Below are 44,934 nucleotides of genomic sequence, written 5' to 3'. Positions count from 1 at the left end.
CGTTTCCCCGAGCAGGACCTGCCCGACATCGTCTACATCGAGCACCTGACCAGCGCCCTGTACCTGGACAAGCTCGAAGACCTGGACCAGTACACGGCCACCATGGAAGCCCTCTGCGTGGCCGCGCCCCCACCCAGCAAAACCCGCGACAAGCTGGCCGCCATCCTCCACGACTACACCTGAACCGCTCCACCTGTCCTGCGCTCAGGCGGGGCGAACTATGGTGGCGGGATGAGTTTCACCGGTTTCCCGGCGGCGGCGCTGGACTTCTACGACGATCTCGAGATGGACAACAGCAAGACGTTCTGGACGGCGAACAAGCACGTCTACGAAGAGTCTGTGCGGGCGCCGATGGTGGCGCTGCTCGCGACGCTGGAGGAGGAGTTCGGGGCGGCCAAGATCTTCCGGCCGTACCGTGACGTCCGGTTCGCCAAGGACAAGACGCCGTACAAGACGGCCCAGGGTGCCTTCGTCGCGCTCGGGCCGTCCACTGGGTACTACGTCCAGGTGGCCGCGCCCGGTGTCCGGGTCGGCGCCGGCTTCTACGAGGCGTCGGGCGAGCGGCTTGCCAGAGTTCGCAGTGCGATCGACGAGGACCGGCGGGGCAAGGAGCTCGAGAAGTTGCTGGCCGAGCTGGAAGCGGCCGGGTGGACACTCGGCGGCGACAAGCTCAAGACGACACCGCGCGGGTACGACGCAAGCCATCCCCGCATCGAGCTGCTCCGGCACAAGTCGATGACGCTCGGCAAGTCCTACGGCTTCGAGCCGATCATCCACACCCCGGCCCTCGCCGACCAGATCCGCACCGACTGGCGCACCGTCGCCCCGTTCCTCGACTGGATCACCACCAACGCCTGAGCCGCATTCCGTTCCCCGGCCGCTACCCGGCTCGCGGGGCGCGTGGACCTCGGAGTTCTGCAACCAGTTCGCGGAGGGCTGTGCTGCGGGAGAGGGCTGGGGTGGTGAGGTAGCCGATGGTTCGGCGTGGGGCGGTCGGGCCGAGGGGTTCGACGGTGACTTCGGGGGCCCGGTCGGCGGCGGTGGTTTCGGGGACCACGGCCATACCGAGGCCATGGGCGACCATCGAGAGCAGGACGGTGTCGTCGGCGACGTTGATAGTGGCTGGGGGCAACCAATCCTGGGTGCGGAACCAGGCTTGGGTTTCGGCGGAGCAGTTCTCGGTCCAGTCGATCAGCGGGAGGGATCGCGGATCAGCCGATCGAGCCGGGTGGATCAGCACGTAGGGCTCGTCGAGTAGTTCGCCGCCGACCAGGCCGGCCGACGCGGGGAGCCGGTGCGGGAGGTTCACGATCGCGAGGTCGGCGCGGCCCTCGACCACCTCGGTCGCCGTACCCCCGCCGACGTCGCGCACGATCGATACGTCGTACGAGAGTTGCGGGTGTTTGGCGGTGAGCCGGGTCAGTGCTGGTGGGAGCAGTTGCGCGGCGGCGCTGCGGAAGGCGGCGATGCGCAGGCGGGTGTCGAGTACGCCGCCGGCGGCCGCGCGTGTGTCGGCGCGGAGTACGTCCATCAAACGGAGGACGCCACGGCCATGCAGGATCGCGCGTTCGCCGGCCGGGGTCGGGCGGGCGCCGTGCCGGCCGCGGTCGAACAGGACGGTACCGAGCTTGCGTTCGGTCATCCGGACCGAGTGCGAGACGGCCGACTGGGTCAGGTCCAGAGTCGTTGCCGCGGCCGAGAAGCTACCGGTGCGTTCGACGGCGTCGAGGACGCGGAGTTCGGCGGCGGTGAGGTCCACGAAAGCAGCCTAACCGCTTCCATGAACGGCGCTCATGGAAGCGGCCCGTTGCAACAAGATGCAACTCTGCCAAGCGGCAGGTTTCCGGCCCTACGGTGGAACCCCACCGAGAGAACGGAAACCATTCCATGCGCGCCATCCAGGTCAGCCGGTACGGCGGGCCCGAGGTCCTCGAACACGTAGAGGTCCCCGCGCCGGTCCCGGCCGCAGGCGAGCTCCTGGTCGAGGTCGGCGCCGCCGGAGTGAACTATGCCGACACCCACCGCACCGACGGCTCCTACACCACCATCACCCAACTGCCCTTCATCCCTGGTTCCGAGGTCATCGGAAGGACCGCCGATGGTCGCCGGGTCCTCGCCCCGACCTTCGAAGGCGGCGGGTACGCCGAACTGGCCGTGGTACCCGCCGCTGACGCCGTGGACGTCCCCGGCCCGGTCGGAGACGCCGAGGCGCTCGCCCTTCTCGTCCAGGGACTCACCGCCTGGCACCTCCTCCGCAACAGCGCTCGCCTGTCACGCGGTGAATCTGTCGTGGTGAACGCCGCCGCCGGCGGAGTCGGTACGTTGGCCATCCAGCTCGCCCGGCTCTTCGGCGCCGGCCGGGTGATCGCGGTCGCGTCGACCGACGAGAAACGCAAGCTGGCGCTCTCCCTCGGCGCGGATGTCGCGATCGGCAGCGACCCCGATGGGTACGCGGGCAGAGTCGTTGCCGCCAACAACAATCAGCCCGTCGACGTGATCTTGGAGTCGACCGGCGGCTCGACCTTCAACGCCGCCCTCGGCGCACTGGCCGGCTTCGGCCGCCTGGTCACCTACGGCAACGCGGCTCGCGAAGGCCGTCGTCCCCTGCTCGACCCCGCACTACTCGCCGACCACAATCTCACCGTCGCCGGCTTCTGGCTCCGCCCCGCCCTCCAAATCCCCGGTATGTACCGCGAGCCCCTCGCCGAACTCTTCAACCTCGTCGCCACCGGCAAACTCGAGCCAGTAGTCGCCGAGTACCCCCTAGCCGAAGCCCGCCAAGCCCACACAGACCTCCTAGCCCGCCGCACCACAGGCAAACTGGTACTCCACCCCTAGCCACCACCCCGTCGATCCGACCCACCCACATCACCATGACCTCCAACGCCGGCGGGCGCGCGGCGGGCCGGGGCGCCCCGCACCATGCAGCCGGTGGCCCCCGCAGAACCGGCGGCTGGCGGCTGGCGGCTGGTGGCTGGTGGCTGGCGGCTGGTGGCTGGTGGCTGGCGGCTGGTGGCTGGTGGCTGGTGGCTGGTGGCGCCAGGCATGCATAAGTCGTGGCGGTGGGGTCGACGCGCCGGTGGAAATCGGTTGCATGGCGAGTTATGTGTGCGCGGACGACCGGTTGTTGCTATCAGCAACCACTCGGGAAGTGGCAGTCGCCCGCCTGCGGGCGGTGCTTTGTGCCCCAGTCGGTTGGGGTTAGGGACATGGTGAGGTGGAGGTTGCCGCCGGCAATCAGTTCTTCGTGGGTCAGCCAGGGGCGGTCGGTGGGGTGGTCGTTCAACCGTGCCTGCGCCACGTAGATGCCGTCCCCCTCGCGGGTGATGGTGAAGGTGGCGTTGCGGGAGGTGCGGAAGGTGGTCCTGTCGAAGATCGGGCTGCCCAGGATGTACTGCTTGTCCACCGGGGAGACCGGGTAGAGGCCGGCTGCGGCGAAGATGTACCAGGCGGACATCTGGCCGCAGTCCTCGTTGCCGCCGAGGCCTTCGGGGCCGGTGCCGTAGCCGTGGTCGCAGACGTAGCGGGACCACTTCTGGGTCAGCCAGGGCGCGCCGGCGTAGGTGAACATGAAGGCCATCTGGTGGACCGGCTCGTTGGAGTGGTTGTAGAAGTCGTTCCATTTCATCAGGTCGGCCGGCGGGGTGTTCTCGAAGATCGCGTTCAGCCGCTCGATGAACGCAATCTCGCCACCGGCCAGCGAGATCAGGCCGGCAACATCGTGCGGAACGAACCAGCCCTGCTGGTCCGGGTTGCTCTCGGTGCAGCCTTCGTCGAAGCCCATCCAGGAACCGTCGGCATTGCGGCCGCGGAACCAGCCGGCCTCAGGGTTGAAGAGGTTGCGATAGTTCTGAGCACTCGCGTCCAGCAAGCGCACATCGTCGTCCAGCCCAAGTACCGAGGCGAAGCGCGCCAACGCGTGATCGCTGTAGGAGTTCTCCAGCGTCGTCGACAACCCGATGTCCACCGAGTACCCGAGCGACAGCCAGTTCTCCAGATCGTTCCGGTTCGACCGCGCCACCGGCCCCAGCGCCACCTCCCGGCAGAACCGGTACGCCGTATCGACATCGAACCCGCAGATCCCCTTCACCACCGCCTCGGAGATGATGTTGATCGCCGGATCCCCCACCATCGTGTCGGTGTCGACGCCGAGCAGCTCCCACCGCGCCAGCCCCTTCACCCGTCCCGACGCGGTCAGGTCGAGCAACGTGTTGATCTGATCCGTGACCACCTTCTCGTCGATGATCGTCATCAACGGCAGCTGCGCGCGGAACACGTCCCAGCCGCTGAAGACCGTGCGCCGCTCATACCCGAGGTCGTCCCCGACGTCGCTCGACCGTCGCGGCTCGATCATCGTGTGGTAGAGCGCGGTCCGGAAGATCTGCCGCTGCTCAGCCGTACCGCCCTCGATCTCGACCTTCTCTAGCACGGCCGCCCATGCCGCCCGCGCATCCGCAGCAACTTCGTCGAAGTCCCACCCCGGCAGGTCATGGACGAGATTCCGCCGGGCACCTTCGACGCTCGTGTACGAGATGCCTGCCTTCAGCAAGACCGGGCCGGACACGTCCAGTTCGAGGAAGAAGCCGGCTGCCGCGCTTGCCGTAGTACGGGCTGCATCGTGACGGATGTCGTCGCCGTCCCAGGTGGCGAAAGCGGCGATCGGCTGGGAGAGCCGGAGCGAGAAGAAGACCGTGTACTCCGGCCCGTTGCCGCAGATCCATCCGCCACCGGACCGATCGCACCGCATCCACCCCTCGACCGTGTGATCGTCGACGAGCTCCACGGACTGCTCGACCGAGTGCGACCCGTCGAAGCCGACCCGGCGAGCCAGGTCGACCTTGATCCGGGCCGGCCCCGCAGCGGCGTACGTGAAGCGAATGATCCCGGCCCGCTCCTTGGCCGTCAGCTCGGTACGGACCTGATAGCGATCGAGGTCCACCGAGTAGTAGCCGGCCTTGACGATCTGGTTGCTGTAGGGACTGTTGGCCTCGACCCGGTCGGTGATCAACGGCCCGGTCTGTGGCATCACCTGAAGGTTGCCGAGGTCCCCGTAACACCCGATCCCGCCGAGATGCGTGAAGCTGAACCCCTCGATGGTGTCCATGTCCGCGGAGTACCCACTCCCGTGGTCGCCGCCGCTGATCGTGTCCGGGCTGAGCTGCACGAGCCCGAACGGCAGTACCGGCCCCGGGAAGGTCTTGCCGCAAGCGGTGTCCGGGAGCGTGGTGAGGGCACCGATCAACGGATCGATGTCGTCGACAGGGTGAGTCATGGCGGGGATCCTCAGAGACTGGCGAAGAACGCACGGATGTCGGTGACGAGCAGATCAGGTACTTCGAGCGCGGCGAAATGGCCGCCGCGCGGGTACCCGGTCCAGCGCACGATGTTGTTCGTCCGCTCGGCGATGTGCCTCAGCGGGATGAAGTTGTCCTCCGGGAAGTCCGCGAACGCAGTCGGCGCTGTGGACACGGGCAGCGGCTGTCCCCAGTAAGCGGCGTGACTGCGCTCGTAGTAAATCCGGGCGGCCGACCCCGCCGTCCTGGTGAACCAGTACAGCGACACGTTGGTGAGCAAGTGATCCCGGTCGATCGCCCCGTTTCCCGACCACTCCTCGAACTTCTCCGCGATCCACGCCAGCTGCCCGACCGGCGAGTCCGTCAAAGCATAGGCAACCGTCTGCGGCCGGGTCGACTGCAGATCCGCATACCCCTGCTTCTCCTTCAGCCACCCTTCGAACCGCCGCCACGACGCCACCGTCCGCTCGCGCTCCCCCGGCGGCAGCGCTGCCAACTCCTCGTCGGTCGGCTCCGCGGTAGCCCCCGCGCCCGGAATCAGATTCAGATGCACCCCGATCACCCGCTCGGGATACAACCGCCCGATCTCCCGCGAGATCCCCGCACCCCAGTCCCCACCCTGTACGCCGTACCGCTCATACCCCAGCCGCGCCATCAACTCCGCGAACGCCCGCGCCACCCGGACCTGCTCCCACCCCGTCTCCGTCGTCGGCCCCGACAACGTGAACCCCGGAATACTCGGCATCACCAGATGAAACGCCGGCCCATCGCTCCCGTACCGCCGAGGATCCGTCAACGGCCCCGCGATCTCCTGAAACTCGACCACCGACCCCGGCCACCCATGCGTGATCAGCAACGGCGTCGCATCCACCTCGCCCGACCGCAAATGCACAAAATGCACCCGCGCCCCGTCGATAGTGGTCGTGAACTGCTCCCACTCGTTCAACCGCCCCTCGGCCGCCCGCCAGTCATACCCATCCCGCCAGTACTCCGCCAACTCCCGCAAATACCCCACCGGCACCCCGTAATCCCACCCAACCCCCGGCAACTCCTCCGGCCACCGAGTCAACTCGAGCCGCCTATGCAGGTCGTCAAGCTCCCCCTGCGAAATCTCCACCCGAAACGATTCGATGCTCATAGCAACACCCTCCCCCACCCCTGACCCCCGCGCACGCGGGTTTCTCCCCACACACAGGTTTCCGCCCCTCGCGCCCTCCGCAACCGCTCCGCCTGCCGAGCTCGGCGACCCACACGGACTCGTCCACGCTCAACCGGCCATGGGGTTGGAGACACTTCAGGCAATGCTTTGAGGCGACGGGAGACGGGATGGGTCGGCGTACCGATGCTCTGACTGAATTGGCCGGTGTCGTGCTGGACGTTGAGCGGGGGCATCCGGTGCGGGTTGGGATCGACGGCTGTTCTGCGGCGGGGAAGACGACGCTGGCGGACGAGTTGGCCGGGATGCTGCGCGCCCGGACCGACCGCGAGATCATCCGGGTCGGCATCGACTACTTCAAGCGTGCTCCTGAGCTGCGGACGGCGTACCCGATCGAGTCGCCGGAGAGCTACTACCTGGACACCTGGGATCACGACGCGATCCGCGAACGCCTGCTGGTACCTCTCGGCCCGGGCGGCGATCGCCGGTACACCACCGCGATCAGGCATGCCAACGGACAGTCGCTCGCCGAGTCATCCGTCCACACGGCCAGCGCTGACGCGGTACTGCTGGCGGACGGTGCGTTCCTGCAGGTACCGGCGCTTGTCGACCACTGGGACCTGCGGATCTACGTGCAGGTCAGCTTCGACGAGGTCCTCCGGCGCGGCTCGGCCCGGGATCAAGCTTGGATGCCCTCGGCAGCCGCAGCCGAGGAGCGCTACCGCAAGAGGTACATCCCTGGCGAGCGCATGTACGTCGATCAGATCCGGCCGCGGGCGTTGGCTCAGGTTGTTGTGGACAACGGGGAGCCGGCGCGGCCAGTGCTGACGATCAGGCGGTGACGCGGTCTCGGACTACCTTGACGGTCAGGGCGGCGGCTAGGCATAGGCCGCCGGCTACCAGGATCAGGGTTACCAGGGTGCCGGAGTTGTTCAGGCGGGCGTCGCAGGCCATGGGGGTGATGCCGGCGGCTGGCTGGAAGACCGAGCCGCAGTCGGTGCCGGTGGCGGAGACTGAGCGGAAGCCCAGGCCTAGGCCTCCCAGCAGCAGGATGACGCCGGCGGCGATCAGGATCTTGTTGATCGCCGTCATGCCGGCACCGCTGGTGATGCCTGTTCTGACGGGCATGCCGACGGCACGACCCGACTGCCCCGTTGCACTTCGTTCACTCCTGACTTCGACCGACACCTCTCCGAACTTACGGTCCCGGGTCGTCGTAACCACGCCCGGACGGCCGTCAGCAGCGATTCTTCACACAGTCCTTACTCAGGACATACCTGCACGTGACGATGGTCTCAGAGGGCGCGACAGCCGGTGACACTGGCATCACTGTGCCAGTAACTGGACGACTGTCCAGAACCCGGAACGCGCTCTCCGGATACCGGAGAGCGCGTTGCCGGGAGGAGTTCAGAACCCGCCCGAGGCGGTCCCCCCGCTGCCCGTTGCCGGGGTCGTGAACGAGAGGTTCGGGTCCGGACCCCACTGGTCGGCGGTCGCCGGATAGTTCGCTTCCTGGCGTTTGATGCACTTCCATTCAACGGTCGTGCTGGGCGGCAGGTTACTGATCGTGCCGGTCCAGGTCGGATATGCGGTCGGCGCCAGCTTGACCGCGCTGGCCACCGACCAGGCCCCGAGCTGCGGCGCGCTGCCGACGACATAGACCGACTGCCCGGTCGTGGTCGTCCCGCCGGAGCAGCTGAAGGTCTTCGAAACGACCGTTTGACCGAGGGCGAAGACGAACGACTTCGCCGTACCGACCGCCAGCGACGCCGACTTGGCGACGACCAGGTTGCCGCCGGCGTTGTACCAGCCGCTGCCCGCCGCGTCGAAGGCCGCCTTGTTCGCGTACTGCGTGAGCGCGCTCCCGTTGAGCGTGACCCCCGACGCCTGCGTGTCGGCCACCAGCTCGACCACGTTCTGCCGCGACGACGGAGCCCCGGTGTACGTACCGGACGACGTCGCGATCCCCACGGTCGCCGTGTTGCCCGACCGCGACTGGGTCAGATCGGTCGTCCGCTTGGAACCGGTCTGGTACCCGATCGTCGAACCGTCGTCCTCAGCCACCGTGAACGACGAGGACGTGGTGTCCGAGTAGACCCGGGCGACCAGCTCGTTGCGGGTCGTCCCGTCCGCCCGCTTGCCGACCACGTTCATCGTCTGGTCGTCGACGTACATCTTCGGGATGATCGCGCCGGCCCGGGCATACGCCGGCAGCTGGAACTTGCCGTTGCGCCACAGCGGCACATCGGTCAGGTTCTGGCCGGTGCTGACCGTCTTGGTGTTGGTGTAGTAGTCGAACCAGGTACCGGCCGGCAGGTAGACGTCCCGCTTGCGCTGGTTCGCCCCGGCCGCGACGCCGACGAGCAGGTCCTTGCCGATCAGCTTCTCGTGGCCGACCTCCCGCACGTTCGGGTCGTTCTGGTACTGGTAGACCAGCGGCGGGATGAGCGGTTCGCCGGTCGTGTTGGCGCGATGCGCGAGCGAGTAGTAGTACGGCGTGAGCTCGTACCGCTGACGCAGGTTGGCCAGGTTGCTCGGTACGTCGCCGATCGAGTCGGGCGACGTCTCCGCGCAGTTGCAGAGGTTCTCGGTGTGTGGCCGGATCGGCACGTCGAACCAGGACGAGTTCGCGAACCACTGGGTGTAGAGCTCGTTCAGGTCGCTGTCCAGCATCTCCCGCCGGAAGCCACCGATGTCGGAGCCGAAGTAGTCGATACCCGACATGGACATCTGCATCTGCACGTTCTGCTGCGACGCGAGCGCCGTCAGCTTGGAGCCGATGTCGCCGGACCACATCGCAGTACCGGTCCGTTGAATGCCACCGGCCGCCGATCGAGCGAGCATGAACGGCCGCTGCTGTACTGCGTTGTCGGTATAGCCCTTGGCAATGCCGCGCGCCCATTCGAGGTTGTACAGGTTGTGGTAGTCGGAGTGCGCGTGCTTGCCCGCAAGCAGACCGGACGTCCAGTCACCCGCGTCGTACATCTCCGGCTCACCCAGATCGAGCCAGTGCCCCATGACACCGTCGTTGATCAGCGGCTGCCGCTGCGTGTTGTGCCACTGCGCGCTCGCGGCCGGCTGGGTCCAGTCGATCATCCCGCCGCGACCCCACCAGTCGTTCCCGGTCAGGTACGCCGGGCTGCAAGTCGAACAGCCCGCCCGGATCAGGTAGCCCGACGACGCCATCGACGTGTGCTCGGGCAGGTTCTTGCCGACGTACGACTCCTCGATCGTCATCACGCCGACGCCGTTGGTGTTCTTGTACGCCGCCAGCTTGGTCGCCGCGTTGGGGAAGTTGACCGGGTCCCACTCCAGCGTGCCCATCCGGGTGTTGTCGGAGCCGGCCGTCACCCCACCGAACCAGTTGACGTCGAGCATCACGCCATCGGTCGGGAACTTGTTCGCACGCAGACCGGACAGAGTCGTGTCGATCTCGTTCCAGTTGTCGTAGCCGTACTCCGACATCCACAGGCCGAACGCCTTCTTCGGCGGCACCGGCGGCCGCCCGGTCAGCTCGAGATAGTCCTTGCGCAGATCGGGCAGATCGGGTCCGCTCATCACGTACCAGCGCAGCTGATCGCCGAAGGTGTCCATCGTCCACGGGTCGCCGGTCAGGTTCCAGTCCTGCTTGTAGACCTGGTCGACGAACATGCCGTAGTTGGTGCTGCTGGCGCCGACCGCGAACAGCACCGGGATCTGCGCGTTGCCGACCGGCCCGTTGTCCGTGTCGTAGAGCATCGCGTTGCCGTAGGTGCCGCTCGTCCGCTGCCGGCCGACCCAGTCACCGTCGGCGCTGCCCCCCATGAAGAACTGCTCACCGAGCCCGTACGCGTTCTGCATGGACGACTTGGTGAAGCTCAGTCCCTTCCACGCCTGGCTCAGATTGCGCGGGCAGGTCGTGTTGAGCAGGAGCTGCGGCGTCCGGGCGGTGTCGTAGACCGTCGCGCACAGCGTCGAAGTGTTGACGTCGACCTTGATCCCCGGCGTCGTCAGCACTCCACCAACCTGGTTGAGGCTGGTCGGCCCGGGATAGTCCGTCTTGGCGATCTGATCGGTGGTGAAGATCGGCGAGCCCGTGCCCGGTCCCGCCCCCGCACCCATCTCGAAGTGCACCAGATCGTCGTCGAGAAACTCCACCACCAGGTAGTTGCCCCCGGCAGTGAACTGCACCCGTTGTACTGCGGCCTGAGCCGCCTCCACCGGCAGCACAACCAGCATCGGCACCAACAGCACCAACCCGAGGAGCCGCGCGAGCATGCTCTTCCGGCCCCTCATGGCCGTGCCACCGAGATGTTGTCGAGGTTGATTCCACCAGAGCCGTAGACCACCTTCACCACCCGTTTCCCTGCGGTGAGACTGGTCGTCAGCGTGGCCGTCCCCCACGTGTCCCAGTTGCCCGTACTCGGCAGGTTGACCGAGCCGACGCTGACGCCGTCGACCTGGATCGTGCGGGTCGCCGTGGTCGCCGCGCCGTTGGAGTACCGGAGCTTGATCACATGGCTGCCGGTCACCGCCGCATTGGTGTCGACCTGTACGGCGTCGCCCGCGGTCTCGAACCCGTCGACGAATCCGGTCCCGGTGTAACCCGGGTGGTCGGTGTTCACCGTAGTACCGGTGTTGCTGCCGAATTCAGCCTCATACGCAGCCTTGTCGACACCATTCAGTACTACGCTCCGCGCCGCCGCACTCGACGCCGTCTTCACGAGCGTCAACTGCTGCACCGGATCCCAGAACCAGCCCTCGGTCGCGCCCTGCAACGCGGCGAGCGTCGCGTGGGCCGTCATCGTCACGCCATCCTTCGTCACCGACGTCGGCTTGCTCGACGCCACCTGCAGCGTGCTCTTGGTGGCGAGGGGTGGAACGCTCACCGTCACCTGGTGACCGGCGAAGTTCTCGGTCGACGTGACCGTGCGGGTCTGGTTCGCCGAGTCCTCGAAGTACCCGTAGCTGGTCGTGCCGGCCGGGTAGATCCGGAACGACAGGTTGGTGTAGTTGTCGACGCTGTTGCCGATCGTGCCGCCCAGGTCGTAGTCCGCGTTCAGGTTGAGCGGGACGATCGCGCCGGCCTTGGCGTAGACGGGGATGGTGCCGGTGTCGGCGTTGTAGACCTTCGTGCCGGCACCCTGCGCCCGGCCGCCGTTCCAGAAGTCGTACCACTCACCCGCGGGCAGGTAGACGTTCTTGCTGGTCGCGCCCTGGGTCGTGATCGGTGCCACCAGCAACTGACGACCGAACATGTACTGCTGGTCCTGTGCCGCCGCCGTCGTGTCCCCCGGGAAGGCGAGGCTCATCGACTGCATCATCGGCAGGCCTGTGGTGGAAGCGTTCTTGGCCTCGGTGTAGAGGTACGGGATCAGGTTCATCCGGGTGTTGGCGAACTTGCGGAACTTCGGGATGACGGTCGTGTCGCCGGACCGCGCCTGCACGTTCCACGGCGTCCGCGCCTCGGAGACGCCCGGGTTCGACTTCTCCGAGTGGTACTGCATGATCGGCGAGAAGGTCGACTGCGCCGCCGCCCGCAGGTACAGCTCGCTGCTCGGGAACGTACCGGTGAATCCGGCCATGTCCCACGACCAGAACGGGATACCCGACGCGCCCGCGCTCTGGCCGGCCCGCACCGCCTGCTGGAACGCATCGAACGTGGACGCCTGGTCACCGGCCCAGAAGATCGAGTTGGCCTGCGCTCCCGAAGTACCGCCGCGGCTGAACAAGGTGCCCTGGGCACCCTTCTTCGTGGTGACGAAGTCGTTGTACGCCCGGGTGTACTCGTTCGGGTAGGCGTTGTGCAGCTCGTCGCCCTTACGACCGGAACCACTGGTCACGTTGCGGCCGAAGACCGCCTCGCTGCCGTCGGTCTTGAGGCCGTCGATGCCGACGTCGTCGAACAAGTAGGAGCGCTTGCTCATCCACCAGTTGGTGGCGGCCGTCTTGGTGAAGTCGGGCACCGTGCTGTTGCCGAACCACTGCCCGGACGGGATCCGGTACGGTCCGCCGGCGCCATCACCGAGAACGTAGCCCTGGGCAACGGCATAGTCACGGTCGTTGACGTGTTGCTGTGGCGCCGTCGGCGGGTTGGTGTCGAAGTCCTGCTTCAGCACCGGGATCTGCCAGAGCACCATCTTGACGCCCTGGTTGTGAGCGGCCGTCACCATCGCCTTCGGATCGGTCCACTCACCTCCGGCCGGGAAGGTCAGATCGGCATAGGTGAGCGCCTGATTGCCGGGCTTCGGCGTGTACGTCGCGCCGTGCCACAGGTAGAAGGTCGCCTCGTCGCTCCACTGCTCCAGCACCATCGCGGTGTGCGGGATCTGGTTCGACGTCATGTTGGCGAGTTCGGAGTTGACCTCGGCCTGGGTGTTCCACTCGTTCGCGGAGCCCCAGAGCCCGAACGACCACTTCGGCGGCAGCTTGGGCCGCGCAGTCGTCGCGGTGTACTGGTCGAGCATCTCGGCCCGCGTACCGGTGAAGAAGTAGTAGTCGACCGTCGAGTTGAGCGCGCCACCGGTGTCGACGGTGAAGCCGGCCATGTCGGTGAGGTGCGTACCGAGGTTGAACACGGAGTACCGGGTGCTGGGCACGTAGATGCCGTAGCCGGCCGTGTTGGTGACGAAGGGGACGCTGAGGTACGTACGGGCGGTCGGGCCCTGGTCCTGGTACTGGTTGTAGACGTAGTTGTGGACGTCCTTGCCGCGCTGGTCGAGCGCGTCGTACCGCTCGCCGAGTCCTTCGAAGCGTTCGCCGGCCGGGGAGAGCCAGTGGTCCTCGACCTTCGTCACCGTCGTACTGCCGTCGCTGGCCCAGCCGGTGTTGCGGAAGGTCGCCGGGTCGTACTGCCGGGCGATGAGCGTCGTACCATCGCCCTTGTAGACGGCGACCCGGTACGGCGACTTCTGGATCTTGAGCACGACCTTGGTGGTCGCGATCTGGAGAGTGCCCGCGCTGTCCGTCACCGTGTACGCCGATGAGCCGGTGATGTTGAGGCCACTGCCGGTCGGGGCGACCTGCACGTGGAAGCGGTCGATCGCGGGGAACGCGAACCGCACCTTCGGGGTGAAGCTGCCCGCGGTGTCGCCGGTCGTCACGTCGACGCTGGTGCCGTTGTTGACGAAGCCGGAGACGTTGCCGGTCCCGGAGTAGCTCGTCACCGCGAACGAGAACGGGCCGGTCGTCTTCTGGTTGGCGCCGTCGACGTCGGCGTTGACCGTGTAGGTGATCTGGTCACCGCGCGCGAAGGTGCCGAGCGCGACCTTCCAGTACGTGTTGTTGCCGCTGTTGTAGTCGAAGGCACCGCCGATCGGAGTCTGGTTGACGCCGTTCTTGGTCCAGGTGATCCAGACCGTCTGACCCGACGAGACCGGCCAGGTGGTGGCCTTGATCTGGACTGCTTCGCCGGCCATCGGGTCGCGGGGCGCGCGCTCGGTGAGGGCGGTGTTGTAGAGCTCGTCGGCGCCGTACGGGGCGTGGAAGACGCCGGTCAGCGTGCCGGCGAACGCGGGCGTCGGGGTGAACTGGAAGATGACCGCTGCGAGCACCAGGAGCGCAGCGACCCACCGTCTTCTTGGCTTGTTCAGGGCATGGGACATGTACAGGCCTCACTTCAGGGCAGAAGAAAGAGAGAGAAGAATCAGGCGGAGCGTTTGGTGAGGGACGGGCGGTCGGCCTCGTCCGGGCGGAGGTTCGGCTGGAAGAGTTCTCCCAGGAACAGGCCGGCGGCGCCTTGCGCCCAGGCTTCGTCGTCCCAGTCGTCGACGACCACGTCCAGCTCGCGCTGGAGTCCGTCGAACACGGCGTGCTGTAAGGCATCCTCGAAGCCGGGAAGGAACAGATCGCTGGACCGGGTCCCTTCACCCGCGAGCACGATCAGCTTCGGATTCAGCAGATTGACGAGGTTACCGACGGCCGTCCCCAGCGTCCGGCCGACTTGATCGAAAACATCTTTCACACCTTCGTCACCGCCGCGAGCAAGCTCAGCGGCCTCCTCGACGGTGTCGCATCCAGCAGCCTCGAGGATGGCCGGTTCACCGATCAGAGCTTCCAGACACCCACGCCCACCGCAGTCACAAAGCGGGCCATCGGCAACAACTTTCGTATGCCCGAACTCACCCGCGCCGCCCCCAGCACCGCGATACAGCCGGCCGTCAAGCACCATCCCGAGCCCGACACCACGCCCGATACTCACGACAGCCACATCGGACACACCCCGCCCGGCCCCGAACCACTGCTCATTGGCAACCAGGGTGTTCACATCGTTGTCCACCACCACCGGCAACCCGATCCGCCGCTCCAGCTCCGCGGCCAGGTCGACATCACGCCAGTCGGCGTAAGTCGCATGCCGAACCACCCCGGTAGCCCGATCGATCACCCCTGCCAACCCAACCCCAACCCCGTACACCGGGGCCGGAGCGGGAGCGGGAGCGCCGCCCGCAACGCCGCCCAGAGCGGCGTCCGGAGCGGCGGCCGGGGCGGGAGCGCGGTCCGCAGCGCCGCCAGGGGCGGCGGCCGGGGCGGCCGCTTGCCGCGGCGAGCTGATTGCCGTGCCTGCGCGCAGTTGCTTGACCACCGTGGCGACTGCTTCGACGACCGTGTCGACGTCATCGCCGACAAGACTCACGGTGGTGCGTTCGACGATGCCGGCGTTGAGGTCGGTGAGGACTGCGATGACCCGGGTCTCGGTGACCTTGATGCCGATCACATACCCGGCGTCGGGCCTCAACCCGAGGAGCACCGGTCGTCGGCCACCTCCGGACGACGCCGTCTCCCGCTCCTCGATCACCCCCGAGCCGATCAGCTCGGCGACGATCTCGGACACCGTCGGCAGGCTCAACCCGGTTCGCTTGGCCAGCTCCGTCCGCGACACCAGCCCACCGCGCAGCTCCCCCAGGACCAGCGACGAGTTGATCTCCCGGATCAGCTCCTTGCTCCCCACCCGAACCGGCTGCACCCGCCTCACGCCCCTTACTAAGGTCACCGAAGGAAGTCCCCGGAAGCTAACCCCGGCAGGCGAGCTCCGTCAACACCTCGCACGGTCCGACATCCGCGCGGGGGTGGGGTGCTGTTGGCGGACCCGCCCGGCCCGGGACGCAGTTCGCTTGGCCACCGGCGGGTCTTCCTACCGATGGCGTCAAACATCACGCCAGCGACACCAAAACCCGCCATCGAACGCCGTTTCTTCGCCGACTGACGCGCTACAGGCCGCCAGCCGACGAACAACCCGCCAGCCGACCCCCGATCTGCGCACCTGTCGCGCCGCGACGAAGGGAGCCGCCCGGACCGCCACGCATACACAACCACCGCGAACAGCCCCGACACGCCCGGGGTAAGCGATTGCCGAGTGGGTTTGGTGTGCACTGGCGGACCGGCCCGAGCGACGGCGGACCGCCGCGCCATCAAACGCCCGCAGGACCACCTCGACACGCCAAGACCAACGCCACTCCAGGAGGCTTTGACGGGCCGGCGGTTCGCCCGTTGCCCCCAGCAACCGACTCCTGGGCTTCGGGCCGATCCGGTCGGGGTGAGGTGTGGGCGGCGTGGTGTGGGGCGCGTAGAGGCGGTGCGCGCGCTGGCGGAGCGTTGCGTGTTCGGGGGCGGGCTGGTGGTCGATCGCCGAGGGTAAGCGGCTGGGCGCGGTGAGGTGAACCCTTGACACGTCTCCGCCGGGGGCTTACTTTTTGGCTAAATTTAGTGGCGAAGTAAGTCGGGAGTGAACGTGGCGAGTGGACAGGGTCCGATCCCCCGCGGTGATCTGGTGCCGTCGGGGATCGTCGGGTTGCTGGGGACCCAGGGGCCGACCTCGCGGACCGAGATCGCCAAAGGGCTCGGGCTGAGCCCGGCGACGGTCACCCAGGTGACGAAGGACCTGATCGCCCGCGGGCTGATCGAGGAGCTGGAGTCGGTACCGTCCAAGGGCGGCCGCCCGGCGCGCCTCCTCGGGCTCGTCCGAGACGCCGGCGTCGCGCTCGGCGCCAAGGTGACCGCCGATCACGTCGCGGTGGTCACCGTCGAGCTGGACGGAACCGTCCGCTCGTCGACCGAGCTGCAGTACGACCCCGCCGCCCCGGACGCGATCGAGCGCCTCGGCCAGATCCTCGCCAAGCAGGTGGCCGAGCTCGACGACCGGCTGCTCGGCGTCGGCGTCGGCGTACCGGGTGCTGTCGATTCGCAGGCCTCCGGCATCGTCGACGCCCCGACCCTCGGCTGGCAGTCGGCTCCCGTCGGACCGGTACTGCGCTCCGCGATCGGCACCCCCGTCCTGGTCGACAACGACGTCAACACCCTCGCCGCGGCCGAGCGGCTGTACGGAATCGGGCGCGCGCACTCGGCGTACCTGGTCGTCACGATCGGGCGAGGCATCGGCTGCGGCATCGTCGTCGACGGCGGCATCTACCGGGGCGCCAACGGAGGCGCCGGCGAGATCGGGCACATCCCGGTCTGGTCGCCAGGGACCGAGCAGCCGCCGTGCACCTGCGGCTCGACCGGCTGCCTCGAGGCGTACATCGGCGCGGAAGGCATCGCCCGGACCGCCCGCGCCCGCAAGGCGATCGGACCGCGCGGCACGCTCGCCACTTTGTTGCGGGCAGCAACGACCGGCGACGTCGCGGCACAGCAGATCTTCGAGGAAGCCGGCGGCATGCTCGGCCGGGCGCTCGCCGGCGTGATCCACACGGTCGACCCCGAGGTCGTCGTGCTGATGGGTGAGGGAGTGGACGGATGGGAGTTCTGGCAGACCGGGTTCGAGCCGTCGTTCCGGCGATCGTTGCTACCGGCCCGGCGCGCGGTACCGGTGATGGTGGAGCCGTGGACGGAGGACCAGTGGGCCCGCGGCGCGGCGTCGCTGGTGCTGAGCTCCCCGTTCGACTCGGCCGGCAACGGCGGCGAGCAGAGCCGGCTCGTCCGCGCCCGGCTGGAGACCCGATGAAGGCGAACGCGACCGTCACCCGCCGCCGGACCAAGCGGCCGGGTGGCTGGAAGCGGCTCGGCTGGGTGCTGTTCTTCCTGTTGCCGAGCGCGATCCCGCTCTTCGTCTTCACGCTGGTGCCGATGGTCTCCTCGCTGTGGGTGAGCCTGCACAAGTGGAACCTGATCTCGCCGATGGAGTGGGTCGGCCTCGGCAACTACACGAACCTGCTGACCGACGAGAACACCCGCCGGGTCTTCCTGCACACCCTGATCTACGTCGCCGGCTACCTCCCGATCGTGTACGCCGGTGGGCTCGGCCTCGCACTGGCGCTCAACCAGAAGCTCAAGGGCCGCTCGTTCCTGCGGGCGACCTACTTCCTCCCCGTCGTCACCAGCTGGGTCGTCGTCGCGCTGGTCTGGAAGTGGCTGCTCAACCCGACGAACGGCCTGGTCAACCAGGTCCTCGGCGCGGTCGGCCTCCCCCAGCCCGGTTGGTGGACCGACCCGCACTGGGCCCTGCCCGCCGTCATCCTCAGCTCGGCGTGGAAGGACCTCGGTTTCGTGATGGTCATCCTGCTCGCCGGTCTGCAGGCCATCCCGTCCGACCTCTACGAGGCCGCGAAGGTGGACGGCTCGAGCGCCTGGCAGCGCTTCTGGCGCGTCACCCTCCCACTGCTCTCCCCGTCGACCTTCTTCGTGGTGGTGATCTCCCTGATCAACGGTTTCCAGGTTTTCGACCAGGTCTACGTGATGACCGGCGGCGGCCCGCAAGGCTCCAGCCAGGTGGTGGTCGGGCAGATCTACGACCTGACCTTCCGGTACGGACGCGCTGGTGAAGCGTCCGCGCTGTCCTGGATCCTGTTCGCCGTCATCCTGCTGATCACCGTCTTCCAGATCCGCGGCCAGCGCCGGTGGGTGCACTATGCGTGACACCAGATCCCTCCCTGCGAAGATCGCCCTGTACGCCGCTGTGCTGGCCGGCGCCGCGATCATGCTGTTCCCGTTCCTCTGGACCGTGATCACGTCGATCACTCCGGAGGGCTCACTGGCCGACGGCCCCAAGCTGGTCGTCGACAACCCGACGCTCAACGCGTACCGGACGCTGGTCGACGCGATCCCGATCTGGCGGATCATCGTCAACTCGCTCGGCATCGCGATCGCGTCGACGGTGCTCCAGCTGATCACCGGGTCGATGGCGGCGTACGGGTTCGCCCGGTTGCACTTCCCGCTCAAGAACGTCGTGTTCGGCTTCTACCTGGCGACGCTGATGGTGCCGCTGCAGGTGCTCGTCGTCCCGCTGTTCATCGAGATGAAGACCTTCAACCTGCAGGACACGTACTTCGCCCTGCTGGCGCCGACGATCGCGTCGGCGTTCGGGGTGTTCCTGCTCCGCCAGGCGGTGACCGCCGTCCCGATGGAGCTGGACGAGGCGGCCACCATCGACGGCGCCGGCCATCTGCGGATCTTCACCACGATCGTGTTGCCGCTGATCCGGCCCGCGCTGGCGACCGTCGCCGTGTTCGCGTTCATGGGCAGCTGGAACAGCTTCCTCTGGCCGCTGGTGGTGATCAGGTCGCCGGAGTTCATGACGCTCCCGCTCGGCCTGTCCACCCTGCAGGGCCAGTTCACCACTCAGTGGGATGTCGTGATGGCGGGCTCCGTCGTCTCGATCGTCCCGATCGCCATCGTGTACCTGCTCGCGCAGCGCCACATCATCGCCGGTGTCGCCCACACCGGCATCAAGTAACCCCTGAAAGCGAAGGAAACCGCCATGCGCCATCTCAAGACCGTCGGGCTCGGACTGACCGCCGCGCTCGCACTCACGCTGACAGCCTGCGGGCAGGGCTCGGCGACCAAGGAAGCCGCCGCGCCGGAGGGCAAGAGCGTCGTCCGGTACATGAACTTCTCCTCCAACGACGGCCACGAGAAGGACCTGACGGCGATCGTCAACGCCTTCCAGACGGCCAACCCGAACATCACCGTCCAGGTCGAGACGGTTCCGTACGCGGACTACTTCACGAAGCTGCAGACCTCGGTGGCTGGTGGCACCGCGGCCGACGCGTTCGAACTCAACTACGAGAACTTCGTCACGTACGCGAAGAACGGCTCGCTGGCCGAGCTCAAGAACGTCGACACGGCGGCGTACAAGAAGTCGCTGGTGGACGCGTTCAACGACGGCGGCAAGCAGTACGGCGTACCGGAGTCGTTCTCGAACGTCGTGCTGTTCTACAACAAGGCGCTGTTCAAGAAGGCCGGCGTGGCCGAGCCGACCGACGCGTGGACGTGGAAGGACGAGCAGGCGGCCGCGGCGAAGCTGACCGACAAGGGCGCGAAGGTCTGGGGCGACTACCAGCCGGTCTCGTACAACGAGTTCTACAAGGTGCTCGCGCAGAACGGCGGCGAGTTCCTGAACGCCGACCGGACCGAGGCGACCTTCAACTCCCCGCAGGGGGTCGAGGCGGCGAAGTTCCTGATCGACAAGGTCGGCAAGACGATGCCGACCGAGGCCGACGGCGCCGGTACGCCGGACTTCGACTCGAAGCTGTTCAAGTCGGGCAAGCTCGCGATGTGGCACACCGGGATCTGGATGTTCAGCGCGATGGCGCAGGCGCCGTTCGACTGGGACGTCGTGGTCGAGCCGGGCAACACCAAGAAGGCGTCGGCGATGTTCGTGAACGGGCTGGTCGTGTCGGCCGCCTCGAAGAACGCCGACGCGGCACAGAAGTGGGTGACCTTCCTGGCCTCCTCGGACGACACCACCAAGACCCGGCTCGCGACCTCGTGGGAGCTGCCGCCGGTGGCTGACGAGGCGAAGCTCGCGCCGTACCTCGACCAGAAGAAGCCCGCCAACCGCAAGGCTGTGTTCTCCGCGCTCGAGGCGACCGTGCTGCCGCCGGTGATCGAGCGTCAGCAGGAGATGCAGGACCTGGTCACCGCCGAGCTGACCTCTGCCGCGGCCGGTCGCAAGCCGGTCGAGAAGGCGCTTGCGGATGCCCAGACCAAGGTCAACGGCCTGCTGAAGAAGTGAAGGAACCCATGACCGCCGCCCCAGATCTGCAAGAGCTCACCCGGTTGCGTGCGCTGGCCGAGCACAGTCACGCCGTCATCACCCAGCACCAGGATGCCGGCGGCGCCTATCCCGCTTCGCCGACCTTCTCGGCGTACAAGGGGTATGCATGGCTGCGCGACGGATCGTTCACCGCCGAGGGCATCTCCCGGTACGGCGATGTGGCGTCGGCCGACCGCTTCCACGACTGGGTCGACGGCGTACTGCGGCGTCGCCGCGGGCAGGTGGACGACCTGCGCGCGGCGCTCGCCCGGGGTGAGGTGCCGTCGAACGAGGCGATGCTGCCGACGCGGTTCACCTTCGACGGTGAGGACGGGTCGGATCCTTGGTGGGACTTCCAGACCGACGGCTACGGGATGTGGCTGTGGTCGGTGGTCACTCACGCGGCGCGGCACGGGCTGGATCTGGCGCGCTGGCGGGAAGGGATCGATGTTGCGGTCGACTACCTGGTGGCGTTCTGGGACCGGCCTTGTTACGACTGGTGGGAGGAGCACGTCGAGCACCGGCACGTGTCGACGCTCGGCGCGATCCATGGTGGATTGGTTGCTGTCGGCACCTGCTCGTCGTTGCGGTCGGCACCGTGGTCGGCGGCGGCGTTGAAGGTTGCCGCGGACATCCGGTCGCTGGTGACGGCAGAAGGGATCGTCGACGGGCATCTGGTGAAGTGGCTCGGCAGTTCGGCGGTCGACGGTTCGCTGCCGGCCTGCATCGTGCCGTTCGGCCTGGTCTCTCCCGACGACTCACTGGCGGCCATGACACGAGCGGCCGTCGCGAAGGACCTCGACTTCGACGGTGGCGTGCATCGCTTCACCGCCGACGTCTTCTACGGCGGTGGCCAGTGGATCCTGCTCTCCGCCCTCCTCGGCTGGAACCTAGCCGCTGCCGGCGACACAGCTGGTGCGTTGAAGCACCTCCGCTGGATAGCCGACCAGGTGGACGAACACGGCGACCTCCCCGAGCAAGTCCCTCATCACCTCCTCCACCCCGGCTCCCGCAACGAATGGGTAGCCCGCTGGGGACCGGTCGCCAGCCCGCTGCTGTGGTCCCACGGCATGTACCTGATCCTCGCCGACGAACTCGGCTTCACCATCGCTGACTACCTCGAAAGCAAGGACGCCTGATGCTCACCCATCGCCCCCACGGCATAGAACACCCCTACGCCACCTCCCCCGACCAACGCATCCCCGTCCAGCCGTTGACCGGCCAGCAGGTCCACCTCGGCGTAGTCGTCTCCCCCGACATCACCCGGGTGGTCTGCGAGTGGGGCTCCACCGAACTGCATCTCTCGCCGGCCGAGGCGAACGCCGCGGAGGCCGCAGCGCTGGCAGGAGGTGAGGGCCACTTGGCCGAAGCCCAAGCCAGCGCACTCGGTGGCGACGGCGGCTGGTCCGTGGTCACGCCGCCGCTGTCAGAGCCAGTCAAGTACCGCTTCCACGCCTACCGCGAACCGGCGTCAGCCGGCGCCGGAGCGGCGCACAGCCTCGCAGGGCCGACGGGTCCAGGCGTCGGGGGCGAGGCCTCTTCCACCCACACCAACGTCGGGTTGGTTGAGAGCACGGAGTGGTTCGAGGTCTCTCCGGCTAGCTGGAGCGCAACTGGTGGGGAGTTGCGGGGTGGGGGTGATCGGGTCAGTGGGATCGAGTGGCTGACCTCCTCGCAAGGGGTTCACCGGGCTCGGTTCGCCCTGCGCCTGGCGGACGGTGAGCACCTCGTGGGGTTTGGGGAGCGGTATGACGCTCTGGATCAGCGGGGGAAGACGCTGGATGCGGTGGTGTTCGAGCAGTACAAGTCTCAGGGGGTGCATGGGCGGACGTACATGCCGATGCCGTTCGCGCATGTGGTGGGTGGGGACGGGTGGGGGTTTCATGTGCGGACCTCGCGGCGGACCTGGTACTCATCGGAGGGCGACAAGCTGGTTGTCGAGGTGGCTTTGGGTGATGAAGCGGTGGTTGACCTGGGGATCTATGAGGGGTCGGCTGACGTCGTACTGAAGCAGTTCCTGGATGAGGCCGGGCGGGCCGAGGAACTGCCGGAGTGGGTGTTCCGGTTGTGGGCTTCGGGGAACGAGTGGAATACCCAGGAGCTGGTGATGGCCCGGATGGATGCTCATCGGGATCTGGCGATTCCGGTGGGAGCGGTGGTGATCGAGGCCTGGAGCGATGAAGAGGGGATCACCATTTGGCGGGACGCCCGTTATGAGATCAACGCGGATGGGGAGGCACACAGCGCGGCGGACTTCGAGTATCGGGCAGATGGCGCGTGGCCTGATCCGAAGGCGATGATCGATGAGTTGCATGCGCGCGGGATCAAGGTGATTCTGTGGCAGATTCCGTTGCAGAAGACGGAGTTCAGTACGGGTCAGGTGGCGGCCGACGCGGAAGCGATGGTGCGGGAAGGGCACGCAGTACTGGAAGCCGACGGTACGGCGTACCACAACCGTGGCTGGTGGTTCCCCAAGGCGCTGATGCCGGATCTGTCGACCCAGCGCACGCGCGACTGGTGGACGCAGAAGCGGCGGTACCTCGTCGACGATCTCGACGTGGACGGCTTCAAGACCGACGGCGGCGAGCATGCATGGGGGCACGATCTCCAGTACGCCGACGGCAAACGAGGCGACGAAGGCAACAACCTGTTCCCGGTGCACTACGCCCGCGCCTTCGGTGACCTGCTCAGGTCAGTCGGCAAGGCCCCCGTGACGTTCTCTCGCGCCGGCTTCACCGGATCGCAGGCGCACGGCATCTTCTGGGCCGGCGACGAGGACTCGACCTGGGAGGCATTCCGCGCCTCGGTGACTGCTGGGCTGTCCGCGGCGTCCTGCGGAATCGTCTACTGGGGTTGGGATCTGGCCGGCTTCTCCGGACCGGTCCCCGACGCCGAGCTCTATCTACGCGCCGCGGCGGCTTCGGTCTTCATGCCGATCATGCAGTACCACTCGGAGTTCAATCACCACCAGCTCCCCCTCCGCGACCGCACCCCGTGGCACGTCGCCGAAACCACCGGCGACGACCGCATCGTCCCGCTCTTCCGCCGGTACGCCGAACTCCGCGAGCGCCTGGTCCCGTACCTGACCGAACAAGCCGCCCTGACCATCACCACCGACCGCCCGCTCATGCGCCCCCTCTTCTTCGACCACCCCACCGACGAGGAGATCTGGAACCACCCCTACCAGTACCTCCTCGGCAACGACCTCCTCATCAACCCCGTGCTCGACCCGGGTGCCACCACCTGGACCACCTACCTCCCAGCAGGCGACTGGATCGACGCCTGGACAGGCGATCCGGTCCAGCCCGGCCTGGTCACCCGAGACGTCCCGCTGGACCTCGTCCCCGTCTACTGCCGAGCCGACCGCTGGCCAGCCCTCACCCCCATCTTCAGCTAGGCCCCGCGCGACCACTCCGCTGGTCGGACCCCTTCCCGGGACTGGGGCGGATTTTGCCCCCGAATCGGGAGATTTGCCTCCCCGGTCTCGGTGACGATCCTCCCCAACCTCGCGTCGGGCGACCGGCGCTGGGATTGGTTGCTTGGGACAACGGCCGGGGCGCCACGCACACACAACTCGGCAGGCAACCGCTTACCCCGGGCGTGTCGGGGCGACTGGCGAGGGTTGTGCATGCGTGGGGCTCCGAGGACGAGGGTGCCGATTACGCGTGCGGGTCCTGGTCCAGGGTGGTGAGGAGGTCTTTGAGGGTTCCGTAGCCGGGGCAGGCGGGACCGCATTGGTTCTGCCGTTGCAGGGCCAGGTCCTGGTCGAGGTCGTTCTGGCTGGATTGCGAGAGCGTCCAGCCGAGTGGCGCGGACAAGGACGGCTGGGTGCTTTGGCTGATGACGTAGACGAGGTTGGGCAGGTCGCCACGGAGGGTCGCGCAGGCGGATGACTCCGAGCAGAGCTGGGCGGCCGCGGCCGTCCGAGCCTCTCGGAGCAAGGCCCGGTCGTTCGTACCGTCCTCCTTGGCCGAGATGAGTTTGGTTGCTGGAGGCACCAACAGTTCCGGTACGGCCGGCAGATTCGTACCAGGCTTGAAGGTGTTGCCGATGCCGTCGACCGGGTCGTCGTTGCCGACGCTGTAGTCCTTGCCGGTGCCGTTCTCGATGTAGACGACCAGCGGCACGATGACCTCGCCAGTGCCGGCAGTAAGCACCTTGTCGTTGTGCGCCCGGACCAGAGCACCCCACGACGGCGCGAGATCGACGATCGTCCCGATCCCCGTGTTGTCGGTGTACCCACCATCCACCAACTGCGCCGGCTTGAGCTCACCACAGCTGCCGACTACCCCGGACGGCGTCACATACGGGAAGCGAGAGGCCAGCAACCCAGCAGTCAGCGCTTGCGGGTTGCCGAGACAGCCCGCGTCGGAGCGTTCCGCAGTACGGCCGTACGAAGCGAACAGGTCGTAGTCGTGCGCCCCAGCCACCCCGGCTCCACACACCGGCGCGCCATCCGCGGACCGGGCCCCCTCGCTCAGATCCACCTGACTGACCAGCGCCCGGCACCCATTGCGAACAGCCGAGGTAGTCAGAATCAGCTGCCCGGTCATCGCCCCGTCAGCATTCCCGTCGTCCGGCAGGAAGGGCCGACGCAGCTCAGGAACCTTCCGCTCCCAAGCCGTCTCCATCAGCCCGGCCCGGTCCAGCGGCTGGCGCGACGGTGTCCGGTACTCCGCGGCAGCATCGAAACGCAGCCCCACCGTACTGGCTAGCAGATCGCTCGACAGCAACGAGATCGTCGCGGCCCCGAGCGCCTCATGCCCCGCCATCGCCTTGACCGCCGCCAACGGCTTGTCCGTGTACCGCGCAACGGTCAGCCCGAACGCGCCACCACTCGCCCCACCCGAGAACAGCACCGACTTCTTCGCGCACCCAGTGCCCGAGCTACTGAGCGTCTCGAGCGCGGAAGCAGTCCAGTACGTCGCTCTGATGCCACCACCCTCCGCGGCCACCATCATCATCGGCCGCAGACTGAGCCCACCATCCAACGGCACCGTGCATCCCGCCTGAGCCACCCACGCGTCGAACGCCTTCTGCATGGTCGGCCGATCAGGCAGCGCGCCGCTACCCGTCAACGGATGGACCTCGGTCTTGCCGCCGATCAGCGCAGTCGCCACCATCGCGAAGACCAGCAGGCTGATGATCGGCGTCGCACGCATCCGCAACCACTTGGTCTGGAAGACCTCCGGCGGCTGCCGCTCTTGGGCGTAGGCGACGATCACCCCGACCAGAATCACCAGCGTCGCCAGCGCGAGCAGCGTCGACGCCAGTACGCCGAGAGCGTCGGCGAACCGCCGCGGGAACAACCCCAGCAACAGCATCGCGGCACTCGCACCGAGCACGAACCCGACCCGGATCTTGCTCCGCGGCGCCACGTCGACCACGGTCGCACCACTTGGATTCACGCCGGGCGTCGCGATCCGCCCGTACCAGCCGAGCACTCCCGTGGTCTCCGGCTGCCCCCACCTCTTGATTGCCTTGAGCACCGGCCAGGAGACGAGCCAGGTACCGATCGCCAGCACCACACCGGTCACCAGCGCCACCGTCGGATGCACGGCGTACGACGAATCGAACAGACCCACCGCATCGCCTGCCGCCAGCGCGGCGAACGCGCGGACCATCCCCAGACCGCCCAGCGAGACCGCGGTCACCGAGATCATGTCGCCGGCGATCATCACATCGCGCGGGAACCAGCTGCCGACCGGCCGCAACGCCTTCGGATGCACGCCAGGCCTGTCCCGGAGAAGCTGCGACAGCCCCAGCACCAGTAGGGGGATCAGGCAGAACACGATCAGCCGCCGCTTGAACACCTCACCCTGACCGGACACCGCGATCACGACCGCGATGGCCGGCAACAGGATCGGCCCGATCAGCCAGAGCATCAAGTTGTGCCGGCGTTTGTCCCCGTTCTGGTTGTAGAAGGGCCATTCGTGGTCCTCACCGCGGACCCGCCGGACGGCCCAGTCGGCGCGGAGCCGGCCGAGCAGGAAGATCGCGGGCAGCAGCACCGCGTAGTACAGGAAGGCGGCGATGAGCGCCTGGCCGACGCCGGTGCCGTTGTCGAGCCATCTGCGCTGGACGTCCGGCAGCTGGTCGAGGACGTCGGTACCGGGCACGATCGCGAGCAGGCCGAGTGGCAGGAACGCGAGCAGGCTGAAGCGCTGGATCCACAGTGCGCGGCGGATCCGCGGTACGGCTGCCTTGATCGTCGACCAGTGGTCGCGGACCAGGAGGAAGAGCACGGCAAGGAACGCCAGCCATTTCAGTGTCGTGACCACTGCCAGGATGACCGCGGACGCGGCCGGCACACAGTCGCCCGCGCCGCATCGCCGGCTTCCCAGCCAGTACATGAGGAGGTCTTCCACCACGTCGATTCCGGCTAGTACCAGCACCGGGCCGGTGGCGATGAAGCGTCGCAGTGCCGGCACATAGATGGCGATGAAGACGAGGTCGAGCACCAGGTAGATCGCCAGCAAGGGCAACCAGTCGTCCAGTTGTTCGCCGGTGAGCTTGTCGTGCCAGCCGCCGTACTGCTTCAGGGCCAGCGGTCCGCTCATCCCGTTGAAGGCCCACGACGAGCCGCCCTCGGCGAGGAACCCCGCCGCCAGCAGGCTGATCTCGTTCATCGCCAGCCAGACCGCCGTCAGCCCGGCCAGAATCGCCCCCACCCACCGGAAATCAGCAGGCTCCGGCGCCTCCTCCACCACTGCCTGCGCCACAGGTTCCCCCACCACCGCGACCATTGCCCATTCGCCCCCACAGCTCAGCGGTCGTTACGTGCAGTTACATTGCTACACACTCCGCTGTCACCGACAAGGGCTCGGGCTATAAAGTTCCCCGACAGCCGGCTTGGGCCTCACCGTCAGCCCATCGACCATCTGTTGGTCGGTGGGCTTCTGTGCGACCGCAACAGCGCCGGACTGCACACCGCCTACGGCAAAGGTCTCGAACAGGTTCGACACCACCATCACGCGGCCGGCCGCGGTCCTGGACGCCTTGCCCTTGGTGCGACTGGGTCGCATATGATGCCTGGGTGACGTTGACCCTGAGAGCCGCGGTCGCAGCAGACGGACCGGTGCTCACGCAGCTGACGAGGACCTCCGCGGCGTACGGCGGTGACTACCGGGCGGTGATCGTGGAGCAGACGATCGACGCCGCCTACCTGGCGGACAACCCGGCCCGGGTAGCTGAGGACGACCGCGGCGTCGCCGGCTTCTACACGCTGTTGATCCCCGGCCTCGGCGGACCTGGCGAGGGCGAGCTGGACTACCTGTTCGTCGCCGACGACCGGCAGGGATCCGGGATCGGGCGGATGCTGATGGACGATCTGCGGACCGAGGCCGCGGCGCTCGGACTCCGGCGGATCCACATCGTGTCCCATCCGCCGGCCGAAGGGTTCTACCTCGCGATGGGCGCCACCCGGGTGGGCCTGCTGCCGCCGCGTGGCCGGGTGAGTTGGGCACGGCCGCGGCTGCTACTGGAACTACCGTGAGCAGCACAGGGAAGGTAGCTACGAGCGAGAGGTTGATCCGTGACTGATCCGATGGCGCTGGAGAACAGTTACGGCGCGCACAACTACCATCCGTTGCCGGTGACCGTCGCGACCGCGGAGGGTGTCTGGATCACCGACACGTCGGGTGAGCGGTACCTGGACTGTCTGGCCGGCTACTCGGCGCTCAACTTCGGGCATCGGCATCCGGCGCTGATCGCTGCGGCAGTCGAGCAACTCGGGCGGGTGACGTTGACGAGTCGCGCGTTTCACCATGACCAGCTCGGCCCGTTCTGTGCCGAACTGGCCGCATTGTCCGGTAAGGACGCGGTCCTTCCGATGAACTCGGGCGCCGAGGCGGTCGAGACGGCGCTCAAGCTGGCCCGCCGCTGGGGGTACCTGGTCAAGGGCGTGCCGGACGGGCAGGCGACCATTATCGTTGCTGATGGCAACTTCCATGGGCGGACGATCAGCATCATCAGCTTCTCCGGCGACGCCGAGGCGCACGACAGCTTCGGGCCGTACACGCCTGGCTTCCGCTCGGTCCCGTACGGCGACGCGGCCGCGCTGGAGGCGGCCATCGACGAGACGACCGTCGCCGTGCTGATCGAGCCGGTGCAGGGTGAGGCCGGCGTCGTCGTGCCGCCGGACGGGTACCTGGCGGCGGTTCGCTCGGCATGCAGCCGACACGAGGTATTGATGATGGCGGATGAGATTCAGTCCGGGCTGGGGCGGGCGGGGGCGACCTTCGCCAGCTCGCGGGCCGGCGTCGTGCCTGATGTGTACGTGCTCGGGAAGGCGCTCGGTGGCGGGATCATGCCGTTGTCGGCTGTCGTTGCCGACCGGCCGGTGATGGACGTGATCACGCCTGGGACGCATGGAAGTACGTTCGGCGGCAACCCGCTGGCGGTGGCGATCGGGCGGGCCGTGATCAAGCTGCTCGAGCCGGGTGAGTTGCAGGCACACGCGCTGGCGATGGAGCCGGAGTTGCGCGAGCGATTGGAGCCGTTGCGGGCGCAGGGGCTGGTCGGCCTACGGGTGCACGGATTGTGGGCCGGGCTGGATCTTGATCCGGCGCTGGGGACCGGCCGGGAGCTGTGCGAGAAGCTGGCGGAGTACGGCGTACTGGCGAAGGACACCCATGGCTCGACCATCCGGTTGTCGCCGCCGCTGGTGATCACGACCGACGAGCTGGACTGGATGACCGAGCGACTGTCGCTCGCACTCAAGGCGCTCGCGAGCTGAGATGGGTGGGCAGATGATCGAGGTACGGCAGGCTACGGCGGCTGATGGTGAGGGGGTCGGGGTCGTGCATGCGGCCTCGTGGGAGGCGGCTTACTCGCCGTTCTTCGACGAAGCGTTCGCGGCGGAGCAGATCAAGTCCCGGCTGGACCGCTGGCATGAGCGGGTCGCTTCGCCGGAAGGACTGGTGCTGGTCGCGGCCGTCGACGGGCGCGTCCTGGCCTTCTCCTGGTCGGTACCGTCGCCGAGCCGGCCGGGCTTCGCCGAGATCAACAGCTTCTACGGGCACCCGGACGGCTGGGGCACCGGCGTGGCGGGAGCGTTGATGAGCGAGACGCTGCGCCGGCTGCGAGCCGACGGTTTCGGCCGCGTCCACCTGTGGACCCTGCGCGACACACCCCAGTCCCGCCGCTTCTACACGAAATCGGGCTTCACGGAGACCGGCGAGACCACCACCCGCGACTTCGGCGACGGCGAGCCGATCGATCAGGTCGAGTACGAGATCCGCACCTCGACGACCACCTCACCCAGGTCGACGAACACCCCCGGCTGACCCTCGTCCCACTCCGACCGCGCCGTCTGCTCCTCCCACTCCGAGCGCGGGATCGCTGCGAGTCCACCGCTGCACCGCCCCCGGACCGTCATCAGATTGACCGCCCGCCCAGGCCCCGCGACCAGCTCCACCGCGACCTTCGCCTCACCACGGAACTCGACCGCCGTACCCCGCGCCACCGCCCGGCGCTCCCCGTCGATGCTCAGCACCACGTCGACCAGCGGCAGAAACACCCGATCAAGCCCCGAGAAGTCCGAGAAAGCCGCATCCACCTCCAGGTCCGCAACACTGAGCCGCCACCCACCCGGATCATCGACGAGCTGCCGGGTAGCCCCGGCCCCGTTGCGCCAAGCGACGGCCTGGACGGCATCAGGACTCAGGACGCGGGAGGTCATGGGCCACAGATTATCGGCGCGGCCCCGGTCCGCTCGTAACCTGCGCGTCTTCTCCGGTTACCCCAGATGAAACATGCCCCTCCTACCTTGGGGTCCGCCTACCTTGAGGGTCCATGTCAGCCGCATGAGGCGGTGAGCCGATGTACGAGCACGTCGACCCGTTCATCGGGACCGGCGCCACCGACCTGCCTACGCCGAAGGGCCTGGCAGCGACCTGGTGGTGGCCCAAGCCGCAGACCGGCAACACCCACCCGGGGGCCATGCACCCGTTCGGGATGGTGTCGGCCTGCCCGTACTCCGGGGCCTACCCGACCGGTTACGGCCTGTATGACTTCAACACCGAGGGTGTGCCCGACCAGCTGTACGACCGCCCGGTCGCCTCCGGCTTCACCCATTTCCAGCAGTCCGGCACCGGCGCGATCCGCAAGTACTACAACTACTTCCGGGTCACGCCCATGCTGGGCCCGCTCGACGACCTGGGCACCACATGGGACCTGCTGGACGAGGTGGCCGAGCCCGGGTACTACGCGGCGACGCTGAGCTCGGGGGTGCACTGTGAGGTGACGGTCGGTCCCAAATCGGCCGTCCACCGGTACACCTTTCCGGCCAATGACGCCGCCCGGATCGTCATCGACGCCTCGACCGGCGGCCTGGCCATCCCGCACAGCCGAACCGTGCCGTTGAAGGCGCATCTGGCGATGCTCGAGCCTGGGGTGGCTCAAGGGGAGATCCACGTCGAGGGTGTGCCGCTGGCCGTGCACCTGGAGGTCGACGCCCCCGGCTGGCGGCAGCTGCTCTGGTACGACCGGCGCCTGATGCCCGGGGGCACCCGCCTCGACTTCGACTACATCCGGCCGACCACGCTGCGGCCGTTCGGGCTGATGTTCATGGGTCCCTCGCGGGCCGAACAGACCATCGAGGTGCGGCTGGGGTTCTCCCTGCGCGGGTGTGAGAAGGCCCGGGAGAACCTGCACACGGACGTCGGCCGATCCCAGGCCACGTTCGCCGGACGGCGCGACCAGACGGCGGCCAGCTGGCGCGACCACCTCGGCAAGGTCGAGATCATGGCGGAGTCCGATGACCAGGCGACGGTCTTCGGCACCGCGCTCTACCACTCGCTGGTCAAGCCGTGTTTCGCCCCGGACGAGAGCCCGTCGTGGACGACCGAAGGCCCGTACGCGTTCGACATCTGCACCATGTGGGACATCTACCGGACCCAGCTGCCGCTGATGACCACCCTGTTCCCGCAGCGTTCGGTCGCGCTGGCCGGCGCGCTGCTGTCGATCGCCGAGCAGGAGGGCAACCTGCCGATCGGCTACCGGATGGCCAAGGGCGCCGACCGGTTCTCCCGCCAGGGCAGCGCTCTGGCGCACACCTTCTTCGCCGACCTGTGCCAGCTGGACCTGCCCGGTATCGACTGGGACTGGGCGATGGTGCACCTGGAGATGGACCTGCGCAGGACCTACGGCGAGGACTATCTGGTGCATGGTGTTGCGCACCCGATCAGCCACACCCTGGACCTGGCGTACGCCTACCACTGCACCGCTGCCATCGCCCACAAACTCCGGGACCGGACGCTGGCCAAGCAGATGCGCGACCTCGCCCAGGGCTGGCGGGCAGCGTACGACCCGGGCACCGGCCTGCTGCGCGACTCGACCTTCTACGAGGGCGGCCGGTGGAACTACTCCTTCCGGCTGCTGCACGACATGCGGGCCCGGATCGCGCTGGCCGGCGGCGACGAGGCTTTCATCGGGCTGCTCGACCGGTTCTTCGGGTACGACGCCGCACCGGTCACCCAGCCTGGCGTACGGCCGAGCGTGGCCGAGATGGACGCCGGGTACGCCCTGCGCCGGTTCGAGGGACTGAACAACGAACCGGACTACGAGTCACCGTGGTCCTATCACTACGCGGGACGGCCGGACCGAACCGCCGAGGTGGTGCACGCTGCCGTCGCGAATCAGTTCGGCACCGGCCGGGGTGGGTTGCCGGGCAACGACGACTCTGGCGGGCTGTCTGCCTGGTATGTGTGGGCGACGCTCGGGCTGTTCCCGGTCGCCGGGCAGAACCTGTTCCTGGTGAGTGCGCCGGCCGTGGCGGAATCCACGATCCGGCTGCCGGAGGGCGACCTGTCGATCACCACCACCGGGTTCGAGCCGGTCGAGCCAGGCGGACCGGTCTCCTACGTCCAGTCCATCGCGGTGAACGGCAGGGCACTCGAACGCCCCTGGGTCTCCGGCCGCGAACTGCGCCGCATCCGCAACCTGCACATCGAGCTGGGCCCACGGCCATCCGGCTGGGGCGCCAAGATCAGACCACCATCCACATCCGACCCGCTGCACACCGCTGGAGGTGAGGCATGAGCATCGACGACACGCCTGTCCCGTCCGCACCCAACCGCCGTCTGGTCATCGTCGTCCGCGCCGACCCGGTGATCTGCGGGCACTCCGGTGAGGCACGGTGCCTCGCGGAGGTGGCGCTCACCCGCGGCTTCGACGACGTACGGATCGTGACTTGGCCGCTGGACGCGCTCGAGGCGGCCGGGCTGCCGATGAAACCACTCGACCGCGTGCTGCCGTACAGCCCCGGTATCACCGTGGAGCGACCCGATCCCGTCGGCGACTACCGCGTTCCGGACGGACGCTACCTGTCCGGACTCATCGGGCGGCTGGTCGAGCTGTTCAGCGACGGGGTGCCCACGGTGGCGATGTCGTTGTACCTGAGCCCGCACGCGATCGCCGTCCAGGAGGCCGTCCAGGTGGCGCGCCGGATCGGGCCTGCCCGGGTCACCACGGTGGCCGAGGCAGTGGGCTCCGACATCACCAACGTGGTGCGCGAATGCGTGACCACCGGCCGGTTCGGGGCGGCCGCGCACATCCTGTCGGTCTACCTGGAGGCCGACCACTGCGTGGCCGTTTCGCAGTACACCAAGGATCTGATCGTGGCCTCGGCGGCGACCCTCGACGGCATGCACGGCACGACGTTCGCGCAGCGGTGCCGGGAGCGGATCGCCATCTCCTACCCGGCCGTCGATTCCTGGGCCTACCTCTCTCTCACCGACGACACCGTCACCGAGACACTCGCCCGGCGCGGCCTTTCGCGGGACGGGTACGTGCTGTTCCTGTCCCGGATCGCGTCGGCGAAGGGGATCGACGATCTGATCGACGCGTACGCCGGGTCGCGGTCGGCCGAGCGGGTGCGACTGGTGCTGGCCGGGCGCGGGCCGCACGAGGCCGAAGTGGTCGCGCGGGTGGCGGCCGCGGGCCTCGGCGAGCGGGTGCAGGTGCTGACCGACGTGGACGATGCGGAGAAGCCGGCCCTGATGGCCGGCAGCGCGGCATTCGTGCTGCCGACCCGCGAGCAGCCCGAGTTCGTCGAGACGTTCGGGATCGCACTGGTCGAGAAGGCGCTCGCCGGCGGCGGTCCGATCATCACCTGCGCGACCGGCGGCGTACCCGAGGCGGTCGGTGACACGGCCCTGCTCGTACCGCAGCGCGACCCGGCCACGCTGCGGACCGTGCTCGACGAGGTCGTCTGCGACTGGACCCCCGAACAGCGAGCGGCAGCCGAACAGCAAGCCCGGGCGTACGCCCTGCAGTTCGACCGGGTCGCGGTCTTCGACCGCCTCTTCACCCTCGCCGAGCCGCCGGCCGCCCACGTCGCCTGAGCGCCTTCCGACACTCGGAAGTGGTCAGTGGGCGGGGGCGTGGCCTACAGTGAACATATGAAGAGTTCTGCAGATGTGCAAGCTCCTGCCGCGATCGACAGCTGCAATGTCCGGCTGGTCGATCCGGAGCGGGTGGCGGCCGTCCACGCCAGGATGCCTTCTGAAGCCGATGTCGTCGACACGGCTGACGTGTTCGGGCTGCTTGGTGATCCGCGCCGGCTGAAGTTGCTGGTGGCGTTGCTGGACGGGGAGTTGTGCGTCTGCGACCTCGCCGCAGTGACGGGGATGAGTGAGTCCGCTACCTCGCACGCACTGCGCTTGCTGCGGGCGCACCGGGTGGTCTCGGTACGCCGGGACGGCCGGATGGCGTACTACCGGCTGGACGATGCCCACGTCCGCATGCTCGTCGACCTCGCCGTCGCCCACACCGAACACACCGACGCCATTCACCCGGAGCGCACCCAATGAGCGCCGACCACGGCAAGGCGGAGGGGCTCGTGGCGGAGCACGGTACGGCGCCGGGTAAGGCTGCGGGACACGGCCACGGGCATGGGCATGGGGTCAGTGCTGATGCGGATCGGAAGTTGTTGGGTGGGGCTCTGGCGCTGATTTTGGCGTTCATGGCGGCTGAGGTGATTGTGGGGTTTGCGGCTGGGTCGCTGGCACTGATCACCGACGCGGCGCACATGCTCACCGACGCGGCGGCGATCGCGCTGGCGCTGATTGCCATTCGGCTGTCGGCGCGGCCGCCGGCGGGCGGGTACACGTACGGGCTCAAGCGGGTCGAGATCCTGTCGGCGCAGGCCAACGGGATCACGCTGCTGCTGCTCGCCGCGTTCTTCGTGTACGAATCGGTCAACCGGATGATCCACCCGCCGGAGGTCCAGGGCGCGCTCGTCCTGATCACCGGCGTCGTCGGCATCGTGGTCAACCTGATCGCCACCTGGCTGATCAGCAAGGCGAACCGCTCCAGCCTGAACGTCGAAGGCGCGTTCCAGCACATCCTCAACGACCTGTTCGCCTTCGTCGCGACCGCGATCGCCGGGCTCGTCGTCCTGCTCACCGGCTTCGCCCGCGCGGACGCGATCGCCGCCTTGATCGTCGCCGCGCTGATGCTGAAGGCGGGCATTGGGCTGGTTCGCGACTCCGGGCGGATCTTCCTCGAGGCTGCCCCGGCAGGCATCGACCCGGCTGTTGTGGGCGCCGAGCTGTGCGCAGTACCGGGTGTGGTCGAGGTGCACGACCTGCACGTCTGGGAGATCACGTCGGGCGAGCCGGCCGCGTCGGCGCACATCCTGGTCAGCGAAGGGCTCGACTGCCACCTGATCCGCAGCCAGATCGAGACGCTGCTCGCCGACCGGCATCACCTGACCCACTCGACGCTCCAGGTCGACCACGCGTCAGGCGACGTACATGATGCTCACTGCAGCGACGCGCACGGCGTCGTCCATCGGCCGGTCGAGATCACAGGCGCTGGAACAGCACCTGACCAGGCCATACCGAGTCACTGACCGGTACGCCGAAAGGCTCCGCGCGAGTGAACCCCTGCTTCTCGTAGTACCGGATCAAAGCCCCGTCGCCACCGCCGAAGCAGTCGACGCGAAGCAGTTCGACGCCAAGACCGCGTGCGAGCATCCGCGCATGGTCGAGCAGATCCGTACCGATGCCACTGCCCTGCAACGCGCGATCCGTCACCAGCAGGCGGATGTACAACTCCGGCTCGGTCGCCGGCGGGACATACGACAACGCGTCGCCCACGGCCAGCGCGCCCACCACCTGTCCGTCGTGCTCGGCCACCCAGAACCCGTCGCCGGCCGCGAAATCCTCGATCTGTGCGATCCGCCGCGGGTTGGTCGAATGCGCCTCGGTCCCCCACTGATCGGTCCGCCCGGCCGCGACCAACCACTCCGTCGCCTTGTCGAGCAACCCGAGCACCGCCGGTACGTCGTCCAGCTCCCCGCGCCGAATACTCAATGAAGTCACACATCCATCCTCGCACTGGGCGGAAGCGAGCTACCCGAGGCCGAGTCGGTAGGCGTAGGCAACCGCTTGAGCTCGGTCGCGCAGGCCGGCCTTCGCGAAGAGATGGTTGATGTGGGTCTTGACCGTTGCCTCGCTGACCACCAGGCGGCGGGCGATCTCCGTGTTCGACAGGCCGGCCGCGATCAGCCGCAATACGTCGAGCTCGCGCGGGGTGAGGCCGTCCGACTCCTGCGGCACCGGCACGGCGGTCGTTGCCTCGATCAACCGTCGCTGCACCTCGCCGTCGATGATCGACTGCCCCGCCGCGGCCGCATGCAACGCCCGGCCGATCGACTCCGCGTCGGCGTCCTTCGTGAGAAACCCTCGCGCACCGGCCTTCAAAGCCCCGAGCACCGAATCGTCATCGCTGTAGGTCGTCAGAACGACCACCTCGGTCCCCGGATACTCCGTCCGCACCCGCCGAGTCGCCTCAACCCCGTCACACCGCGGCATCCGCAGATCCACCAGCAAAACGTCCGGCTTGTACTCCGCAACGAGCTCAACCGCCTCCACCCCGTCCGACCCAGCGGCGACGACATCAATCCCCGGCAACAACCGCAACAACGTCACCAGCCCATCCCGCACCACCGTCTGATCATCGGCAACGACAACCCGCAGATCACTCATCCCGGTATCACCAGCTCAACTCGCCATCCGTCGTCGGTCGGTCCGACCTCGAGGGTGCCGCCGATCAGCTCGGCGCGTTCGCGCATCCCGAGCAAACCGTAGCCGCCGCTGACGGCGCGGACCGGCGGCTTGCCGGGGTGGTCGTCGACCGTGAGGACGGTGCGGGCGTCGGCGTACCGGAGTACGACCTCGATCGGCGCTCCGGGCGCATGCTTGCGGGTGTTCGTCAGCGCCTCTTGCAACGCGCGATAAAGCGCCGCCATCGCCTCGGGCCGAAGCTCGCGTGACTGCCCCTCGATGTCGAAGGTTGCCTCGCTCCCCACCTCCAACCTGTACGCCGTCACGAGATCGGCCATCGCCCTAGCGTCGGGCACCGAATCCTCCCGCAACGTCGCCACCGCTCGACGGGCCTCGGCCAACCCATCAGCCGCCAGCCCTTGCGCCCGGGTCACCTGCTCGATCGCCTCCTCCGACGCACCATCCCGCACCAGCATCAGCCGCGTGCCTTGCAGATTGAGCGACAACCCGGCCAGCGAATGCGCCAGTACGTCATGCACGTCGCGAGCGATCCTTGCCCGCTCGGCCAACGCGGCCGCCCGGCTGTGCTCCTCGATCGCCGCCTGCTTGCGGGCGAGCGACACCTGCAGCTCGTCCAACTGCTCTTCGCGGGCGCGACGATTGGTGGAGGCCAGCAGCAGGGCGATAACGCCGACCGCGATACCGATCGCGCCGCTCAGCGAACCCGTCGCCGCGAAGGACGGCAGGCTGGCGCCGGCGATGCCGAGCAAGATGACAACCGTCTCGCCACGCCCTGGCCGGTGATACCTCACGGCGGCCCGGACCGCCCAGAACGGCAGGACGATCAGCACGCTGTTCGGCAGGGCGTACCAGAGCAGCGATCCCACCACCACGAACACCAGGAGTCCGGCGGTGCGTTCGGTCGATTTCTCGTCGAACCGGATGATCACGAAGGCGCCGACGACGATGATCGCCGCCAGTACCAAGATGAGGGCCCAGGGCAACTTCCGGTCCTCGGGCGAATCCCAGGCGACGGCCACCGCCACGATCACCAGCACCGCCGGAACCAGCCGCAGCAACGTAGTGAAGCCGGGTGATCTCCAGATGTCGACGGCCGCCTGCCGGCCGGCAGAAAGCAACCGCGGCACCGTCCTCGAGGTGCCGCGGCGATCCGCCTGGGGCCCCCGCGTGCCCGCAGGGCGTTCGGGGGTCGATCGGGCCGGGACGGTCATGGGCAACATCATGCCCGTTCGGCTGCCAGTGGGATGTGCAGGCGCTGGGCGCGGAGGTAGACGGCGACGTTCTGGGCCGCGATGCTCAGGCCGAAGGTCAGCAGAAGGGCCGCGGTGGTGAGGGAACCGTTGAGGCCCATCGCCGCACCGGCGAAGCCGGCGCCGACGCGGATGCCGATGGTCAGCAGCCACAGTCCCAAGGTCGCGGCGGTGCCCTTCTGGTGCAGGCCGCCGTCGCGGACCGTCAGCTTGGTGCTGGCGCCACGGGCGAAGCCGATCAGGATCAGCACGGCGACGTCGAAGACGAAGAAGGCCAGCTCGCCGGGCGAGGCGGTGGTGAAAGCGTCGCGGGCCGACAGCAGACCGACGATCACGAGGACCAGCGGCATCACCACCAGCGACCGCTGGGTCACCATCGAGCCAAGCAGCTGACGGCCCATCACGCGGACCACGACCAGGATCCCGATCAGGATGCCCAGCAGGAGGTTGACCGACATTGCACTGTCCTTCCGACGATGGCCGGTGGGTTCCGGCGCCCTTCTGGATGACACTTTCTGGATGTCTCCAGAGTCGTCGGAATCGGTCGCTGGTACGTCGGTCCTCAGGTGTGACCCGGATGGATCTCCGCTCTCAACCCTTGGGTTGAGACGGCCGCCCGTTGGTGCCCCGAGGTGGGGTCGGGCCGACCGGGTTGGGTCGCCCTACCCCTTGCGGCTGCGGTAGGCGGCGGAGGCCATTCGGTCGTTGCAGAGTTCGCAGCAGTAGCGGCGGCGGTTGGCCTTGGTGCGGTCGACGTAGACGCACCGGCAGGGGTCGCCGGCGCAGGTCCGGAGCCGGTCGGCGGCTCCATCCGCGACTGCCCGGGCCAAGGCATCGGCTGCTGACACGGCCAGTCGCGCGACGGCGTCGCCGCCACCTGTCGCCGCAAGGCGCGGGCCGGGGACCAGGCGTGGCGTTGCGCCGTACCGGGTGAAGATTTCGTTGAGTACGCCGTACTGCGCGTCGCTCTCCGCCTCGGCGAAGACCCGGTAGAGGCGGTCGCGCACGCCGCGCACCGGCTCGAGGTCGGCGTCGGTGAGCCCGGGATCGGCCAGCTCGTGACGGGCAGCGATGCGGGTGACGAGCGGGATGGTCAGCTGGTCGGGCGGGTCCTCGAGCAGGTCGTACGTGTTGCAGAGGTCCAGCACGAACCCCAGCCAGGGGTCGGTCGCCGGCACGCTGCTCATTCCGCACATCCTCCACCGTCTTGACCGTCCGGCCCAGCCGCTCTACGGTCGTCAGTTGTTAATAGAGTTTATCAACTGATGGATTGGGAGGGGTAAGCGATGAGAAGACTCGCGGTGGCGACGATGATCGGGGCCTTGCTGCTGGGGGTGGCAGCGGCCGGGGCGTCGTCGGCGGTGACTGATTCGAGCAAGCCGCAGCCGGTGGTGGTGACGGACATCCAGATCCCGGTGCACGGGCAGGCGCCGGTCACGGCGTACCTGGTCAGGCCGGTGGCGAAGAAGCATCAGCAGCTGGCGGGGGCGCTCTACCTGCACTGGTTCGAGCCGCCGAGCTCGACGCAGAACCGGACCGAGTTCCTGTCCGAGGCGATCGCGCTGGCGAGCAAGGGCGCGGTCGCGATCCTGCCGCTGCTCACGTTCCCGTGGGCCGGCGATCCGATCGGCGACAAGACGGATCGAGTGAAGGTGACGGATCAGCTCGCGGCGGTCGAGGCGGCGTACCAGGCACTGCTTGCCCAGGATGGGGTCGACTCACGGCGTACTGCCGTCATCGGGCACGACTACGGCGCGATGTATGCGTCACTGATCGGCAAACGCGCCCACGCGATGGTCTTCATGGCGGGCGACGCCACCTGGGCCAACTGGTTCGACACCTACTGGCTGGGGCTCGAGCCCGACCAGGCCGTTGCCTACCGCAAGGTCTTCGCCGGCCTCGATCCGGTCGACAATATCGCGCGCGCTCACGACGTCTACTTCCAATGGGCCGGCCGCGACATCTTCGTCACGCCGGAGGTACGGGCCGCCTTCAGCGCGGCGAAGCCGGGCGCGAAGGTCAGCCTCTACGAGAAGTCCGACCACTTCCTCACCCAGCAGGCCAAGGACGACCGGCTGGCCTGGGTCGGCGCCAAGCTCGGCCTGCGCTGATGGCGGGTTTCCGACATGTCGTAGCAGGCAGTCGGCCCAGCCCCTACCGTGACTAAAAGAAAGGTCCTTGCGTATTAGATCGGAGTGGCCATGAACCGACGGCTCGGCAGTTTGCTCGCGGGTGCCATCACTACGGGGTTACTCCTGACCGGGGCCGGAGTGGTGGCGGTCCAAGCCGGCCAGTCGGCTCAGGCCGCGGTGCAGGCGGCTTGTACTGCGCCCGCGTGGGCCGAGGGAGTTGCCTATGCCGTCGGCGCCCAGGTGACCTACCAGAACAGGACGTACCAGGCCCGGCAGGCGCACACCGCGCCGCCGGGCTCTGGCTGGAACCCGGTCGCGGCTGCCTCCCTGTGGCTCGACCTCGGCGCCTGTGATGGCGCGCCGCCGACCACTCCCCCGACCACGCCACCCACAACGCCGCCTACCACCCCTCCCACGACACCTCCGACCACTCCGCCGACGACGCCACCCACCACCCCGCCTACTACGCCGCCGCCTGGGTCGACGACCTGCCCGGTGAAGTCGCGGCCGGCCGGGAAGGTGCTGCACGGCTACTGGGAGAACTGGGACGGCTCGTCCAACGGCGTCCACCCGCCGTTCGGCTGGACGCCGATCACCGACTCACGGATCGCGCAGCACGGGTACAACGTGATCAACGCGGCGTTCCCGGTGATCCTGTCCGACGGCACGGTGAAGTGGGAAGACGGCATGGACGCGGGCGTGAAGGTCGCCACCCCGGCTGAGATGTGCGCGGCGAAGGCTGCCGGGCAGACGATCCTGATGTCGATCGGTGGCGCTGCCGCCGGGATCGACCTGAGCTCGTCGGCCGTCGCCGACAAGTTCGTGGCGACCGTGGTGCCGCTGCTGAAGAAGTACAACTTCGACGGCATCGACATCGACATCGAGACCGGCCTCACCGGCAGCGGCAACATCAGCCAGCTCTCCACCTCGCAGGCCAACCTGATCCGGATCATCGACGGGGTGCTCGCGCAGATGCCGTCGAACTTCGGGCTGACGATGGCGCCGGAGACGGCGTACGTGACCGGCGGCAGCGTCACCTACGGGTCGATCTGGGGTTCGTACCTGCCGATCATCAAGAAGTACGCCGACAACGGCCGGCTGTGGTGGCTGAACATGCAGTACTACAACGGCAGCATGTACGGCTGCTCGGGCGACTCGTACTCCGCGGGAACCGTGCAGGGCTTCGTCGCCCAGACCACCTGCCTCAACACCGGGCTGGTCGTTCAGGGCGTGACGATCCGCGTGCCGTACGACAAGCAGGTGCCTGGGCTGCCGGCGCAGAACGGCGCGGGTGGCGGGTACATGGCTCCGTCGCTGGTATCGCAGTCGTGGAACAGCTTCAACGGGCAGCTCAAGGGTCTGATGACCTGGTCGATCAACTGGGACGGCTCGAAGAACTGGACCTTCGGCGACAACGTGAAGTCTCTCCAAGGTCGCTGAGGTTTGGTGAGGGCCCGCGCCTCTGGTCGGCGCGGGCCCTCTGTGTGTCTTCGGCCAGGCGAGTGACACCTTCACTTTCGGCCAGGCGAGTGACACCTTCATTTTGGGCTAGGCGAGTGACACCAACTCGAGGTAGTCGTCGGTCCAGAGGTCCTCGGTGGCGTCCGGCAGGATGAGGACCCGGTCCGGCCTCAACGCCTCTATCGCACCCTCGTCGTGGGTGACCATGATGATGGCGCCGGGGTAGTTGCTGACAGCACCTAACACTTCGCCGCGGGACGCCGGGTCCAGGTTGTTGGTCGGTTCGTCGAGGAGCAGGACGTTGGCACCCGAGTGGACCAGGCCGGCCAGCGCCAGCCGGGTCTTCTCGCCGCCGGACAGTACGCCGGCAGGCTTGTCCGCGTCGTCCCCGGTGAAGAGGAACGAGCCGAGGACGTTGCGGACCTCGCCGTCGGTCAGGGCGGGTGCGACTGTCGAGAGGTTCTGCCGGACCGTACTGGCCAGGTCGAGCGTGTCGTGCTCCTGCGCGAAGTAGCCGAGTCGCAGCCCATGACCGTGCACCACCTGGCCGCTGTCGGGTTGTTCCCGGCCGGCCAGGATGCGGAGCAGGGTCGTCTTGCCCGCGCCGTTGAGGCCGAGGATGACCAGTCGGCTGCCGCGATCGACGGCCAGGTCGACACCGTTGAGCACCTGCAATGCGCCGTACGACTTGGTCAGCCCGCTGGCCGTGAGTGGGGTGCGGCCGGAGGGGACCGGGTCGGGTAGGCGGATTTTGGCTACTCGGGCTGTACGGCGTACCGGCTCGAGGTCGGTGAGGAGCTTCTCGGCGCGCCTGGCCATGTTCTTGGCGGCCATCGCGGTCGATGCGCCGGCGCGCATCTTGTCGGCTTGGGCGTTGAGGACAGCGGCTTTGCGCTCGGCGGTGTGGCGTTCGCGGGTACGACGGCGTTCGTCGAGCTCCAACTGGGTGAGGTACTTCTTCCAGCCGGTGTTGTGGATGTCGATCGTCGTCCGGTGCGGGTCGAGGTGGAACACGCGGTTGACCGTCGCGGCGAGCAGGTCGCGGTCGTGGCTGATCACGACGAGCCCTCCGGAGTACCCGAGCAGAAACGACCGGAGCCACCCCACCGAGTCAGCATCCAGGTGGTTGGTCGGCTCATCCAGCAACAAGGTCTCGTGCTCAGCGAACAAAACCCGAGCCAACTCAACCCGCCGCCGCTGCCCACCCGACAGTTCCCCGACCGGCTGCTCGAGCGCCCGCGTCGGCAACCCAACCCCAGCCGCCAACCGCGCCGCCTCACCCTCCGCCGCATACCCACCGGCCGTCTGAAACTGCGCCTCGGCACGCGCGTACGCCGCCATTGCCCGCTCCTGCTCCTCGCCGGTAGCGGTGCTCATGGCGACTTCAGCCTTCCGCAACCTCTGCACCACAAGGTCCAGCCCCCGAGCAGACAAAATGCGCGCGGTCACACTGACCGCGGGATCGGCCGCCCGCGGATCCTGCGGCAAATACCCCACCGACCCAGTGGCCGCAATCGTCCCCGCCGCCGGCCGATCCTCCCCGGCCAGCACCTTCATCAACGACGTCTTACCGGCCCCATTACGCCCGACCAGACCGACCCGATCCCCCGGACTGACATGAAACGAAAGGCCGGCCAGCAACAACTGCGCCCCGACACGAATATCCACACCGCGAACGGTGATCATGATGACTACTTTCTGTGATGACTACTGGACAGACTCCTGGCGTGAAAGCGAGTCCGCAGCTAGACACAGAGGCAAGTAGCCATGCCTCCAGAGTAGGTCGCACTCCGGCATACGTCAGCCGATTTTCCCCTTGGCGATCGCTCAGCAATGCGTCACCGGCGACAACATCACCGCCGGGGAACCGGCGGCCTCAGCCTCATCTCGGCCGAACCGTTCGACCACAAATCGCCGACAACTCGCCCCCAGGGAAACCCATCTTCGAGCCCCCAGACCTGACCTGCTCGAAGCCACCGCCATCAACCAGCGCACGGTCCTCCTCCGCTACAACCCGAGTAGCGCCCCACCGCCCCATCCGAATCGACCGACGCCAACCACCCACCAAGGCCTCAAACCGCCGACGTCGGCGTGATGCTCGACTGGCACCGGCAGACCCAAGCCCAGACCGCGTCGCCCGGGCCTGTCACCCCGCGGGCCGAGAACGTCCACTTCGTCGCGGTCCCACCGATGTCGGCGCGATTCACCGTCCAGCAAGCGATCTTCGAGAGTTGCCCACGGGCCGTCAGTGAGTCGGTCACCCCCAACCTGTCCACCTCACCGTCGGGAACCAACTGACCGAGCACCTGCGCGGGCACGCGTGGACACAACTGTCACCTCAGGCTCGGGCTGGGGCTCAGGCTCGGGCTCAGGCTCAGGCTCAGGCTCAGGCTCAGGCTCAGGCTCAGGCTCAGGCTCGGGCTCGGGCTCGGGCACGGGCACGGGCTCGGGCACGGGCTCGCGCTCAGGCCCGGGCTCGGGCTCGGGCTCGGGCTCGGGCTCGGGCTCGGGCACGGGCACGGGCTCGGGCACGGGCTCGCGCTCAGGCCCGGGCTCGGGCTCGGGCTCGGGCTCGGGCTCGGGCTCGGGCTCGGGCTCGGGCTGGGGCACGGGCTCGCGCTCAGGCCCGGGCTCGGGCTCGGGCTCAGGCCCGGGCTCGGGCTCGGGCTCAGGCACGGGCTCGGGCACGGCTCGGGCACGGCTCGGGCATGGGAACGGCACACCAGACGCCGGCCGTCGCGAGCACGCCTGCCTCGGTGCCCAGACCACCCTCTGCATTGCGTTGGGCGATACCGGACCGACCCGCAAAGACCTGCCAGCCGGCCGAGACCAAGCGAGCAGCATTGTCTTGCCTGCACCTTTCGGGCCTCGGCGCGCTGGACCTGGCCCGACATCAAGCCACCGCACCCCCGGGCCTGTCACCCCACGGGTCGAGAACGGCTGCTTCTTCGGGCGTGGTCCACGGAGCAGCGCTGAGTCCATCGCGTGTGGGGATAGTCGTCTGCTCGGCCTCGCGGTCGGGCTCGGGCTCGGGCTCGCGCTCGCGCTCGGGTCCGGAGCTGGAGCTGGAGCGCGAGGTTCCTGGGCTCTTGGGGTTGTCGCACCACGGGTCGAGCGCTGCTGTCTCCTCGGTGGTGATCCAGGCGGCATCGCCGTCGTAGGGCCAGTTCGCTCCCGGTACATGAGCAGAACCCGAGGTCGTCACGGTAGCTACGGGCTGGATGGGTGTATTTGCTGGCATGGGATCGGTACTTCCACCCACCACCGCATCAGCCAATGACCCCCAGGGGTCGGCATCCGTCGCCGGTGTTCGGCTGTCCGTCGCCCCCGGTGATCGGCCGTCCGTGCCGGATTGTGCTCGACCGTCCGCGCCGGATGATGGCCGGGCATCCGCGCCGGATTGTGCTCGACCGTCCATGGCGGATGGTGCCCGGCTGTCCGTGCCGGATGGTGGCAGGCCGTCCGTGCCGGATGGTGCTCGACCGTCTATAGCGGATGGTGCTCGGCTGTCCGTGTCGGATGGTGGCTGGGTGTCCGTGGTGGATGGTGGCGGTAAGGGGGCGGTGGTGGTCGCTGTGGGTGGTCGGTCAGCTGTTGTGATCGATGGCGGCCAGGGGGTAGTGGCCGTCGGCGCGGGTGCGGTGGCGGGGGTGGTGGTGGGC

37 protein-coding genes are annotated in these 44,934 nt (G+C 67.9%); 20 read left to right on the top strand and 17 right to left on the bottom strand.

The window, feature by feature from the left end; all coding sequences use genetic code 11:
* Together ABD116_RS23485 and ABD116_RS23480 are read left to right on the top strand one after the other, a co-directional pair.
* Positions 1 to 183: Scr1 family TA system antitoxin-like transcriptional regulator (locus ABD116_RS23485; RefSeq protein WP_343974065.1), on the top strand; the 183-nt coding region annotated here is incomplete at its 5' end.
* Between the two features lie 48 nt (positions 184 to 231).
* A complete protein-coding gene (locus ABD116_RS23480; protein WP_343974062.1) occupies positions 232 to 858 on the top strand; it encodes a DUF2461 domain-containing protein in 627 nt (208 codons plus the stop codon).
* Positions 859 to 880: 22 nt separating this feature from the next.
* Here ABD116_RS23480 and ABD116_RS23475 read toward each other — a convergent pair whose 3' ends face one another.
* Positions 881 to 1,759, bottom strand: a complete 879-nt coding sequence (locus ABD116_RS23475) for a LysR family transcriptional regulator (RefSeq protein ID WP_343974059.1) — start codon at positions 1,757 to 1,759, stop codon at positions 881 to 883.
* 128 nt (positions 1,760 to 1,887) lie between these two features.
* Between ABD116_RS23475 and ABD116_RS23470 the strand changes: the two genes are divergently transcribed.
* Together ABD116_RS23470 and ABD116_RS23465 are read left to right on the top strand one after the other, a co-directional pair.
* Entirely contained in the window at positions 1,888 to 2,838 is a 951-nt protein-coding gene (locus ABD116_RS23470; RefSeq protein WP_343974056.1) for a quinone oxidoreductase family protein, read from the top strand.
* A 35-nt stretch (positions 2,839 to 2,873) separates the two neighbouring features.
* Positions 2,874 to 3,053, top strand: coding sequence for a hypothetical protein (locus ABD116_RS23465; RefSeq protein ID WP_343974053.1), 180 nt, complete (start codon positions 2,874 to 2,876; stop codon positions 3,051 to 3,053).
* 80 nt (positions 3,054 to 3,133) lie between these two features.
* On the opposite strand, the gene ABD116_RS23460 is transcribed toward ABD116_RS23465, so the two are convergent.
* Together ABD116_RS23460 and ABD116_RS23455 are read right to left on the bottom strand one after the other, a co-directional pair.
* Positions 3,134 to 5,272: a GH92 family glycosyl hydrolase gene (locus ABD116_RS23460; protein WP_343974050.1), complete on the bottom strand. Its 2,139-nt coding sequence runs from the start codon at positions 5,270 to 5,272 to the stop codon at positions 3,134 to 3,136.
* An 11-nt stretch (positions 5,273 to 5,283) separates the two neighbouring features.
* Positions 5,284 to 6,432, bottom strand: a complete 1,149-nt coding sequence (locus ABD116_RS23455) for an epoxide hydrolase family protein (RefSeq protein WP_343974047.1) — start codon at positions 6,430 to 6,432, stop codon at positions 5,284 to 5,286.
* A 188-nt stretch (positions 6,433 to 6,620) separates the two neighbouring features.
* Here ABD116_RS23455 and ABD116_RS23450 point away from each other — a divergent pair, with 188 nt between their 5' ends.
* The gene (locus ABD116_RS23450; RefSeq protein WP_343974044.1) at positions 6,621 to 7,292 is read left to right on the top strand and encodes a nucleoside/nucleotide kinase family protein; all 672 of its coding nucleotides are present in this window, start codon (positions 6,621 to 6,623) and stop codon (positions 7,290 to 7,292) included.
* Here ABD116_RS23450 and ABD116_RS23445 read toward each other — a convergent pair.
* The 4 genes from ABD116_RS23445 to ABD116_RS23430 form a co-directional block, all read right to left on the bottom strand.
* A complete protein-coding gene (locus tag ABD116_RS23445; RefSeq protein WP_343974042.1) occupies positions 7,282 to 7,578 on the bottom strand; it encodes a hypothetical protein in 297 nt (98 codons plus the stop codon). The genes ABD116_RS23450 and ABD116_RS23445 overlap by 11 nt on opposite strands.
* 279 nt (positions 7,579 to 7,857) lie before the next feature.
* Positions 7,858 to 10,725 (bottom strand): TIM-barrel domain-containing protein, encoded by a 2,868-nt coding sequence (locus ABD116_RS23440; protein ID WP_343974040.1) that lies wholly within the window; start codon positions 10,723 to 10,725, stop codon positions 7,858 to 7,860.
* On the bottom strand, positions 10,722 to 14,033 hold the full coding sequence (locus ABD116_RS23435) for a TIM-barrel domain-containing protein (RefSeq protein WP_343974037.1): 3,312 nt from the start codon (positions 14,031 to 14,033) through the stop codon (positions 10,722 to 10,724). Before ABD116_RS23435 ends, ABD116_RS23440 begins: the two co-directional genes overlap by 4 nt.
* Before the next feature lie 41 nt (positions 14,034 to 14,074).
* Entirely contained in the window at positions 14,075 to 15,400 is a 1,326-nt protein-coding gene (locus tag ABD116_RS23430) for an ROK family protein (RefSeq protein ID WP_343974034.1), read from the bottom strand.
* Positions 15,401 to 16,156: 756 nt separating this feature from the next.
* Here ABD116_RS23430 and ABD116_RS23425 point away from each other — a divergent pair.
* Genes ABD116_RS23425 through ABD116_RS23400 form a run of 6 tightly spaced genes read left to right on the top strand, consistent with a single transcriptional unit; the run spans position 16,157 to position 23,792 of the window.
* A complete protein-coding gene (locus tag ABD116_RS23425) occupies positions 16,157 to 17,365 on the top strand; it encodes an ROK family transcriptional regulator (protein ID WP_343974032.1) in 1,209 nt (402 codons plus the stop codon).
* The gene (locus tag ABD116_RS23420; RefSeq protein ID WP_343974029.1) at positions 17,362 to 18,276 is read left to right on the top strand and encodes a carbohydrate ABC transporter permease; all 915 of its coding nucleotides are present in this window, start codon (positions 17,362 to 17,364) and stop codon (positions 18,274 to 18,276) included. The genes ABD116_RS23425 and ABD116_RS23420 overlap by 4 nt, the downstream gene beginning before the upstream one ends.
* The gene (locus ABD116_RS23415; RefSeq protein ID WP_343974027.1) at positions 18,269 to 19,093 is read left to right on the top strand and encodes a carbohydrate ABC transporter permease; all 825 of its coding nucleotides are present in this window, start codon (positions 18,269 to 18,271) and stop codon (positions 19,091 to 19,093) included. Before ABD116_RS23420 ends, ABD116_RS23415 begins: the two co-directional genes overlap by 8 nt.
* Positions 19,094 to 19,117: 24 nt before the next feature.
* Positions 19,118 to 20,374: an ABC transporter substrate-binding protein gene (locus ABD116_RS23410; RefSeq protein ID WP_343974024.1), complete on the top strand. Its 1,257-nt coding sequence runs from the start codon at positions 19,118 to 19,120 to the stop codon at positions 20,372 to 20,374.
* Positions 20,375 to 20,382: 8 nt separating this feature from the next.
* Positions 20,383 to 21,534: a glycoside hydrolase family 15 protein gene (locus ABD116_RS23405; RefSeq protein WP_343974021.1), complete on the top strand. Its 1,152-nt coding sequence runs from the start codon at positions 20,383 to 20,385 to the stop codon at positions 21,532 to 21,534.
* On the top strand, positions 21,534 to 23,792 hold the full coding sequence (locus tag ABD116_RS23400) for a glycoside hydrolase family 31 protein (protein ID WP_343974018.1): 2,259 nt from the start codon (positions 21,534 to 21,536) through the stop codon (positions 23,790 to 23,792). The genes ABD116_RS23405 and ABD116_RS23400 overlap by 1 nt, the downstream gene beginning before the upstream one ends.
* Before the next feature lie 262 nt (positions 23,793 to 24,054).
* On the opposite strand, the gene ABD116_RS23395 is transcribed toward ABD116_RS23400, so the two are convergent.
* Positions 24,055 to 27,129 (bottom strand): hypothetical protein, encoded by a 3,075-nt coding sequence (locus tag ABD116_RS23395; protein WP_343974015.1) that lies wholly within the window; start codon positions 27,127 to 27,129, stop codon positions 24,055 to 24,057.
* A gap of 302 nt (positions 27,130 to 27,431) precedes the next feature.
* Between ABD116_RS23395 and ABD116_RS23390 the strand changes: the two genes are divergently transcribed.
* From ABD116_RS23390 to ABD116_RS23380, 3 genes are read left to right on the top strand one after another with little or no spacing between them, the layout of a single operon-like run.
* Positions 27,432 to 27,890 (top strand): GNAT family N-acetyltransferase, encoded by a 459-nt coding sequence (locus ABD116_RS23390; protein ID WP_343974012.1) that lies wholly within the window; start codon positions 27,432 to 27,434, stop codon positions 27,888 to 27,890.
* Between the two features lie 51 nt (positions 27,891 to 27,941).
* Entirely contained in the window at positions 27,942 to 29,132 is a 1,191-nt protein-coding gene (gene rocD, locus ABD116_RS23385) for an ornithine--oxo-acid transaminase (protein WP_343974413.1), read from the top strand.
* A gap of 13 nt (positions 29,133 to 29,145) precedes the next feature.
* The gene (locus tag ABD116_RS23380) at positions 29,146 to 29,682 is read left to right on the top strand and encodes a GNAT family N-acetyltransferase (RefSeq protein WP_343974009.1); all 537 of its coding nucleotides are present in this window, start codon (positions 29,146 to 29,148) and stop codon (positions 29,680 to 29,682) included.
* On the opposite strand, the gene ABD116_RS23375 is transcribed toward ABD116_RS23380, so the two are convergent.
* Positions 29,616 to 30,077, bottom strand: coding sequence for a HutD family protein (locus tag ABD116_RS23375; RefSeq protein WP_343974005.1), 462 nt, complete (start codon positions 30,075 to 30,077; stop codon positions 29,616 to 29,618). The genes ABD116_RS23380 and ABD116_RS23375 overlap by 67 nt on opposite strands.
* 140 nt (positions 30,078 to 30,217) lie before the next feature.
* Between ABD116_RS23375 and ABD116_RS23370 the strand changes: the two genes are divergently transcribed.
* Genes ABD116_RS23370 through ABD116_RS23355 form a run of 4 tightly spaced genes read left to right on the top strand, consistent with a single transcriptional unit; the run spans position 30,218 to position 35,252 of the window.
* Positions 30,218 to 32,437: a glycoside hydrolase domain-containing protein gene (locus ABD116_RS23370; protein WP_343974002.1), complete on the top strand. Its 2,220-nt coding sequence runs from the start codon at positions 30,218 to 30,220 to the stop codon at positions 32,435 to 32,437.
* Positions 32,434 to 33,741, top strand: a complete 1,308-nt coding sequence (locus tag ABD116_RS23365; protein WP_343973999.1) for a glycosyltransferase — start codon at positions 32,434 to 32,436, stop codon at positions 33,739 to 33,741. The genes ABD116_RS23370 and ABD116_RS23365 overlap by 4 nt, the downstream gene beginning before the upstream one ends.
* Positions 33,742 to 33,798: 57 nt before the next feature.
* Complete coding sequence (locus tag ABD116_RS23360) at positions 33,799 to 34,209, top strand: ArsR/SmtB family transcription factor (RefSeq protein ID WP_343973996.1); 411 nt, start codon at positions 33,799 to 33,801, stop codon at positions 34,207 to 34,209.
* Positions 34,206 to 35,252, top strand: coding sequence for a cation diffusion facilitator family transporter (locus ABD116_RS23355; protein WP_343973993.1), 1,047 nt, complete (start codon positions 34,206 to 34,208; stop codon positions 35,250 to 35,252). Before ABD116_RS23360 ends, ABD116_RS23355 begins: the two co-directional genes overlap by 4 nt.
* On the opposite strand, the gene ABD116_RS23350 is transcribed toward ABD116_RS23355, so the two are convergent.
* The 5 genes from ABD116_RS23350 to ABD116_RS23330 all read right to left on the bottom strand — a co-directional run bounded on the left by ABD116_RS23350 (position 35,206) and on the right by ABD116_RS23330 (position 38,866).
* On the bottom strand, positions 35,206 to 35,724 hold the full coding sequence (locus tag ABD116_RS23350) for a GNAT family N-acetyltransferase (protein ID WP_343973990.1): 519 nt from the start codon (positions 35,722 to 35,724) through the stop codon (positions 35,206 to 35,208). The two genes, ABD116_RS23355 and ABD116_RS23350, sit on opposite strands and share 47 nt — an antisense overlap.
* Before the next feature lie 30 nt (positions 35,725 to 35,754).
* The gene (locus ABD116_RS23345) at positions 35,755 to 36,390 is read right to left on the bottom strand and encodes a response regulator (protein WP_343973987.1); all 636 of its coding nucleotides are present in this window, start codon (positions 36,388 to 36,390) and stop codon (positions 35,755 to 35,757) included.
* Positions 36,387 to 37,640, bottom strand: a complete 1,254-nt coding sequence (locus ABD116_RS23340; protein WP_343973984.1) for a sensor histidine kinase — start codon at positions 37,638 to 37,640, stop codon at positions 36,387 to 36,389. The genes ABD116_RS23345 and ABD116_RS23340 overlap by 4 nt, the downstream gene beginning before the upstream one ends.
* An 8-nt stretch (positions 37,641 to 37,648) precedes the next feature.
* The gene (locus ABD116_RS23335; protein ID WP_343973981.1) at positions 37,649 to 38,137 is read right to left on the bottom strand and encodes a hypothetical protein; all 489 of its coding nucleotides are present in this window, start codon (positions 38,135 to 38,137) and stop codon (positions 37,649 to 37,651) included.
* Positions 38,138 to 38,341: 204 nt separating this feature from the next.
* The gene (locus ABD116_RS23330; protein ID WP_343973978.1) at positions 38,342 to 38,866 is read right to left on the bottom strand and encodes a CGNR zinc finger domain-containing protein; all 525 of its coding nucleotides are present in this window, start codon (positions 38,864 to 38,866) and stop codon (positions 38,342 to 38,344) included.
* Between the two features lie 99 nt (positions 38,867 to 38,965).
* Between ABD116_RS23330 and ABD116_RS23325 the strand changes: the two genes are divergently transcribed.
* Positions 38,966 to 39,790, top strand: a complete 825-nt coding sequence (locus ABD116_RS23325) for an alpha/beta hydrolase family protein (protein WP_343973975.1) — start codon at positions 38,966 to 38,968, stop codon at positions 39,788 to 39,790.
* A gap of 90 nt (positions 39,791 to 39,880) precedes the next feature.
* Positions 39,881 to 41,251: a carbohydrate-binding protein gene (locus ABD116_RS23320; protein ID WP_343973972.1), complete on the top strand. Its 1,371-nt coding sequence runs from the start codon at positions 39,881 to 39,883 to the stop codon at positions 41,249 to 41,251.
* A 108-nt stretch (positions 41,252 to 41,359) separates the two neighbouring features.
* Here ABD116_RS23320 and ABD116_RS23315 read toward each other — a convergent pair whose 3' ends face one another.
* From ABD116_RS23315 to ABD116_RS23305, 3 genes are all read right to left on the bottom strand, one after another.
* Positions 41,360 to 42,958: an ABC-F family ATP-binding cassette domain-containing protein gene (locus tag ABD116_RS23315; RefSeq protein WP_343973969.1), complete on the bottom strand. Its 1,599-nt coding sequence runs from the start codon at positions 42,956 to 42,958 to the stop codon at positions 41,360 to 41,362.
* 386 nt (positions 42,959 to 43,344) lie between these two features.
* The gene (locus ABD116_RS23310; protein ID WP_343973966.1) at positions 43,345 to 43,590 is read right to left on the bottom strand and encodes a hypothetical protein; all 246 of its coding nucleotides are present in this window, start codon (positions 43,588 to 43,590) and stop codon (positions 43,345 to 43,347) included.
* A 575-nt stretch (positions 43,591 to 44,165) separates the two neighbouring features.
* On the bottom strand, positions 44,166 to 44,477 hold the full coding sequence (locus ABD116_RS23305) for a hypothetical protein (RefSeq protein ID WP_343973963.1): 312 nt from the start codon (positions 44,475 to 44,477) through the stop codon (positions 44,166 to 44,168).
* Positions 44,478 to 44,934: the final 457 nt, after the last annotated feature.

The organism is Kribbella koreensis, assembly GCF_039525325.1.
Taxonomy (GTDB): domain Bacteria; phylum Actinomycetota; class Actinomycetes; order Propionibacteriales; family Kribbellaceae; genus Kribbella; species Kribbella koreensis.
This window is presented reverse-complemented; position numbering and strand designations above follow the sequence as displayed.

What these genes read in the sequence shown, in the direction of transcription:
- ABD116_RS23480 (WP_343974062.1), top strand. Translation starts at nt 232, where the DNA reads ATGAGTTTCACCGGTTTCCCGGCGGCGGCGCTGGACTTCTACGACGAT.
- ABD116_RS23470 (WP_343974056.1), top strand. Translation starts at nt 1,888, where the DNA reads ATGCGCGCCATCCAGGTCAGCCGGTACGGCGGGCCCGAGGTCCTCGAA.
- ABD116_RS23465 (WP_343974053.1), top strand. Translation starts at nt 2,874, where the DNA reads ATGACCTCCAACGCCGGCGGGCGCGCGGCGGGCCGGGGCGCCCCGCAC.
- ABD116_RS23460 (WP_343974050.1), bottom strand. Translation starts at nt 5,272, where the DNA reads ATGACTCACCCTGTCGACGACATCGATCCGTTGATCGGTGCCCTCACC.
- ABD116_RS23455 (WP_343974047.1), bottom strand. Translation starts at nt 6,432, where the DNA reads ATGAGCATCGAATCGTTTCGGGTGGAGATTTCGCAGGGGGAGCTTGAC.
- ABD116_RS23450 (WP_343974044.1), top strand. Translation starts at nt 6,621, where the DNA reads ATGGGTCGGCGTACCGATGCTCTGACTGAATTGGCCGGTGTCGTGCTG.
- ABD116_RS23445 (WP_343974042.1), bottom strand. Translation starts at nt 7,578, where the DNA reads ATGCCCGTCAGAACAGGCATCACCAGCGGTGCCGGCATGACGGCGATC.
- ABD116_RS23440 (WP_343974040.1), bottom strand. Translation starts at nt 10,725, where the DNA reads ATGAGGGGCCGGAAGAGCATGCTCGCGCGGCTCCTCGGGTTGGTGCTG.
- ABD116_RS23435 (WP_343974037.1), bottom strand. Translation starts at nt 14,033, where the DNA reads ATGTCCCATGCCCTGAACAAGCCAAGAAGACGGTGGGTCGCTGCGCTC.
- ABD116_RS23420 (WP_343974029.1), top strand. Translation starts at nt 17,362, where the DNA reads ATGAAGGCGAACGCGACCGTCACCCGCCGCCGGACCAAGCGGCCGGGT.
- ABD116_RS23415 (WP_343974027.1), top strand. Translation starts at nt 18,269, where the DNA reads ATGCGTGACACCAGATCCCTCCCTGCGAAGATCGCCCTGTACGCCGCT.
- ABD116_RS23410 (WP_343974024.1), top strand. Translation starts at nt 19,118, where the DNA reads ATGCGCCATCTCAAGACCGTCGGGCTCGGACTGACCGCCGCGCTCGCA.
- ABD116_RS23405 (WP_343974021.1), top strand. Translation starts at nt 20,383, where the DNA reads ATGACCGCCGCCCCAGATCTGCAAGAGCTCACCCGGTTGCGTGCGCTG.
- ABD116_RS23400 (WP_343974018.1), top strand. Translation starts at nt 21,534, where the DNA reads ATGCTCACCCATCGCCCCCACGGCATAGAACACCCCTACGCCACCTCC.
- rocD (WP_343974413.1), top strand. Translation starts at nt 27,942, where the DNA reads ATGGCGCTGGAGAACAGTTACGGCGCGCACAACTACCATCCGTTGCCG.
- ABD116_RS23380 (WP_343974009.1), top strand. Translation starts at nt 29,146, where the DNA reads ATGATCGAGGTACGGCAGGCTACGGCGGCTGATGGTGAGGGGGTCGGG.
- ABD116_RS23375 (WP_343974005.1), bottom strand. Translation starts at nt 30,077, where the DNA reads ATGACCTCCCGCGTCCTGAGTCCTGATGCCGTCCAGGCCGTCGCTTGG.
- ABD116_RS23370 (WP_343974002.1), top strand. Translation starts at nt 30,218, where the DNA reads ATGTACGAGCACGTCGACCCGTTCATCGGGACCGGCGCCACCGACCTG.
- ABD116_RS23365 (WP_343973999.1), top strand. Translation starts at nt 32,434, where the DNA reads ATGAGCATCGACGACACGCCTGTCCCGTCCGCACCCAACCGCCGTCTG.
- ABD116_RS23360 (WP_343973996.1), top strand. Translation starts at nt 33,799, where the DNA reads ATGAAGAGTTCTGCAGATGTGCAAGCTCCTGCCGCGATCGACAGCTGC.
- ABD116_RS23355 (WP_343973993.1), top strand. Translation starts at nt 34,206, where the DNA reads ATGAGCGCCGACCACGGCAAGGCGGAGGGGCTCGTGGCGGAGCACGGT.
- ABD116_RS23345 (WP_343973987.1), bottom strand. Translation starts at nt 36,390, where the DNA reads ATGAGTGATCTGCGGGTTGTCGTTGCCGATGATCAGACGGTGGTGCGG.
- ABD116_RS23340 (WP_343973984.1), bottom strand. Translation starts at nt 37,640, where the DNA reads ATGACCGTCCCGGCCCGATCGACCCCCGAACGCCCTGCGGGCACGCGG.
- ABD116_RS23335 (WP_343973981.1), bottom strand. Translation starts at nt 38,137, where the DNA reads ATGTCGGTCAACCTCCTGCTGGGCATCCTGATCGGGATCCTGGTCGTG.
- ABD116_RS23330 (WP_343973978.1), bottom strand. Translation starts at nt 38,866, where the DNA reads ATGAGCAGCGTGCCGGCGACCGACCCCTGGCTGGGGTTCGTGCTGGAC.
- ABD116_RS23325 (WP_343973975.1), top strand. Translation starts at nt 38,966, where the DNA reads ATGAGAAGACTCGCGGTGGCGACGATGATCGGGGCCTTGCTGCTGGGG.
- ABD116_RS23320 (WP_343973972.1), top strand. Translation starts at nt 39,881, where the DNA reads ATGAACCGACGGCTCGGCAGTTTGCTCGCGGGTGCCATCACTACGGGG.
- ABD116_RS23315 (WP_343973969.1), bottom strand. Translation starts at nt 42,958, where the DNA reads ATGATCACCGTTCGCGGTGTGGATATTCGTGTCGGGGCGCAGTTGTTG.